Origin of the sequence: Sphaerotilus sp. (genome assembly GCF_034519685.1) — a bacterium.
GTDB lineage: Bacteria > Pseudomonadota > Gammaproteobacteria > Burkholderiales > Burkholderiaceae_C > Sphaerotilus.
Map to the genome: position 1 here is coordinate 57299 of NZ_JAXHOF010000001.1, position 55348 is coordinate 112646.

At 67.5% G+C, this 55348-nt stretch carries 46 protein-coding genes, 3 tRNA genes and 1 pseudogene (1 of these 50 only partly in view); 30 read left to right on the forward strand and 20 right to left on the reverse strand.

Features of this window, described 5'->3' with window-relative positions; genetic code table 11:
- Positions 1-168 carry the final stretch of a DUF4405 domain-containing protein gene (locus U5O44_RS00250; protein ID WP_322586462.1) on the forward strand. It extends 330 nt beyond the left edge of the window, so only the last 168 of its 498 coding nucleotides appear in the window; its start codon lies beyond the left edge, outside the window; it ends in the stop codon at positions 166-168.
- Positions 169-255: 87 nt separating this feature from the next.
- Entirely contained in the window at positions 256-978 is a 723-nt protein-coding gene (serB, locus tag U5O44_RS00255; RefSeq protein WP_322586463.1) for a phosphoserine phosphatase SerB, read from the forward strand.
- Here serB and U5O44_RS00260 read toward each other — a convergent pair.
- From U5O44_RS00260 to dsbD, 3 genes are all read right to left on the reverse strand, one after another.
- Positions 965-1864 carry an HDOD domain-containing protein gene (locus U5O44_RS00260; RefSeq protein WP_322586464.1) on the reverse strand — a complete coding sequence of 300 codons (900 nt, stop codon included), beginning with the start codon at positions 1862-1864 and terminating at the stop codon, positions 965-967. The genes serB and U5O44_RS00260 overlap by 14 nt on opposite strands.
- An 84-nt stretch (positions 1865-1948) precedes the next feature.
- Positions 1949-2461, reverse strand: coding sequence for a ribonuclease E activity regulator RraA (gene rraA, locus U5O44_RS00265; RefSeq protein ID WP_322586465.1), 513 nt, complete (start codon positions 2459-2461; stop codon positions 1949-1951).
- Positions 2462-2472: 11 nt separating this feature from the next.
- Positions 2473-4206, reverse strand: a complete 1734-nt coding sequence (gene dsbD / locus U5O44_RS00270) for a protein-disulfide reductase DsbD (protein WP_322586466.1) — start codon at positions 4204-4206, stop codon at positions 2473-2475.
- Positions 4207-4594: 388 nt separating this feature from the next.
- Between dsbD and U5O44_RS00275 the strand changes: the two genes are divergently transcribed.
- The 4 genes from U5O44_RS00275 to U5O44_RS00290 are packed head-to-tail and all read left to right on the forward strand — an operon-like array spanning position 4595 to position 8738.
- On the forward strand, positions 4595-5980 hold the full coding sequence (locus U5O44_RS00275) for a roadblock/LC7 domain-containing protein (RefSeq protein ID WP_322586467.1): 1386 nt from the start codon (positions 4595-4597) through the stop codon (positions 5978-5980).
- Between the two features lie 22 nt (positions 5981-6002).
- On the forward strand, positions 6003-7235 hold the full coding sequence (locus U5O44_RS00280) for a hypothetical protein (RefSeq protein WP_322586468.1): 1233 nt from the start codon (positions 6003-6005) through the stop codon (positions 7233-7235).
- Positions 7236-7276: 41 nt separating this feature from the next.
- Positions 7277-8398: a quinolinate synthase NadA gene (nadA, locus tag U5O44_RS00285; protein WP_322586469.1), complete on the forward strand. Its 1122-nt coding sequence runs from the start codon at positions 7277-7279 to the stop codon at positions 8396-8398.
- A 55-nt stretch (positions 8399-8453) separates the two neighbouring features.
- Entirely contained in the window at positions 8454-8738 is a 285-nt protein-coding gene (locus U5O44_RS00290; protein ID WP_322586470.1) for a late competence development ComFB family protein, read from the forward strand.
- Between the two features lie 6 nt (positions 8739-8744).
- Here U5O44_RS00290 and nadB read toward each other — a convergent pair whose 3' ends face one another.
- Positions 8745-10502 (reverse strand): L-aspartate oxidase, encoded by a 1758-nt coding sequence (gene nadB / locus U5O44_RS00295; RefSeq protein ID WP_416222101.1) that lies wholly within the window; start codon positions 10500-10502, stop codon positions 8745-8747.
- Between nadB and U5O44_RS00300 the strand changes: the two genes are divergently transcribed.
- Complete coding sequence (locus tag U5O44_RS00300; RefSeq protein ID WP_322586472.1) at positions 10469-11656, forward strand: hypothetical protein; 1188 nt, start codon at positions 10469-10471, stop codon at positions 11654-11656. The two genes, nadB and U5O44_RS00300, sit on opposite strands and share 34 nt — an antisense overlap.
- 12 nt (positions 11657-11668) lie before the next feature.
- Here U5O44_RS00300 and clpB read toward each other — a convergent pair whose 3' ends face one another.
- Entirely contained in the window at positions 11669-14272 is a 2604-nt protein-coding gene (gene clpB / locus U5O44_RS00305) for an ATP-dependent chaperone ClpB (RefSeq protein WP_322586473.1), read from the reverse strand.
- A gap of 230 nt (positions 14273-14502) precedes the next feature.
- Here clpB and U5O44_RS00310 point away from each other — a divergent pair, with 230 nt between their 5' ends.
- The 6 genes from U5O44_RS00310 to U5O44_RS00335 all read left to right on the forward strand — a co-directional run bounded on the left by U5O44_RS00310 (position 14503) and on the right by U5O44_RS00335 (position 22256).
- Complete coding sequence (locus tag U5O44_RS00310) at positions 14503-16821, forward strand: alpha-L-rhamnosidase (RefSeq protein ID WP_322586474.1); 2319 nt, start codon at positions 14503-14505, stop codon at positions 16819-16821.
- 76 nt (positions 16822-16897) lie between these two features.
- Positions 16898-18193, forward strand: a complete 1296-nt coding sequence (locus tag U5O44_RS00315; protein ID WP_322586475.1) for an ABC transporter substrate-binding protein — start codon at positions 16898-16900, stop codon at positions 18191-18193.
- 60 nt (positions 18194-18253) lie between these two features.
- Entirely contained in the window at positions 18254-19150 is an 897-nt protein-coding gene (locus U5O44_RS00320; RefSeq protein ID WP_322586476.1) for a carbohydrate ABC transporter permease, read from the forward strand.
- Entirely contained in the window at positions 19147-20004 is an 858-nt protein-coding gene (locus tag U5O44_RS00325; RefSeq protein WP_322586477.1) for a carbohydrate ABC transporter permease, read from the forward strand. Before U5O44_RS00320 ends, U5O44_RS00325 begins: the two co-directional genes overlap by 4 nt.
- Positions 20005-20017: 13 nt before the next feature.
- The gene (locus U5O44_RS00330; protein WP_322586478.1) at positions 20018-21046 is read left to right on the forward strand and encodes a LacI family DNA-binding transcriptional regulator; all 1029 of its coding nucleotides are present in this window, start codon (positions 20018-20020) and stop codon (positions 21044-21046) included.
- A gap of 61 nt (positions 21047-21107) precedes the next feature.
- Complete coding sequence (locus tag U5O44_RS00335; RefSeq protein WP_322586479.1) at positions 21108-22256, forward strand: ABC transporter ATP-binding protein; 1149 nt, start codon at positions 21108-21110, stop codon at positions 22254-22256.
- Positions 22257-22298: 42 nt separating this feature from the next.
- On the opposite strand, the gene U5O44_RS00340 is transcribed toward U5O44_RS00335, so the two are convergent.
- Complete coding sequence (locus U5O44_RS00340) at positions 22299-23246, reverse strand: LysR family transcriptional regulator (RefSeq protein ID WP_322586480.1); 948 nt, start codon at positions 23244-23246, stop codon at positions 22299-22301.
- Positions 23247-23518: 272 nt separating this feature from the next.
- Here U5O44_RS00340 and U5O44_RS00345 point away from each other — a divergent pair, with 272 nt between their 5' ends.
- From U5O44_RS00345 to U5O44_RS00360, 4 genes are all read left to right on the forward strand, one after another.
- Positions 23519-25624: a bifunctional rhamnulose-1-phosphate aldolase/short-chain dehydrogenase gene (locus U5O44_RS00345; RefSeq protein WP_322586481.1), complete on the forward strand. Its 2106-nt coding sequence runs from the start codon at positions 23519-23521 to the stop codon at positions 25622-25624.
- A gap of 14 nt (positions 25625-25638) precedes the next feature.
- Positions 25639-26925: an L-rhamnose catabolism isomerase gene (gene rhaI, locus U5O44_RS00350; protein ID WP_322586482.1), complete on the forward strand. Its 1287-nt coding sequence runs from the start codon at positions 25639-25641 to the stop codon at positions 26923-26925.
- A 237-nt stretch (positions 26926-27162) separates the two neighbouring features.
- Positions 27163-27489 carry an L-rhamnose mutarotase gene (locus U5O44_RS00355; RefSeq protein ID WP_322586483.1) on the forward strand — a complete coding sequence of 109 codons (327 nt, stop codon included), beginning with the start codon at positions 27163-27165 and terminating at the stop codon, positions 27487-27489.
- Between the two features lie 6 nt (positions 27490-27495).
- The gene (locus U5O44_RS00360; protein WP_322586484.1) at positions 27496-28920 is read left to right on the forward strand and encodes an FGGY-family carbohydrate kinase; all 1425 of its coding nucleotides are present in this window, start codon (positions 27496-27498) and stop codon (positions 28918-28920) included.
- Positions 28921-29014: 94 nt separating this feature from the next.
- On the opposite strand, the gene U5O44_RS00365 is transcribed toward U5O44_RS00360, so the two are convergent.
- From U5O44_RS00365 to U5O44_RS00405, 9 genes are all read right to left on the reverse strand, one after another.
- A tRNA-Lys gene (locus tag U5O44_RS00365) sits at positions 29015-29090 on the reverse strand.
- Positions 29091-29154: 64 nt separating this feature from the next.
- Positions 29155-29230 (reverse strand) — tRNA-Lys (locus tag U5O44_RS00370).
- Between the two features lie 60 nt (positions 29231-29290).
- Positions 29291-29366, reverse strand: a tRNA-Lys gene (locus U5O44_RS00375).
- A gap of 101 nt (positions 29367-29467) precedes the next feature.
- On the reverse strand, positions 29468-30226 hold the full coding sequence (locus U5O44_RS00380) for a tRNA threonylcarbamoyladenosine dehydratase (RefSeq protein WP_322586485.1): 759 nt from the start codon (positions 30224-30226) through the stop codon (positions 29468-29470).
- Positions 30223-31338 (reverse strand): YeeE/YedE family protein, encoded by a 1116-nt coding sequence (locus tag U5O44_RS00385; protein WP_322586486.1) that lies wholly within the window; start codon positions 31336-31338, stop codon positions 30223-30225. Before U5O44_RS00385 ends, U5O44_RS00380 begins: the two co-directional genes overlap by 4 nt.
- Positions 31335-32177, reverse strand: a complete 843-nt coding sequence (ybgF, locus tag U5O44_RS00390) for a tol-pal system protein YbgF (protein WP_322586487.1) — start codon at positions 32175-32177, stop codon at positions 31335-31337. Before ybgF ends, U5O44_RS00385 begins: the two co-directional genes overlap by 4 nt.
- A gap of 1 nt (position 32178) precedes the next feature.
- The gene (pal, locus tag U5O44_RS00395; RefSeq protein ID WP_322586506.1) at positions 32179-32751 is read right to left on the reverse strand and encodes a peptidoglycan-associated lipoprotein Pal; all 573 of its coding nucleotides are present in this window, start codon (positions 32749-32751) and stop codon (positions 32179-32181) included.
- 52 nt (positions 32752-32803) lie between these two features.
- On the reverse strand, positions 32804-34090 hold the full coding sequence (gene tolB / locus U5O44_RS00400) for a Tol-Pal system beta propeller repeat protein TolB (protein WP_416222102.1): 1287 nt from the start codon (positions 34088-34090) through the stop codon (positions 32804-32806).
- A complete protein-coding gene (locus tag U5O44_RS00405) occupies positions 34090-34860 on the reverse strand; it encodes a glycosyltransferase family 2 protein (RefSeq protein WP_322586508.1) in 771 nt (256 codons plus the stop codon). The genes tolB and U5O44_RS00405 overlap by 1 nt, the downstream gene beginning before the upstream one ends.
- Before the next feature lie 172 nt (positions 34861-35032).
- On the opposite strand from U5O44_RS00405, the gene msbA reads away from it, so the two are divergent.
- The 10 genes from msbA to U5O44_RS00455 are packed head-to-tail and all read left to right on the forward strand — an operon-like array spanning position 35033 to position 45355.
- Positions 35033-36763, forward strand: a complete 1731-nt coding sequence (gene msbA / locus U5O44_RS00410) for a lipid A export permease/ATP-binding protein MsbA (protein WP_322586488.1) — start codon at positions 35033-35035, stop codon at positions 36761-36763.
- Between the two features lie 50 nt (positions 36764-36813).
- Positions 36814-37404 (forward strand): peroxidase-related enzyme, encoded by a 591-nt coding sequence (locus tag U5O44_RS00415; RefSeq protein WP_322586489.1) that lies wholly within the window; start codon positions 36814-36816, stop codon positions 37402-37404.
- Entirely contained in the window at positions 37401-38291 is an 891-nt protein-coding gene (locus U5O44_RS00420; protein WP_322586490.1) for a glycosyltransferase family protein, read from the forward strand. Before U5O44_RS00415 ends, U5O44_RS00420 begins: the two co-directional genes overlap by 4 nt.
- A 15-nt stretch (positions 38292-38306) precedes the next feature.
- Positions 38307-39131: a glycosyltransferase family 2 protein gene (locus tag U5O44_RS00425; protein WP_322586491.1), complete on the forward strand. Its 825-nt coding sequence runs from the start codon at positions 38307-38309 to the stop codon at positions 39129-39131.
- Positions 39124-40128: a WxcM-like domain-containing protein gene (locus tag U5O44_RS00430; protein ID WP_322586492.1), complete on the forward strand. Its 1005-nt coding sequence runs from the start codon at positions 39124-39126 to the stop codon at positions 40126-40128. The genes U5O44_RS00425 and U5O44_RS00430 overlap by 8 nt, the downstream gene beginning before the upstream one ends.
- Position 40129: 1 nt before the next feature.
- Positions 40130-41239: a DegT/DnrJ/EryC1/StrS family aminotransferase gene (locus tag U5O44_RS00435; protein WP_322586493.1), complete on the forward strand. Its 1110-nt coding sequence runs from the start codon at positions 40130-40132 to the stop codon at positions 41237-41239.
- A 1-nt stretch (position 41240) separates the two neighbouring features.
- Entirely contained in the window at positions 41241-41825 is a 585-nt protein-coding gene (locus U5O44_RS00440) for an acyltransferase (RefSeq protein WP_322586494.1), read from the forward strand.
- Positions 41822-42805 carry a glycosyltransferase family 2 protein gene (locus U5O44_RS00445; RefSeq protein ID WP_322586495.1) on the forward strand — a complete coding sequence of 328 codons (984 nt, stop codon included), beginning with the start codon at positions 41822-41824 and terminating at the stop codon, positions 42803-42805. The genes U5O44_RS00440 and U5O44_RS00445 overlap by 4 nt, the downstream gene beginning before the upstream one ends.
- 27 nt (positions 42806-42832) lie before the next feature.
- Positions 42833-44287, forward strand: a complete 1455-nt coding sequence (locus U5O44_RS00450; protein ID WP_322586496.1) for an MBOAT family O-acyltransferase — start codon at positions 42833-42835, stop codon at positions 44285-44287.
- A gap of 27 nt (positions 44288-44314) precedes the next feature.
- Complete coding sequence (locus U5O44_RS00455; protein ID WP_322586497.1) at positions 44315-45355, forward strand: hypothetical protein; 1041 nt, start codon at positions 44315-44317, stop codon at positions 45353-45355.
- A gap of 855 nt (positions 45356-46210) precedes the next feature.
- Here the strand turns inward: U5O44_RS00455 and U5O44_RS00460 are convergent.
- The 3 genes from U5O44_RS00460 to U5O44_RS00470 are packed head-to-tail and all read right to left on the reverse strand — an operon-like array spanning position 46211 to position 48027.
- Positions 46211-46672, reverse strand: a complete 462-nt coding sequence (locus U5O44_RS00460; protein ID WP_322586498.1) for a CFI-box-CTERM domain-containing protein — start codon at positions 46670-46672, stop codon at positions 46211-46213.
- Positions 46673-46975, reverse strand: coding sequence for a hypothetical protein (locus tag U5O44_RS00465; RefSeq protein ID WP_322586499.1), 303 nt, complete (start codon positions 46973-46975; stop codon positions 46673-46675).
- Entirely contained in the window at positions 46972-48027 is a 1056-nt protein-coding gene (locus tag U5O44_RS00470; RefSeq protein ID WP_322586500.1) for a PRTRC system protein D, read from the reverse strand. The genes U5O44_RS00465 and U5O44_RS00470 overlap by 4 nt, the downstream gene beginning before the upstream one ends.
- A gap of 1220 nt (positions 48028-49247) precedes the next feature.
- On the opposite strand from U5O44_RS00470, the gene U5O44_RS00475 reads away from it, so the two are divergent.
- A complete protein-coding gene (locus tag U5O44_RS00475; RefSeq protein ID WP_322586501.1) occupies positions 49248-50429 on the forward strand; it encodes an integrase domain-containing protein in 1182 nt (393 codons plus the stop codon).
- A gap of 60 nt (positions 50430-50489) precedes the next feature.
- Here U5O44_RS00475 and U5O44_RS00480 read toward each other — a convergent pair whose 3' ends face one another.
- Entirely contained in the window at positions 50490-52502 is a 2013-nt protein-coding gene (locus U5O44_RS00480; RefSeq protein WP_322586502.1) for a ParB/RepB/Spo0J family partition protein, read from the reverse strand.
- Between the two features lie 169 nt (positions 52503-52671).
- Between U5O44_RS00480 and U5O44_RS00485 the strand changes: the two are divergent.
- Positions 52672-52827 (forward strand): annotated as a pseudogene (locus U5O44_RS00485) (ISAzo13 family transposase); the annotation flags it as partial.
- Positions 52828-52878: 51 nt separating this feature from the next.
- A protein-coding gene (locus tag U5O44_RS00490) for an IS3 family transposase (RefSeq protein WP_322586503.1) occupies positions 52879-54056 on the forward strand; the annotation gives its coding sequence in 2 pieces (ribosomal slippage) (positions 52879-53146 and positions 53146-54056; 1179 coding nt in all).
- Between the two features lie 75 nt (positions 54057-54131).
- Here the strand turns inward: U5O44_RS00490 and U5O44_RS00495 are convergent.
- Positions 54132-55288, reverse strand: a protein-coding gene (locus U5O44_RS00495; protein ID WP_416222103.1) for an IS3 family transposase whose coding sequence is annotated in 2 segments (ribosomal slippage) — positions 54132-55006 and positions 55006-55288 — 1158 coding nt in all. Because the reading frame shifts where the segments join, the coding sequence is not laid out codon by codon here.
- Positions 55289-55348: the final 60 nt, after the last annotated feature.

Genomic DNA, 55348 nt, shown 5'->3' on the forward strand with positions numbered 1-55348 from the left:
ACGCTGGCGCCGGTGCTGAAGTTGACACCGGCCGAGATGCGTGTACGCCTGGGCGCATCCGGGGTGGTCGCCGCCTCGGACGAGCAGACCCTGGCCGAGCTGGTCGGCCCGGACCTGCGTCGCCAGATCGGCACGCTCAACGCACTGCTGGCACCGCCCAAGCCCTGACGCGGATCGCACACCCCGCGCAGGCGGGAGCGAACCCGAGCGGGCACAATCGCGGGCTTTCCCTAGCCGTATGCCGTGCCTGCTGCCATGACTGCTCCCTCCCGTGAATTTGCCCCCGGACTGGTGATCCAGGGTTTCGAGCCGCCGCTGCGGCTGCGCGACTTCAAGCTGATCGCCTTCGACATGGACTCGACGCTGATCAACATCGAGTGCGTCGACGAGATCGCCGACGCAGCCGGACGCAAGGCCGAGGTCGCCGCCATCACCGCCGCCGCCATGCGCGGCGAGATCACGGACTACAAGGACAGCCTGCGCCGCCGTGTGGCGCTGCTCAAGGGCGTGCCGGCCAGCGCGCTGGAAGAGGTCTACACCCAGCGCCTGCAGCTCAACCCGGGCGCCGAGGCGCTGGTGCAGGCCTGCCAGGCGGCCGGCCTGAAGACGCTGCTGGTGTCCGGTGGATTCACCTATTTCACCGACCGCCTGACCGAACGCCTGCAGCTCGACGAGGCCCGCAGCAATCTGCTGGAGATCGTCGACGGCCACCTGACCGGCCGCATGGTCGACCAGCACTGGGGCGACATCTGCGACGGTGAAGAGAAACGCCGGACGCTGCTGGCCACCTGCGAACGTCTGGGCATTGCGCCCTCGCAGGCCATCGCCATGGGCGATGGCGCCAACGACCTGCCGATGATGTCGGTGGCCGGGCTGTCGGTGGCGCACCACGCCAAGCCGGCCGTGCGCGCCCAGGCGATGGTGGCCATCGACGACGGCGGACTCGACCGGCTGCTGGAAGTCCTCACGGACCGCTGAGGACCATCTGGGTGCGGATCTCGTCGCTCCAGTCCTCGAAATCGTCTGCGGTCATGCCCAGCGAGGCCAGCGCCTGGGCACCGCCACGCGCCCACTCGCCGTGGCGGTTGCGGCCGCGGTGCAGCTGGATCATGCGTTCGGCAACTAGCGCCAGCGCGATCAGCCGGCTGGACGGCCGCTGCCGGTAGGACACGCCGAGCACCCGGTAGTCATGGTGGAGGCAGACCGCCTCGACGATGTCTTCGCCGACACCCCAGGTCCTGGCGAGCGCGGCACCGACCACCGCATGGTCGGTGCCATGGCGAGCGCGTTCGACTTCGGTGAAGGGCCGGGCGCCGAGATTGGCCTCCGCCAACGTCACGCGGTAGCTCGGCGCATGGAAGCGCTGCAGCAGCACGGGGATGCCGACATCACAGAACAGCCCGAAGGTCTGTGCCACATCCGGCTCCACCTCGCCGTGGCGGCGCGCCAGCCAGGCCATCGCGACGCTGCGCCGATTCGCGACGTCCCAGAAGCGCTCCAGCGACGGCCCGTGGGCGGGCAGCACTTCGCGCAGCACCAAGGCGCTGAGCAGCGCCGTGCAGCGCGCCGGACCGAGCCGCTCGAACGCCTGCGCCACCGTGCCGCGCCCGCGCCCACGTCCGATCCAGGGAGCGTGGGCCGCCTTCAGCAGCGCAGCCGAAATGGCCACATCGGTCATGGCGATGCGGGCAAGTTCCTCGGTGCGGGGCGGCTTGCGTTCGAGTTCGGCACGCAAGCGCAGCAGCATCTCGGGACAAGGCGGAATGCCGATGTCAGCGACCAGCGCAGACAGCATTCGCGCATCGGGCAGGGCCGAGGCCAGCGAAGGCTCAAGGAGGTCGGACGGGGCGGTTGACACTTGCATAGCCGCTTTTCGGCCTCGCATCCACCGTCCTGTAAACCGTGCCCACCACGACCGTGACGCAGTGCACGGCCTGGATCGGGGATCTCAGCCCGTCGCAGCCATCACGACGATGCCATCGGCGTCCGCCACGAGCCAGTCACCCGGCTGCACCCGCACCCCTTGCACCTGCACCACCACATCGACCAGCCCGGCCTGGCGCCGCTCGGTCGGCAGTGGCATGGGTGCCAGCGCGAACAGCCCCACCTCGGCAGCCGCCAGTTCCGCCAGATCGCGCACACAGCCATCGACCACGACCCCGGCCCAGCCGTTGCGGGCCGCGGCCGCAGCGATGTTGCCGCCGATGAGGGCGCGCCGCAGCGAGCCAGCCCCGTCGACCACCAGCACACGGCCGTGGCCCGGACTTTCCAGTGCCGCCTTGACGGACGTGTTGTCCTCGAAGCACTTCACGGTGACCACGAAGCCGGCAAATGCCGCCCGACCGCCAAAGGAGCGGAACACGGGCGGCAGGACACGGAACGCGCCGCTGGTGTCGCCCTTGTGGAGATCACAGAGGTCGCAGGTCGACACGAGGGAGGTGGGAGGAAGGACAGCCGTCATGGTTCGTCAAGTCAGGGAGTGGAGAGTTTGGGAATCTTGGCCGGACCCGCATCCGGGAATGTGGCGGCAGGTGTGGAACGCAGCGGCGCCGCGTCCAGGCGGGAGACAAAGGCCTCCGCACGCAGGAATCCGATGACACGGTGCGCCGGCAGCTCGCGCCCTGCCGCGTCGAAGAGCAGGATGGCCGGCGGCCCGAACAGCCCGTAGCGGCGCATCAAGGTCTTGTCGTCGGCATTGTTGGCGGTCACATCGACCTGCAGCAGCAGCATCTCGTTCATGCGCGACTTGACCGCCGGGTCGGTGAAGGTGAAGCGCTCCATTTCCTTGCACGACACGCACCAGTCGGCATAGAAGTCGAAGAGCACAGGGCGCCCGGCTGTCCGCACCGCTTCGTCGAGTTCCGCCACGGTCTTGATGCGGCGAAACACCACGCCATCGCCGGGCGTCGCATGCAAGGTCGACCCCGCAGCCTCGCCTGTCCGGCCGAATGGCAGCACTGGCCAGACCATCCACGCCGCCACCGCCAGCAGCATCACGCCGAAGCCGCGCTTGACCCAAACCATCCACGCACCGGTGCGTGGCAGCAGCGACCCCGCCGACAGCCCCACCAGCAGCAGCGGCACGCTCATGCCGCAGGCCATGGCAAACAGTGCCACGCCGCCCAGCACCACATCGCGTGTCTGGCTGATGTAGACCAGCGCTCCGGCCAGCGGCGCCGCCACGCAAGGTCCGACGATCAGCGCCGACACCCCGCCCATCACGAACACCCCACCATAGCGTCCGCCCTCGAAGCGGCTGCTCGCCGCGTGGAGGCGGGTCTGCCATGTGGCCGGAATCTGCAGCTCGTAGACGCCGAACATCGACAGCGACAGCAGCACCAGCACAGCGGCGAAGGTGCCGAGCACCCAGGGGGTCTGCAGCGCCGCGGCCAACCCTTCCCCCGCCAGACCGGCGGCCACCCCCATCGCGGTGTACACCATGGCCATGCCAAGCGAGTAGGCCGCAGACAGCGCCAGGCCCCGCCGACGCGAGCCAGCGCCCCCTTGCCCCAGGACGATCGACGACAGGATCGGCACCATCGGCAGCACGCAGGGCGTGAACGACAGCAGCACCCCTGCCAGCGCGAACACCCCCGCCACCGCCCACAGATTGCCGGATCGCAGCACTTGCCCGAAGCGGTCAAAGACACTGCCTTCCGGTTCGGTGTCGACCGCGGACGGTGCCGAGACCTCCCCGGAGAACGCATCCACCGCCAGCACCTGCACCGTGCGCAGGGCCCCGGCTTCGCCACCGACGCGCAACTGGTGCGTTTGCGGGGGGTAGCACAGCCCCTTGTCGGCGCAGCCCTGGTGCGTCACGGTCAGCGTGAACTGTGCCGGCGCCGACTGGACGACCAGCGGCAACTCCAGACCGTCGTAGTAGACCTCCACATTCTTCTGGAAGGTCTCGTCGTACTTGACCACCCCGGCCGGATAGACCGGCGGTGCCAGCACGACATCCGGCGCGGAAGACTTGACCTCGAAGCGCTCGCGGTAGAGGTAATAGCCGGGCGCGACCTCGAAACGCACGGCCACGGTCCGGTCGTCAGCGACCCGGGCCGAGAGACGGAAGGCCTGGTCGGGTTCGAGGAAATCCTCGGCAGCGTGGACGGGCGGAGCACCTGCCAGGCCCGCCAGACCGATCAAGGCCAGCACCAGCATCCCACAACACCGCAACACCCACCGTGCGGGCCAGCGCACGGACATGGGTACAGACCATCCAGCAACAGAAATCAGCATCATCCGATCAGCCTAACCGACACGCGGGGTGTCCTGCAAAAACCTGGATTACTGCGCATGGCCCGATACATGGCCCGATGCATGACCCGATTCAAGGGCTGCCCCTCCCCGGAGCGCGCGCGTCCATACCGTGTCGATTCACATGCCTTCACACTGTGGCAAGGCAACTGCGTGCATTTTCGCTGGAAAGATCACAGAATCTCGCATTCTAGGATTTCAGATTCGTCAACCTCCCTGTCGAAGGAATGCAGGGATTTCATGCAGTTTCACGCAAACTCAGGCCATCCCCCATTTCAGCGACTACAGTAGCGATGCACATTCCCACCCTTCTGGCCTGCCCTGTCACGCGATGAACATGCTCAAGAGCCTCTTCGGCGATCTGACCCCACCACGTGACCGGGACGACACCAGCCGCTCGAACGGCCATGGCGCCCCCCGCGGCCAACAGGAGCCGGACTTCGCCTCCACCGCCATCATGGGCCACGAGGAAGATGCGGCCGAGACCGCCGAAGACGCGGACAGGCGCCACCACGATGACCTGCTGGTCAGCGGCTCGCCCGCCCAGGCCATGCGCGCCCATTTCGCCAGCAGCCGCAAGGACACCTTCCTGCGCCAGAAGCTCATCACGATGTGCGACCCCTCGCACATGTGGGCGGCGTCCGTGATCCGGGCACTGGCCGATGCGAGCGGCCAGCCCATCGAGCGCCTCAGTCTGCGCGACCAGGCCAGCCTGAACCTGATGGCGACCATCGAGCGCACCACCCTGCCCCGGCGCACGGACGACACGCTGAAGATCTACCACGCCGACATCCAGGCGGAAGGCGATGACGCGGCGGAGGTGCAGATGGCGCTGATGGAGCGTTCGGACCTGTCGGTGGTCATCATCGGGCCGATGGCGCCCTCGGCCATCGACGACATGCTGGCCGATCTGCACAGCGCGACGCTGAGCCTGCACTGGCAATGCCGCAATCTGCTGTTCATGCTGCCCGTGGGTGCTGGCTGGATGGTGCAGAAGATCGAGCGCATGGAGTGGCCGGCGCAGGTGCGCACCGAGTCGATGTGCGAGCCGCTGACCAGCGCCAGCGCCGTCTGGAACCGGATGCTGGCCCACTGGCAGCGCCTGCGTTCCGAACAGGCCTTGGCCGCCTCCGGCGCCCAGGCGTCCACCCCCCATGCACTGCCCCCCCAGGTGCACACGCCCCCCAGCGCACACCCTGGCAGCGCCCCGATGCCGCTCGCCGACACGGGCCACCAGACACTGTCGTCGGCCGCCCAGGCGCGGCAATCGACCGTGTTCGTCGCGCCACCGGAGGTCAGCCCCACCGGGAAGGACAGCGAACACGCGCCGGCGCAAGCCGGCCGGCAGGGTATCCAGCCCCGGCGGGCACTGGCCGTGCTGGACGAACTGACGGTGCTGGATGGCCTGATCTTCGTGGCGCTGGTCGACGGCAACACCGGGCTCGTGAAGGCCAGCCCGGCCCGCGGGCCGGACATCGACCGCGCAGCGCTGGCGGCCTCGGAAATCTGGAAAACCCACCGCCGCACCCTGCGGCAACTGGGACATTCCCGCCCGGGCGAACCGCTGGAAGAGATTCTGGTGACCGCGGGAAGCCGGTACCATATTCTCAGGACGCTGCGCGCGCACCCGGATCTCTTCATTCTGGCCGTGCTCGACAAGCTGCGCAGCAATCTGGCAATGACGCGCTACCGCATCATGGAGGCACAGCAGGTGCTGACGTGACACGGGCTCAACCTTCGACACCATGCTCAGTCTGAAATTCAAGCGCACCCTCACGCCATCCAGCCCCACCCCACCTGCGGATGACCCGCGCAGTGCGGCCTGGGCTGGCCCGAGCAGCCTCCCGGCGGACCTGGCCACCACCGTTCCCGTCAGCACCCGGGAACTGCGCACACGGGCCGAGACGCCCAGCGCACCGCCGGTGCAGACCCTCTTCTCGCGCGACTCCGTGCAGCCCCAGCAGACCGTGGCGGTGTGGGATCCCGCAGGCAGCTGGCCCGGCTTCTCGATCGCGCAGCTGGCCCTGGCCGCGCACGGGCGCATCAGCGAGATCTCGCTGATGCAGGAACAGGGCACCGAACCCGTGGCCATGCTGCGCAGCACGGTGCTGCCGACACCCTCGGGCCAGTCGCTGGGCGTGATCGAGGTGGAGGCGTCCTTTGCGGACAACCGCAGTCTGAGCGTCGCGCTGACCTTGCTGGAGCAGGTCGACCGGGCGGTCATCCTCGCCGGGGCCAATGCCGACAAGGACCTGATCCGCCGCATCAACGACTTCGTGCGCGCGGACGCCTGGCGCGGCCCCTCGCTGCTGCTGGTCTCGCCGGCGGACAAGCCCAGCCGCGCCGATCGCCTGCGCCGCGCCACCTGGCCGCGGGGCATGAAGATGCACGTGCTGGAGCTGTTCTCGGTGAACGATCCGGGCTGGTCGCAGCAGCTGATCTCGCTGGTGACCGGATTCGCCAGCGGCGAGCCGACCGTGCCGGGTCCGGGGCCCGGACCCGTGGACGAGCCGGAAGCCGCGGATCTGCCCGTTCCTGTGCCCGTCAAGGCCGTACCGCCACCCGCCTCGCCGCCACCCGCCCCCGTGGCGGCCGTGGCACCTGCGCCGGCCGAAGTGCCACCCGCGGTGATGGAGCGGGTGCTGGGCGTGCTGTCGATGGGCGTGGGCGTGACCGCCTGTGCGGTCGTGTCCGTCGAGAATGCCCGCCTGCTGGGCATGAAGTCATGGAGCCACGATCCCCTGGCGCTGCTCGAAGCCGCCGCCCGGACCGGCTCCGCCCTGTGGCGCGCGCACCGCGCGCTGGGCGCGGGACAGCCGCTGCTGGAGCTGAGCTGGAGCGGGCCGCTCCACCACCATCTGGTGATGCCCCTGCCGCGCCAGCCGGGCCTGCTGCTGCTCGCCTGCGTCGAGCGCGAACACGGCGACCTGAGCGCGGCACGCTGGCAGCTGGCGGTCGCCCGCAAACAGTGGACCTGAGCCAGCCCGACAGACCAGATCGCCTGCAGTACGATTTCGCCATGACCAACGTTCAATTCGACTACACGCAGCAGGACGCCTCCGGCCAGAGCTGCACCGCGCACGCCTGGGCCAAGGTGCCCGCGCCCCTCACGACCAGCCAGCGCACGGCCCTGAAGGAGCGTGCCCGCGACCTGCTGAAGCAGCACGACGCTGTGCTCGTCGCCCACTACTACGTCGACGGCGACCTGCAGGATCTGGCCCTGGAGACCGGCGGCTGCGTCAGCGACTCGCTGGAGATGGCACGCTTCGGCCGCGACCATGCCGCGCAGACACTGATCGTCGCCGGCGTGCGCTTCATGGGCGAAAGCGCCAAGATCCTGTCGCCGGACAAGCGCGTGCTGATGCCGGATCTGGACGCGACCTGCTCGCTCGACCTGGGCTGCCCGCCGGACCAGTTCGCCGCCTTCTGCGATGCCCATCCCGACCGCACCGTCGTCGTCTACGCCAACACCAGCGCCGCCGTGAAGGCCCGCGCCGACTGGATGGTGACGAGTTCATGCGCCGAGGCCATCGTGCGCCACCTGCATGCGCAGGGAAAGAAGATCCTCTGGGCCCCGGACCGCCACCTGGGCAGCTACGTGCAGCGCCAGACCGGTGCCGACATGCTGATGTGGCAGGGCGACTGCATCGTGCACAACGAGTTCAAGGGGGTCGAGCTGGAGCTGCTGCGCCAGGTGCATCCGCTGGCCAAGGTGCTGGTGCACCCTGAATCGCCGAAGCACGTCGTCGACCAGGCCGACGTGGTCGGCTCGACGGCGCAGTTGCTCAAGGCGGTGATGGCCATGGACGCCCCCGAGTTCATCGTCGCCACCGACAACGGCATGTTCCACCGCATGCGCCAGTCCGCGCCGACCAAGGTGCTGATCGAGGCCCCGACCGCCGGCAACAGCGCCACCTGCAAGAGCTGCGCACACTGCCCCTGGATGGCGATGAATGCGCTGCAAGGCGTCATCGACTGCCTGGAGCGACTGGGCAGCGGCCACGGCGAGATCCATGTCGACGAGCCAATCCGCAGCCAGGCGCTCGGCTGCATCGACCGCATGCTCGACTTCGTGAAGGCCAACCCGTCCGCGATCACCCAGCCCTCGAAGGGCTTCGTGCCGAACATCGGCGCCGCCTGAGCCAGGGCCTGCGCCGCGGCTTCAAGTTCATGGCGGGGACGCCGACATCCCGGCCATGAGCATCGATTTCACTTCCGTCCACAACCACTACGAACGGCCGGTGTTCGACACGGTGGTTCGTCTGGCCCCCGGCTATCCCTATCTGGATGCGGAAGCGCTGCCCGATGTGGCCTGCGTCGCGCTGAACCGGCTGGGCGCGCGCTACATCCGCCATTCGGTCGACCTGACCTTCTACCTCACCGAGAAGGAGCGGCTGGCGATGGACGAGACCATCACCGACGCCGTCACCTTCGCGTTCGAGTTCGTGCAGGCGCGCATGGCCATGCGCGCCCGCCGCTGACCCGCTTCAGCCGCACAGGCCGGTCGGCACCGGCCCGCCCGCCAGCCGACGGCCGGACTTCGCCACACCGCGCTGGCTGCGCGCCGGCCGCACCAGCACCGTCGGGAAGCTCACCGGCAGCGTGGTCGGGAAATCGCGGCTGTAGTGCAGCCCGCGGCTCTCATGGCGCATCAGCGCCGAGCGCACGATCAGGTCCGCACACTCCACCAGGTTGCGCAGCTCCAGCAGATCCCGGTTGACGCGGAAGTTGGCGTAGTAGTCGTCGATCTCGTCGCGCAGCATCTGGATGCGGTGCAGCGCCCGCTCCAGGCGCTTGGTGGTGCGCACGATGCCGACGTAGTTCCACATCAGCAGGCGCAGCTCGTCCCAGTTGTGCGAGATCACGACCTGCTCGTCGGCGTTCTCGACCTGGCTCTCGTCCCACTGCGGCAGCACCGGATGTGCCGTCGGCGCCACCGCCATGATGGCCTCGGCGCAGCTGCAGCCCAGCACCACACATTCCAGCAGCGAATTGCTGGCCAGCCGGTTGGCGCCGTGCAGGCCGGTGTAGGTCGTCTCGCCCACGGCGAACAGGCCGGGCAGATCGGTCTGTCCCTGCAGGTCGGTGACCACACCGCCGCAGGTGTAATGCGCGGCAGGCACGACCGGGATCGGCTGCTGCGCGATGTCGATGCCCAGCTTCAGGCAGCGGGCGTGGATGGTCGGGAAATGCTCTTTCAGGAAGTCCTCGCCCAGGTGGGTCGCATCCAGCCAGACATGGTCGACGCCGAGGCGCTTCATCTCGAAGTCGATGGCGCGGGCCACCACATCGCGCGGTGCGAGTTCGGCCCGCTCGTCGTGCGCCAGCATGAAGCGCGTGCCGTCCGGCAAGCGCAGGAAAGCCCCCTCGCCACGCAGCGCCTCGGTGATGAGGAAGCTGCGGTCCTGCGGGTGGTAGAGGCAGGTCGGGTGAAACTGGATGAACTCCATGTTGCCGACCCGGCAGCCGGCGCGCCAGGCCATCGCGATGCCGTCGCCGGTGGCGGTGTCGGGGTTGCTGGTGTAGCGGTAGACCTTGCCGACACCGCCGCTGGCCAGCACGACCGCGCTGGTGGCGATGGTCTCGATGCGCTGGCTCTCGATGTCGAGCACATAGACGCCGTAGCAACACGGCGCCGCGTCCTGGCGCAGGTGCCGCGGGGTGATCACGTCGACCGCCATCGCCTGTTCGCGCAGCTCGATGTTCGGGTGGCGCCGCACCTCGGCCAGCAGTGCCTGGTGGATGGCGTAGCCGGTCGCGTCGGCGGCGTGGGCGATGCGGCGCACGGCGTGCCCCCCCTCGCGGGTCAGGTGCAGGCCGAGCGGTCCGTCCGGGTCGGGCGAAAACGCCACCCCCTGGTCGACCAGCCAGCCGACCGCGTCGGCGCTGCGCTCGGCGATGAAGCGGGCGGTGTGTTCGTCGACCAGGCCGGCACCGGCCTCCTGGGTGTCGCGCACATGGCTGTCGATGCTGTCGTCGCGGCCGAGCACGCCGACGATGCCGCCTTGGGCCCAGGCGGTGGCCGCTTCGCCGAGCTGCCGCTTGGCCAGCACGATGACGCGCCGCTCGGCGGCCAGGTGCAGGGCCACCGTCAGTCCGGCCAGTCCGGCCCCCACGATCACGACAGGCAAGGTATCCATTTCAGGTTCCATTGAATCCAAGGGGCGGATGATAGGATGCCGGCGCCTTTTTGTTCCCTGGAGACCACGGCATGACCCTGCCCGCCGACGGATCCGATGACGCATCCGACGCATCGCCCACCCGGATCCAGCGCAGCGCCGATGACCGGCTGGACAACGCGGTCGACATCGGCCGCCCGGTCGGCAACCACACCCGCGAGCTGTTCGTGTCCTGCGAGACCGGCGACGCGCTGCAGCAGCAACTCGACTACCTGCGCCCGAGCTACATCGCCCTGCACGACATCGCCTGCCGCAGCGCACGCCGCCTGCTGCACGCCATCGCCTCGGCGTCCGGCCGGCCCGTCGAGCGTCTGGTCATCCGCCGGCAAAGCTACGGCACGGTGCTCGCCAGCATCGACTACGTCGACTGCCCTGCCAGCCGAGGCCAGCGCGTGCGCCTCTACAGCACCGACAGCGAGTCCGACACGGCCACCCGCGTCTCGCTGGCCCGTGTCCTCGGCGCCCACGCGACGCTGGCGATCATCCTGGTCGGGGACGTGCCGGCCCATGCCCTGAGCGACGCCCTGCAGCCGCTGCGCGAGGCCATGTTCCGCACGGACTGGCGGTGCACGCATCTGCAGTTCATGCCATTGGCCTCCAGCAACCATGCGGCGCTGGCCGGGCTGGTCGCGGCACTCGGTCCGGGCAGCGGCGTGGTCAGCCAGATCGCCCCGCGGGTCAGCCGTCCGGCGGAGGCCTGGACCTTCCTGAGCGAGTCCTGGAACCGGCTGCAGGCCACGCTCCACCCGAACGGCACGGGCGCCCTGCTCGGCACCGTCAGCCTCGGGCGTGACACGCTGCTGGCCATGCCGGAGCTGGACACCGTGCCAGCCGCGCTGGCCGCGCGGGCCCATCCAATCGAGCGCTTCGCGCTGGAGGCCCACGCGCTGCCGGGCGTGCAGAGCGCGTGTGTCTTCGATGTCGCCACGAGCCGGGTGGTCGCCCACGCCGGCGCGGCGTTCCAGGCCAGCGACCTGGCGCGGCGCGGCTCGCTGCTGCTGGCCGCCGGCAGCAGCAGCCGCCGCCAGCTGCACCTGACCGGCCAGGCCGACGAAGTGCTGGTGGGCGGCGGCAGCGAGGCGCTGGGCGTGCGGGCGCTGCATTCGCAGCCCGGTCTGGCGCTGCACCTGGTCTACGACCCCGGGCAGACCAGCTGGACCCAGCTGCGTCCGCGCCTCATGGCCATGGACGCAGCACTGCCGAGGGCACCTGTGCTCTGAAACGCGGAAAGCTCAGTGCACCGTGCGGCCGAAGGTGAAATTCCCTTCGGCGTCCAGCCCGACGGGCACCACGTCACGCGGCGCAAACCGCCCTTCCAGGATCAGCCGCGCCACCGGGTTCTCGATGCGCTGCTGGATCGCCCGCTTCAGCGGCCGTGCCCCGAACACCGGGTCGAAGCCGACCTTGGCGATTTCCTTCAGCGCCTCGGGCGTGACCTCCAGCGCCATCTCCATCTTGGCCAGCCGCCCCTCCAGCCCCTTGAGCTGGATCGCGGCGATCGACTCGATGTGGCGCTGGTCGAGCGCGTGGAACACCACCGTCTCGTCGATCCGGTTGAGGAACTCGGGCCGGAAATGGGCCTTCACCTCGCCCCAGACCGCGTCGCGGATGTCTTCGGTCGGCTGCCCGGCCATCGCCATGATCAGGTGCGAGCCGAGGTTGCTGGTCATCACGACGACCGTGTTCTTGAAGTCGATCGTGCGGCCCTGCCCGTCCGTGAGCCGACCATCGTCGAGCACCTGCAGCAGCACGTTGAACACGTCCGGGTGCGCCTTCTCCACCTCGTCGAGCAGCACGACGCTGTAGGGCTTGCGCCGCACGGCCTCGGTCAGCGTGCCACCCTCGTCATAGCCGACATAGCCCGGCGGCGCGCCGATCAGCCGGCTCACCGAGTGCTTCTCCATGAACTCGCTCATGTCGATGCGGATCATGTGCTCCTCGCTGTCGAACAGGAAGCCGGCCAATGCCTTGCACAGCTCGGTCTTGCCCACACCGGTCGGGCCGAGGAAGAGGAAGGAGCCCAGCGGCCGGTTCGGATCGGACAGTCCGGCGCGCGAGCGGCGGATCGCGTTCGACACGGCCACGATCGCTTCTTCCTGGCCAACCACGCGCTGGTGCAGCTTGTTTTCCATCTGCAGCAGCTTGTCGCGCTCGCCCTGCATCAGCTTGGACACCGGGATGCCGGTGGCGCGGCTGACCACCTCGGCGATCTCCTCCGCACCGACCATGGTACGCAGCAGCTGCGGGCCGCCCTTGCCGTCCTTGCCGGCGCGGGTCTTGGATTCTTCCTTGGCCTGCGCTTCACTCAGGCGCTTCTCCAGCTCGGGCAGCTTGCCGTACTGCAGCTCGGCCACGCGGTTGAAGTCGCCCTTGCGCTTCCATTCCTCGATCTGGAACTTGATGCGGTCGATCTCTTCCTTGACGTGGGCCGAGCCCTGCGCCGTGGCCTTCTCGGCCTTCCAGATCTCTTCCAGGTCCGCGTACTCGCGCTCCAGCTTGACGATCTCTTCCTCGATCAGGCCCATGCGCTTGATCGACGCCTCGTCCTTTTCCTTGCGCACCGCCTCGCGCTCGATCTTGAGCTGGATCATGCGGCGGTCGAGCTTGTCCATCACCTCCGGCTTGGAGTCGATCTCGATCTTGATCTTGGCCGCCGCCTCGTCGATCAGGTCGATGGCCTTGTCGGGCAGGAAGCGGTCGGTGATGTAGCGGTGCGAGAGTTCCGCCGCGGCGACGATGGCCGGGTCGGTGATCTCGACGCCGTGGTGGACCTCGTATTTCTCCTGCAGCCCGCGCAGGATGGCGATCGTCGCCTCCACGGTCGGCTCGGCCACCAGCACCTTCTGGAAACGCCGCTCCAGCGCGGCGTCCTTCTCGACGTATTTGCGGTACTCGTCCAGCGTGGTCGCGCCGATGCAGTGCAGCTCGCCGCGGGCCAGTGCCGGCTTGAGCATGTTGCCCGCGTCCATCGCGCCCTCGGCCTTGCCGGCGCCCACCATGGTGTGCAGCTCGTCGATGAACAGGATGATGCGGCCCTCGTCCTGCGCCACTTCCTTGAGCACCGACTTCAGGCGCTCCTCGAACTCGCCACGGTACTTGGCTCCGGCCAGCAGACCGGCCATGTCGAGCACCAGCACCCGCTTGTTCTTCAGCGACTCCGGCACCTCGCCGTTGACGATGCGCTGCGCCAGCCCTTCGACGATGGCCGTCTTGCCCACGCCCGGCTCGCCGATGAGCACGGGGTTGTTCTTGGTGCGCCGCTGCAGCACCTGGATGGCGCGGCGGATCTCGTCGTCACGGCCGATGACCGGGTCGAGCTTGCCGGCGCGGGCGCGCTCGGTCAGGTCCAGCGTGTATTTCTTCAGGGCCTCGCGCTGGCCCTCGGCATCGGCCGAGTCAACCGGCTGGCCACCGCGCACGGCGTCCACAGCGGTTTCCAGGGCCTTGCGGGTCAGGCCGCAGGTGCGCACCGCCTGCGCAAAATCGGTCTTCGATTCGGCCAGCGCCAGCAACACCATTTCGGTGGCGATGTACTGGTCGCCGCGCCTGGTCGACTCCTTCTCGGCCGCCTGCAACAGGGCCATCAGGTCACGGCCCGGCTGCACCTGGGCACCCGTCACCGACGCGATGCGGGCCAGGGCGGCGTCGATCGCCTCGTCGAGCGCCCGCAGGCTGACGCCGGCACGCTGCAGCAGCGAGCGCGGGCCGTCTTCCTGCTGCAGCAGCGCCTTGAGCAAGTGAACGGGTTCGATATAGGGATGGTCGGCCGCCAGGGCCAGGCTCTGGGCGTCGCCGAGCGCCTGTTGCAGCAGGGTGGTGAGTTTGTCGAGTCGCATGGGGTTCCTCCGGTTGAGAAGGATCTGAGGCGATCTCGGCCCGATTTCAAGGGCTATGCCTTGGCATCGGCTTGACAGAGATCACCCGGGAAAGCACCAATGCCCGATGAGAGGCTGCGCACTTGTCGACAAGGTGTGTACCGATCTACACTTTCTCTCAAGCCATCCACACTCTGATCAATAGTCGATTGGCTTGAGATCCTCTCTCTCGTCGCACAGGAACCGCTGATATGAGCGCTCAAGATCTCGCTGCAGCACCGCTGAACCTGCCCTGGGTCGCCCGCATGGTCCGACCACAAACGGACTGCGGCGTCGGCGAGCGCGCACCGTTCGTGCGCCAGACATTCACGCTGGATGTGGTGCCGGCGGACGCCGAACTGCGCATCAGTGCCCAGGGCCTCTACCGCTGCTTCATCAACGGCCAGCGGGTCGGCCAAGACCTCTTGACGCCTGGCTGGACCAGCTACCAGGACCGTCTCTCCTTCCAGACCTATCCGGTCGGATCCCTGCTGAAATCGGGTGAAAACACGATCGACATCTGGCTGGGCGATGGCTGGCACCGCTCGCAGATGCTGTGGAAGAAGATCGCACTGACCAACACCTGGGGTGACCGTCTCGGCGCCATCGCCGAAATCCGCAGCGGCCAATCGCTGCTGCTCGCGACCGATGCCACATGGCTCAGCGGCCTGCTGCCGATCACGAAGAACGGCATCTACCTGGGAGAGGAATACGACGCCCGCGAAGAGGTTCTGTCGATCACGGGCGCGTGCACGGTCGACGAGACCTTCCCGCTCGCCACCTTGATACCGCACGAAACCAGCGCGGTCCAGGAACTGGCGCCGCTATCACCCACACGGCATTTTTTTGACGCCGAAAGTAGATCGGTCTACGATTTTGGTCAGAACATCGGTGGCTATGTCGCCTTCACCGTCGAAGGTCCGCGGGGCGCCACGGTGGTGGTGCAGCACGCCGAAATCCTTGACGCCAATGGCGTGTTCGACAACACCAATTACCGCACCGCCCGGGCCGAGCTGCACTACACGCTGCAGGGCGGTGGCCAGGAGAGGTATCGCCCTCACTTCACCTTCCAGGGCTTCCGCTATGCGCGCGTGACGCTGCCAGCCGGGGTGCGTCTCCTGACCATCGAGGCGGTGCCGATTTCCTCAGCAACCCGGCGCACCGGCTGGCTCCACACTGGTCACACACTGGTCAACCGCCTCGTCGAAAACACCGCGTGGTCGCAGCGCGGCAACTTCATCGAAGTGCCGACCGACTGCCCGCAACGCGACGAGCGCCTGGGCTGGACCGGCGACGCCCAGGTCTTTGCGCCGACCGCGTGCTTCCTGTTTGAGAGCCACAGCTTCTGGGTCAAGTGGCTGCGTGACGTGATGGCCGACCAGCGTGCAGACGGGGCCATCGCCCACTTCTCGCCCGACCCGACGCGCGGCCACGAGGACGTGGCCAAGGGTTTTTTCGGCAGCACCGGCTGGGGCGACGCGATCTGCCTGGTGCCGTGGACGCTCTGGACCCACTACGGCGACCGGGCCATCCTGCAGGAGACCTATCCCGCCATGCGCCGCTGGATCGACTTTGTCTGGTCCATCAGCGATGGGCCGATCGTGCAGCCACCGCGCCAATGGGGCGAGCGTGGCTTCACCTTCGGGGACTGGCTGCAGCCAGGTGGCCCGACCGAGAAGCCAGTGCCCACCCTCGGCGACGACGCGGCCGCCACGGTCTACCTCTACCTCTCGACCGCCCTGACCGCCCGCATCGCCGGCCTGCTGGGCCACGAGGCAGACGCCGCGTTGCTGGCCGAGCGCGCCGCGCAGATCAAAACCGCCTTTCAGCACGAGTTCATCGCACCCAGCGGACGCCTGGTCTACGACGACCAGAGCAGCTACGCGCTGGCCATCGTGCACGACCTCATTCCACCGGCGCTGCTGCCCGCGGCGCGGCGCCACTTCAAGGCGACGATCGCCCGCGCCGAAGGCCGCATCGGCACCGGCTTTATCGGCACCCCGGCCTTGCTGCCGGCACTGGTCAAGCTCGGCGAGCCAGAACTGGCAGCGGCCGTCTTCCTGCAAGAAGAGGTACCGGGCTGGCTCTACCAGGTCAAGCGCGGCGCAACGACGATCTGGGAGCGCTGGGACGCGATCCGCGCCGACGGCTCAGTGTTCGATCCCGCCATGAACTCCTACAACCACTATGCCTATGGCGCCGTCTGCCAGTGGCTGTTCGAGGGCGTCGCCGGGCTGAAGCCCGACCCTGAACAGCCAGCCTTCCGCCACGTCTTGCTGTCGCCTGTGATCATTCCGGCGCTGTCGCCGGTGCAGGCCGCACACGACAGCCTGAACGGCCGGATCGAGGTGGGTTGGTCGGTCGATGGCGACGCCGTCCGTTACGAGGCCACCCTGCCCCCGGGCTGCACCGGCACGCTGCAGTTGGGCGCCGACCACGCCGACCTCATGGTGGACGGCCAAGCCGTCGCGACCGGGCGCGCAGATCTGGCCCCCGGCCCTCACCAAATTACCTTCCGACTGGTCCGCTGACAGCATTCCAGCCCCTTCAAGCCCGCTCGTTTCCCCACCGCGCCCAGACGCACTTCACCCCAACCGGAGACTGACCATGTCAACCCCCACCACGCGCCGCCACCTGCTCGCCTGCGCTGCCAGCCTGGCACTCGGACTGGGCGCAGCCACCGCACATGCCGCTACCACGCTGACCGTGCTGATCGACGGTGGCCCGCAAACCGTTGGCGCGATGAAAGCGCTGGCCGCCGACTTCAGTGCCAAGAACCCCGACATCAAGATCGAGCTAGAGACCCGTCCCGGCGGCGCCGAAGGCGACAACCTGGTCAAGACCCGCCTGGCCACCGGCGAGATGGCAGACGTCTTCCTCTACAACGCCGGTTCGCTGTTCCAAGCATTGAACCCGAAGAAGACCCTGGTCGACCTGACCGGCGAATCTTCTCAGGCCAATGTGCTGGACGTGTTCAAGCGCGTCGTCACCGTCGAAGGCCGCCAGTACGGTGTGCCGGTGCAGACCGCAATGGGTGGCGGCGTGCTGTACAACCGCAAGGTCTACGCGAAGCTGAAGCTGCAGGTGCCGAAAACCTGGGCCGAGTTCCAGAAGAACAACGCCGCGATCAAGGCTGCCGGCGGCGTTGCTCCAGTGATCCAGACCTTCAAGGACACCTGGTCGTCACAGCTGTTCGTGCTGGGCGACTTCCACAACGTCGCGACCGTGGTCCCGACCTTTGCCGACAACTACACCGCCAACAAGGCCAAGTACGCCAGCACGCCCGCTGCGCTCAAGAGCTTCCAGCGCCAGGAAGAGGTCTTCAAGGCCGGCTACCTCAACAAGGACTATGCCAGCGCCAAGTTCGAGGACGGCCTGCGCATGGTTGCCAAAGGCGAGGGCGCGCATTACCCGATGCTGACCTTCGCGATCGGTGGCATCTCGGTCAGCCACAAGGAGAACATCGACGACGTCGGCTTCTTCGCACTGCCTGGCGACAACGCCGCCCAGAACGGCGTGACGGTCTGGATGCCGCCTGGCCTCTACATCCCGAAGTCGAGCGAGAAGATAGCCGAGGCGAAGAAGTTCGTCGCCTTCGTGGCCAGTGTCGAGGGCTGCAACGCCCAGACGCGTGGCGCCGGCCCGCAAGGCCCCTACATGGTCAAGGGCTGCGAACTGCCCGCCAGCGTCCCGCCGGCGGTCGCCGACCTCGTCGCCTACTTCAAGCCCGGCGCCAAGAGCACGCCGGCGCTAGAGTACCTGTCGCCGGTGAAAGGCCCGTCGCTGGAGCAGATCACCGTCGAGGTGGGCTCGGGCATCCGCAAGCCTGCCGATGCAGCAGCACTCTACGATGGCGATGTGCGCAAGCAGGCTCTCCAGCTCGGGCTGCCTGGCTGGAAGTGAGCCGCAGCAACAGCGAACCGTAACGCACGCGACGACAACCAGAGCCTTCGGCACACGGACATGACCTCTCCTCCTTCTGCCCACAAGGCACGTCGGTCCAGCGCGGCGCAGGCCTACCCGGCCTGGTTCTTCATCCCGGCGGCTGTGGTGTTTGGCGTGCTGTTCCTGGTGCCGATGCTGTCGTCGTTTTATTTCGCGCTCACCCGTTGGACACTGTTCGAGTCGACCTTCATCGGCCTGGAGAACTTCGAGCAGTTTTTCCTCGAGCCCTTCCTGATCAAGGGCCTGGTCAACACGCTGATCTATGCGGTCGTGACCTCCGGCCTGAAGGTGGTCTTCGGCATGGCACTGGCCGTGGTGCTGACCTCGCCGATCGCCTTTCGAGACCTGCTCCGCTCGATCATCTTCTTCCCGGTGCTGGTCAGCACCGTCGGCGTGGGACTGACCTTCACGGTGTTGATGCACCCGGACCACGGCCTGATCAACCAGGTGCTCGCCAGCGTTGGGATCGAGGGGCCGTCCTGGCTCACCGACCCGCGCTACGCGCTGCTGTCGGTCGCGCTGGTCGACGTGTGGAAGGGCGTCGGCCTGGCCACGCTGATTTACATCGCTGGCATCGTGGCGATCCCGACCGAATACTTCGAGGCCGCGAGCATCGAGGGTGCCAACTGGCGCCAGCAATTCACCCGCGTGACGCTGCCATTGGCGCGGCCGGCGACCGTGACGGTGGTCATCCTGAGCTTCATCAGCGGCCTGCGTTCCTTTGACCTGATCTGGGCGATGACACGCGGCGGCCCGGGCTTCACGACCGACGTCATCGCCTCGGTCATCTACAAGCAGTACCAGGCCGGTTTCTACGGCTTGTCCACCGCAGGCAACGTCGTGCTGTTCGTGCTGATCTCCGCCCTGGTCGTGCCGCTGTACCTGAGGCTCAACCGAAAGGAGTCCCAATCATGAGCCGCTGGTCCCGCTTGCGCCACACCTGGCGCCGCCACGCACCACTGCTGTCAGGCCTGCTGGGCTTGCTGGTGGTCAGCACCGTATTCCTGGTGCCCTTCGCCTTCATCCTGGCGATGTCGGTCAAGGACGTCGAGGAAGCCGCGCTGCTGCGGTTCACCTGGCCGGCCGTCACCCACGCCTGGGACAACTTCCGCCAGGTCATCGAAGCCCGCGACCACATGCTGCTGCTGGCCTTCTTCAACAGCGTCGTGATCACGGTGGCCAGCGTCGCACTGATGGTGGTGTTCGGCGCGATGGTGGGCTTCGTGCTGCAACGCCACCAAAGCGCGTGGAGTCGCGTGGCCGATGCCTGTATCCTCGCCGGACTGATCATGCCGCCTGCGGTCGTGCCGACGATCTGGGTGATGCAGAGCCTGTTCCTGTTCAAGACGAAGACGGGGCTCGTGCTGATCGAAGTCGCCTATGGGCTGGCTTTCAGCATCATGCTGTTCCGCGCCTTCATCGCAACCGTGCCGAAGGAGCTGGATGAAGCTGCGATCATCGAGGGTGCCGGTCCCGTCGCGCTGTTCTTCAAGGTCATCCTGCCGCTGCTCAAGCCGGTGGTGGTGACGGTGATCGTGGTGCAGTCGGTGGCCGTCTTCAACGACTTCACCAACCCGCTGTATTACCTGCCTGGCAGCAAGAACGTGACCGTGCAGCTCACGCTCTACAACTTCCAGAGCATGTTCAACACCTCGTACAACCTGCTGTTCATGAACATCCTGCTGATCACCGTGCCACCGCTGTTGATGTTCCTGTTTTTCAACCGACAGATCGTGCAGGGCATGACCGCCGGTGCGGTCAAGGGCTGATGGACCTGTGGGCATGAACAAGCGCGCCACCATCGCCGACGTGGCCAGCCGGGCCGGCGTGTCGCGCTCGGCTGTCTCCAAGGTCTTGCGCAACGCCTACGGCATCAGCGAGCAGATGCGCGCCGGGGTCGAGCTGGCCATGGCCGAGCTGAACTACCGTCCGCAGATCGCCGCGCGCGGCCTGCGCGGGCGCACCTACACGCTGGGCGTGGTGATGCCCGACCTGCGCAACCCCTTCTTCCCTGACATCCTCGACGGCGTCTGGAGTGCGCTCGGCGGCACCCAGTACCAGCCGCTGATGGCCGTGCGCCATGCGGCCGACGAGACCGAGCAGGCGCTGATGGAGATGATGCTGGACCGCAAGCTCGACGGCTTCGTGCTGATCGCACCCATGGTCAGCCGCGACTACCTGTGGCGCCTCGCGACCACTGTTCCCGTCGTGATGCTGGGACGGCACGAGACCGGTGGCGACTTCGACACCGTCAACAACGACGACGAGCAAGGCGCCTTTCTGGCCGTGTGCCACCTGATCGAGCAGGGCCACCGCCGCATCGCTTTCTTCAGCTTCGAGCCGCCCGAGGACGGTGCGGTCAACCCGGTCGTCTACCGCCAGCGCGGCTATATCCGCGCGATGCAGGCGCATGGGCTCGACAACTTCCTGCAGATCTGCAAGACCCGCAGCGGTGGCTCTGACGACGAGGACCGCCAGCTGGCCCACAGCGTGCTGACCGCACCATCACGGCCGACAGCCATCTTCGCCTGGCACGACACGGTTGCGATCAACGTACTGGCCGAGGCGCAGGAGCTGAGTCTGCGCGTCCCCCGGGATTTGGCCGTGGTCGGCTACGACAACTTTCATATCAGCGCCCTGCCACAGCTGCAATTGACCTCGGTGGACCAGGATGCCCACACGCTGGGCGCGATGGCAGCAGAGTTGCTGATCGAGCGCATCGAGGGTCGCACCGAGCCGGTCCACCACACCACCCAGCCGACCTTGGTGGTGCGGGGTTCATCGTTGACCAGCGCCGCAGCATCCCCCTAGCGCCATGACCGCCCGCTGAGTCGGGCGACCCCGTTCACACCCCCCACTCGGAGCCTCTCCAATGGCCAGCGTCGAACTCCAGAACCTGCGCAAGTCCTTCGGTGCGCACGACATCATCAAGGACGTGAATTTGCGCATCGAGCACGGCGAGTTCGTGGTGTTCGTCGGTCCCTCTGGCTGTGGCAAGTCCACCTTGCTGCGGCTGATCGCAGGCCTGGAGATGGCCACGTCCGGCACTCTGGCCATCGGCGAGCGTATCGTCAACGACGTGTCACCCAAGGACCGTGGCATCGCGATGGTCTTTCAGTCCTACGCACTGTTTCCGCACCTGACGGTCTATGAAAACGTCGCCTTCGGCCTGAACCTGGCCGGTGCGCCCAAGGACGAGGTCGAGCGCAAGGTCCGACAGGCCGCCCAGATCCTGAAGATGGAGCACCTGCTCGGGCGCAAGCCCAAGGAGCTGTCCGGTGGCCAGCGCCAGCGCGTGGCGATCGGCCGGGCGATCGTGCGCGAGCCGGAGGTCTTCCTGTTCGACGAGCCCCTGAGCAATCTCGATGCGGCGCTGCGGGTCAACACCCGCGCCGAGATCGCCAAGCTGCACCGCGACCTCGGCGCCACCATGGTCTATGTGACGCATGACCAGGTCGAGGCCATGACGCTGGCCGACAAGATCGTCGTGCTTGAGGCCGGCGAAGTCCGCCAGGTTGGCCGCCCGCTGGAGCTTTACCACATGCCGCGCAACCAGTTTGTCGCGGGCTTCATCGGCTCGCCAAAGATGAACTTCCTGTCGGTCACGGTGACCGCAGTCGATGCCCAGGGCGTGGGCGTGTCCTCGCCCGACCTGGGGGGACCGCACCCGATCCCCGTGGCATCGGGGACACTGCGGGTGGGCGACACGGTGACACTCGGCATCCGGCCCGAGCACATCGCGGCCGGTGCGCCGGGACCGACAGTACACGGCGGCATCGGCGTTCAGGGTACCGTCGGCCTGGTCGAACGCCTGGGCCACGAGACCTTCGTCGAAATCACGACTGCATCCGGCGTGGCGGTCACGGCCCTGGTCGGAGGCACCACACGCGTCTGCGTCACTGCACGGCTGCCGCTGTGCTTCCACGGCGACGATTGCCACCTGTTCGCTGCGGATGGCATGGCCTGCGAGCGTTTGCGCGTGCCGGAGATCGCGCGCGAGGCGCCGCGCCTGGCGGCCTGAATCGCGCCAGGCGGCGCCTCAAGCGCAGCGGGGCGGGGCGAATCAGGACGCCGGCGGCGCGACCTGGCAGGCTGCGTGCTGGGCGCCCTCGTCGATCACGAACTGCCGGAAGGCCGCGTTCACGCCTGTCAGTTGGGTGTCGCGGCGCTGCACGAAGCACCAGTCGATGTGTTTAGGCAGCCCGACCACGTCCAGTACGGCCATGCGGCCGACCTCTAACTCGACCTGGAAGGTATGTGCCGACAGGAAGCTGATGCCCATGCCGCACATCACCGCCTGTTTGATGGTCTCGTTGCCGGCCAGCTCCAGCCCGGCACGCACCTGGATCGACTGCTGCTGCAGCAGGTGCTCCAGGAACTGCCGTGTTGCTGAGCCTGGCTCGCGAAAGATGAAATGCTCGTCGCGCAGGTCGGCCCATTGCAGCCGGCGCCGCCCCACCAGCGGGTGCGCGGGGTGGACGACGATGCAGTGCGGATGTCGGGCGAAGCTGGTGGCCTCCAGATCGGCCTCGGACGGCGGGTAGCCCGAGATTGCCAGGTCCAGCCGGTGCTCCTGCAGCATCGCCAGCACCTCGGAGCGGCGCGCCACGGTCAACTTGAGCCGCACGTCCGGGTGCTGCAGGTTGAAGGCCTGCAGCAGGCGCGGGGCGAAGTAGTGTGCAGTCGACACCACGCCCAGGTGCAGCAGGCCGCGATGGCCGCGCCGGCCGCTGGCGTCGGGCTCGCTGCGCAACTGGTCCAGCGCCTCTTCAGCTGCGCGCGCCTGCGCGAGCAGCAGGCGGGCGTGCTGCAGCAGCTCATGGCCGGCGTCGCTCAGGCGCTGGCGCTGAGGGCGATCGAACAGGGTCATGCTCAGGTCGGTCTCCAGCTGGCGAATCTGCATCGATACCGCTGGCTGCGTCATGCCCAGCACCTCGGCCGCACGCGAGAAGCTGCCCGCGCTGGCCACGGCCTCGAAGATGCGCAGGTGGCGCAGGTTGAAGTTCTTCATCGCACTGGCACCGCACGACTCGGCACGGTGTTCACCTCAAAAAAGATCGCTCAGGACTTACCCCAGCCCAGACCCCAGCCCACGTCGCCGAATGCACGCGTGACCTGGGAACAACCTGCAGGGGTGACCACCTTCCGGAGGGCTGCACGGCGATTGTGCATCGCGCCATCAGTAGATCCTTATGAATACTATCAGACTGCATCAGTTGTCACTCAAGGTCGGACTGCCTACGCTTCAACCCCAATCCTGACCACTGCCGCCACGAATCCCCCATGACCGCCTCCTCCACCGCCCCCTTCCCGCGCTGGGACGACTCCCGCGCCGCATCACTTGACGAGCCCGGGCTCCTGCTCTACCGCAGCAACCTGCTGGGCTCGGACCTGCGCATCACCAACTACGGCGGCGGCAACACCTCGGCCAAGGTCTGGCAGCGCGACCCGCTGACCGGTGAGCAAGTCGAGGTGCTGTGGGTCAAGGGCTCGGGCGGCGACGTCGGCTCGATGAAGCTCGACGGCTTCTCCACTCTCTACATGGACAAGCTGCGCGCCCTCAAGGGTCTGTACCGCGGACTGGCCCATGAGGACGAGATGGTCAGCTACCTGCCGCACTGCACATTCAACCTCAACACCCGCGCCGCCAGCATCGACACGCCGCTGCATTCGTCGCTGCCTTACGTGCACGTCGACCACATGCACCCGGACGCGGTGATCGCCATCGCCGCCATGGCCAACGGTCCGGCTGTCACTCAGCAGGTGTTCGAGGGCACGGTCGGCTGGATGCCCTGGCTGCGCCCCGGTTACGAGCTCGGCCAGCAGCTCGCCGCCTACAACGCCGCCCACCCCGGCCTGCGCGGCATCGTGCTGGGCGGCCACGGCCTGTTCAGCTGGGGCGACACCGCCAAAAGCTGCTACGAAAACACCGTCGACCTGATTGAGCGTGCCCAGACCTGGCTGGCCACCGAACGCCAGCGCCGCGGTGTGACGGTTTTCGGCGGCGCAGCGGTCACCGCGCTGGACGAGGCCACACGCGACACCACGCTGGCCCGCCTGCTGCCGGTGCTGCGCGGCCTGTCGGCTGAGGGGGGCTCGAAATTGCTGCACCTCAACACCTCGGCCGAGGTGATGGCCTTCGTCAACTCCGCCGACCTCGCGCCGCTGGCCGCGCTGGGCACCAGTTGTCCGGACCACTTCCTGCGCACCAAGATCCGCCCGCTGGTCGTGCCCGAGTCGGTCTACACGCTGACCGGCGTTGACCTCAAGGCCACCCTATCGGACCTGCTGACCGCCTACCGCGCCGACTACGCCGCCTACTACGCGCGCTGCCAGCGCGCCAACAGCCCGGCGCTGCGCGACCCCAACCCGGTGGTGATCCTGCTGCCGCGCATCGGCATGGTCACCATCGCCAAGGACAAGGCCACCGCACGCATCGCGGGCGAGTTCTACGTCAACGCGATCAACGTGATGCGCGAGGCCAATGCGGTCGACCGCTACGTCGGGCTGCCAGAACAAGAGGCCTTCGATATCGAGTACTGGCTGCTCGAAGAGGCCAAGCTGCAGCGCATGCCCCGCCCGAAGCCGCTGGTCGGCAAGGTTGCGCTGGTCACCGGTGGCGCCGGCGGCATCGGCCAGGCCATCGCCCGGCGCATGCTGGCCGAAGGCGCCTGTGTGGTGCTCGCCGACATCGATCAGGCGGCACTCGACAGCGTCGGCGCCGACCTGACCAAGGCGCATGGCCGGGACCACGTGCGTAGCGTGCGCTGCGACGTGACCAGCGAAGCCAGCGTGATCGCCGCCTTCGACCGCGCCGCGCTCGAGTTCGGCGGCGTCGACATCCTGATCAGTAACGCCGGCATCGCCTCGGCCGCGCCGATCGACGAGACCACGCTCGACCTCTGGAACCGAAACCAGAGCATCCTGGCCACCGGCTACTTCCTGGTCGCCCGCGAGGCTTTCAAGCAGATGAAGGCCCAAGGCACCGGTGGCTCGATGGTGATGATCGCCAGCAAGAACGGCATGGTCGCCAGCAACCAGGCCAGCGCCTACTGCGCGGCCAAGGCGGCCGAGATCCAGCTGAGCCGCAGCTTCGCGCTCGAAGGCGCACCGCTGGGCATCCGCAGCAATGTGGTCAACCCCGACGCGGTGATCCGCGGCTCCAAGATCTGGACCGGCCAGTGGAGCGCCGAACGCGCCGCCGCCAACAAGATCGACGAGGGCGACCTCGAGGCCTTTTACCGCGACCGCAGCATGCTCAAGCGCAGCGTCTTCCCCGAGGACATCGCCGAGGCCACCTACTTCTTCGCCGCCGAGCACCTCAGCGCGAAGTCCACCGGCAACATCCTCAACGTCGACGCCGGCAACCTCGCCGCCTTCACCCGTTGAGGCAGGAGAACCCCATGTCATCCATCGACACCGGCGTGATCGACGCCCACAACGACACGCTGCGGCGCCACGTCCACCACGACTACGAGCACCTGGGCGAGCAACTGGCCCGCCGCGGCATCGACATCGAGACAGTCCGCAGCCAAGTGGCGGCCTTCGGCGTGGCCATCCCGAGCTGGGGCGTGGGCACCGGCGGCACGCGCTTCGCACGCTTCCCAGGCCGCGGCGAGCCCCGTCACGTCTTCGACAAGCTGCAGGACTGCGGCGTGATACAGCAGCTGGCCCGCGCCACGCCCACGGTGTCATTGCACATCCCCTGGGACAAGTGCAGCGACTGGAGCGAACTGCGCCAGGCGGCCGCAGCGGCCGGTCTGGGTTTCGATGCGATGAACTCGAACACTTTCTCTGACCAGAAGGGCCAGACGCACAGCTACAAATACGGCAGCCTGAGCCATACCGACGCGGCCACCCGTGCCCAGGCGGTCGCGCACAACCTCGACTGCATCGAGATCGGCCGGCAGCTCGGCTCCAAGGCCCTGACCGTGTGGGTCGGCGACGGCAGCAACTTCCCCGGCCAGCAGCACTTCCGCCGCGCCTTCGACCGCTACCTCGACAGCGCGCGCCAGATTTACGCCGCACTGCCGGGCGACTGGCGCATGTTCCTGGAGCACAAGATCGCCGAGCCGGCCTTCTACAGCACCGTGATCCAGGACTGGGGCAGCAGCTTCCTGGCCGCCCAGGCCCTGGGCCCGCAGGCACAGTGCCTGGTCGACCTCGGCCACCACGCGCCCAACGTCAACATCGAACTGATCGTGGCGCGCCTGATCGCCGCGGGCAAGCTGGCAGGCTTTCACTTCAACGACAGCAAGTACGGCGACGACGACCTCGACGCCGGCAGCGTCTCGCCCTACCGCCTGTTCCTGGTGTTCAACGAGCTGGTGTCGGCCGCACACGAGGGCGTGTCCTACGACCCGACCTACATGCTCGACCAGAGTCACAACGTCACCGACCCGATCGAGAGCCTGATGACCAGCGCGGTGCAGGTGCAGCGCAGCCTGGCGCAGGCGCTGATCGTCGACCGCACCGCACTTGACGCCGCGCAGGACACCAACGACGCCATGACCGCCACCCACCTGCTCAAGCAGGGCTTCCAGACCGATGTGACGCCCATCCTGCAGCGCGTGCGCCTGGACGCAGGCGGCGCCATCGATCCGGTCGGCGCCTACCGCACCAGCGGCTACCGCCAGCGCATGGCCGAGCAGCGCCCGGCCGTCGTCGGCGGCAGCGGCGGCATCGTCTGACGACGGCCGCCGCCGCGATTCGTTGGCCCTGAACGGCTTGCCTGAACCGATTTCCCCCTTTTTGTCGCGCTAGGCATGCTCAACGTGGCGTGCATCGTGATGTCGATGATCGTCGGTGCGCTGCTGATCGTCACGATGGTGCTGCCGCGCTGGCTGCGGCGCGGCGCAGCCAGTGCGCGACCGCGCACGGCCTGACGCCCCTCCATGACGTCCACCGGCTCACCTGCTGATTCCGCCATGAACGCACCCACCGAAAAGATCGCCTTCCGCATGTTCCTGAACCCCGGCCAGGTCGACGAGTACCGCCGCCGGCACGACGAGATTTGGCCCGAGCTGGTGACGTTGCTGAAGGACAGCGGCATCGCTGACTACGGCATCTACCTCGATGCCGAACACCACGTGCTGTTCGCCGTGCTGCGCCGCGGCCCCGGGCACACGGCGGCCGATCTTCCGGCGCGCCCGATCATGCGGCGCTGGTGGGCCCACATGGCCGACATCATGCGCCGCCAGCCCGACGGCGCACCGGTGGTCGAGCCCCAGCCCTGCCTCTTTCACCTCGACTGAGTGGAGATGGTCTTGCGAGAAACGCTCACGCTGGTGCTGGACATAGGCAAAAGCAATGCCAAGCTGGTGCTCATCGACGCCGACGGTGAGGTGCTGGTACGTACGGTGCAAGCCAACACCAGCGTCGACGGACCCGGTTACATCGCGCTGGGCGTGGCGGCCTTGGAGGACTGGTTGCTGCGGACCATCCCGCAGCTGCCGCGGCGTGACGAGATCGGGGTGATCTCGATCACCACGCACGGCGCGGCCTTCTGCGGTCTCGACGGTGATGGCCTAGCCCTGCCCCCGATCGACTACGAGTGGGACGGCTACGGCGAGACCCGCGCGCACTACGCCGCCGCCGTCGACCCCTTCGTACACAACGGCACGCCGCTGCTGCCATCGGGCTTGAATGCAGGGCTGTCGCTGTATTGGCTGCAACAGGCGCGACCTGCGCTGTGGGCGCGCGCGCAGCAATGGCTGCCGTACCCGCAATACTGGGCCTGGTGGTTCAGCGGCGTGGCCTGCAGCGAGGTGTCGTCGCTGGGTTGCCACACAGCACTGTGGGCGCCGGCCGAAGGCCGTTACAGCGACTGGGCACAACGCAGTGGCATCGCGGAACGTTTCGCACCGCTGCGGCAGGCCGACGAGCGCATCGGACGGCTGCGGTCGGACCTGGCTCATCGGCTGCGCCTGCCGAGCACGGTGCAGGTCTGCGCCGGCTCGCACGACAGCAATGCCTGCCTAGCCCGTTACTTGGGCTCAGAGCCCGACGCCACGGTGGTCTCCACCGGCACCTGGTGCGTGCTGATGGCGCCGGGGGCACCGACCGCCGGTCTGGACGCGACGCGCGATCAGCTGGTCAACGTGGCGGTCGACGGCCGCGCGGTGCCGACCGCGCGCTTCATGGGAGGACGCGAGTTCGCTGCGCTGTGCGAGCGGGCCGACCCGGCCTGGGCAGACGAGGCCGCGCTGACCGAGGTGCTGCACCAGGGCTGGCTAGCGCTGCCAGGCTTTGCGGCCGCGGGTGGGCCGTATGCACCGCGCACCGGCTCGATCTGGCGGGGTGAGACGAAAGTGATGGAAGGTCTGGGCGCGGTACCCGAGCGCCTGCGCCCTGCGCTAGCAGCGCTCTACTGTGCCGAGGTCACGTTGCAGCTGGCCACCGAGCTGGAGGCCGGCAGCGCGCCACGCACGCTGGTCCTTGAAGGCCCGCTGGCACACAACGCAGCCTACCTGTGCGCAGTGCAGGCACTGGCGGGACCGAGGGCGGTGTTGCTGTCGAATGACCCGCTGGAAGGTACAGCGCGTGGCGCCTGGTTGCTGGCGCACACTGCACCGACACAACTGACTGCGGCGAAATACACAGTCAAGCAGGTCGACTCAACCCTGGCCCGTGCCATTTGCGCGCACAGTGCGACGTGGTCGCGACTTGCGCTGGGTCTCTCGTGAAACACCCGAACTTGAACTGATCCCTGCCCCAGACATGCACAGCACAAGAAAAAAGAGTTTGGCAAAAGCCAAACCCTTTTTTATTCGAGAATTTTGGTGGGCCCTGAGTGACTCGAACACTCGACCTACGGATTAAGAGTCCGCTGCTCTACCAACTGAGCTAAGAGCCCGCAATTCCCAGTGCACACCGGAAGTATTGTTTTCCGGCCTGCACTGCCAATTGACAGTTTTGTGTGGTGGGTCCTGAGTGACTCGAACACTCGACCTACGGATTAAGAGTCCGCTGCTCTACCAACTGAGCTAAGAACCCCACTTCCTCAACGCAGTCTGAATTGCGTCAAGACCGATACTATAACACAGTTTTTACGTCTGGTGGGTCGTGCGGGACTCGAACCTGCGACCTACGGATTAAAAGTCCGCTGCTCTACCAACTGAGCTAACGACCCGACGTTGTCTGTGCCCGTTCTCTTGGCATCGGCCCCATCTGTCGAAATGGCCTTTGCTTGGAGTCGAGCCCGTGATTCTAAACCAGGTACCCGTTACCGCGTCAAGCCTCTCGCACGCATTCCAGCGCCTGGGCCGCGGCCGCCATGCCGAAACTGGCGGTCACCATGACACTGGAACCGTAGCCGTGGCAGTTCAGGCTGCCATCGACCGTGCAGGCATCCTGCGGGGGCTGGCGCACTTCTTCGCGGGAAAATACGCAGCGGACCCCCATGCGGCCCGTCCGCGGTGCACCGTCCTTGCGCAGTTGCTGCCGCAACCGGGCCAGCAGAGGATCGTGTGTCACCTCCGCCAGATCGGCGACCTCGATGCGTTCCGGCCGAGACTTGCCCCCAGCCGCACCGACCATGACCAGCGCCTTGCCGGTGGAGATCGACCACCGCGCCATCGCCAGCTTCGCGGCATTCTGGTCACAGGCGTCCACGACCACGTCCACATCGATCGGCAACAGCGCCGGCCAGTTGGCCGGCTCGACAAACTCCTCCACCGCGTGCACCTGGCACCCGGGATGGATGTCAGCCACCCGCTCGCGCAGTGCCTGCACCTTGGCGGCCCCCACCGTGGCACCCAGCGCCTGGATCTGTCGGTTGATGTTGGACTCCGCGATCTGGTCCAGGTCGATCAGGACCAGTTCGGCCACACCGCAGCGTGCGAGCGCCTCGGCCGCCCAGGAGCCGACCCCGCCGACCCCGACCACGGCCACCTTCGCCGCGCGGATCCGCCGGTACGCCAAGTCGCCCCAGAGACGGCGCAGGCCACCGAAGCGTCGCTCCAGATCCGCCTCCATCAGGATATCGCTCATCCCTGGCGCTCCAGCTGCCACGTCAGAAACCGCAGGCCGAGCACTGCCCCGCCCAGAATCGCCGGCACCGCCACCAGGCTCGTCAGCCCCAGCGTGGACAGCCCGGACAGCCCTTGACCAAACGTGCACCCCATGGCCGTCACGCCCCCCACTCCCATCAGGGCCGCCCCCACCAGATGTCTACCCATGTCCGTCACGTCCTGAAAGCCTTCCCAGCGAAATGTGCGGGTCATCAGGGCTGACGCAGTCGCGCCAGCCAGAACTCCGGCAACGCTCACCACCCCCACACCCAGCGTGCGGCTGCTGTCGCTGAAGAACACCAGCCATTCCATGGCCTGGGCCACGGGCGCCACGAAGGTGAAGGCCTCCATGCGCCGCGATGCCGTGGCCAGGAACGTCGGCTCCAGGGTCTCCGGGTGCTCCAGCACGAAGCCGAAACGGCCGGTCGTCCACCACAGCGCCTGCACCAGCAGACCCGTGCCAACCCCCCCCGCCAGCACATGCGGATGACGCCCCTCGGGTCGCGCCAGTGCCCACGCCACCGCGCCGCCACCCAGCACCACGGCGCACAGCGCAGCCAGTGTCTGCACCGACCCACCCGTCGCATGTGCCAGCAAGCTGGGCAGATCCTGCGATGCCGGCAGTTCCACCGCCAGCCGATCGACGCTGTGCACCCGCAGCACCGCCGTGAGTCCGCGCAATGTGGCCCAGGCGGCCAGCCCCATCACCAGCAGCACGACCAGCGACTTCAGGTTGCCCCCACCGACACGCACCAGCGTCTTGCTGCCGCAGCCCGACGCCAGCACCATCCCGAATCCGAACAGCAGACCACCGGTCAGCGCAGACCCGATCAGCCAGCGCGGTCCGCCATACACCGTGTCCGACGCCTGCACCAGCCCAAGCGCCACCAGGGCATTGAAGCCGGCAATCGCCACCCCGGCCGCCAAGGCCCACATGCGCATGCGGCTCCAGTCGCCCAGGTTGACGATGTCGGCCACCGCCCCCATCGTGCAGAAATGGCTCTGGCGCACCAGCACACCCAGCGCGAACGCCAATGCAAAAACGGCCCAGAGGACCTGGGCCGTCAACCATGCGACGTCGGCTGTGCTCACTTGATCTGCTTGATGCGTTCACGCCCGGCCTGTGCGGCCTCGGACTGCGGGTAATTCGCGATCAGCTCCTCCAGGGTCTTGCGGGCACCCTTGGGATCCTTCAGCTCGATCTGGCAGTTCGCCAGCGCCAGCAGCGCCTCGGACGCCCGCGGGTGGTCCGGGGTGGACGAGACCAGCGAGCGGAAGATGGCCATCGCCTCCTTCACCTCGCCCTTGCCGTACAGCGCATTGCCCAACCAATACTGCACATGTCCGTTGTAGGCACTGGACGGGAAACGCTTCTGGAAGGCCGCCAGGGCCGTGGCAGCGTGGGCAAACTCGCCCTTGCGCAGGATGCCGATGGCCTCGTCGTAGGCCTTCTTCTCCGGCGCGTCGACCACGGCATCCTTGCCATCCAGCGAGACGCGCTGCGGCTCCAGACGTCGGATGCGGTCGTCGATCGCAGCCATGGCGTCCTTGTGCCTGCGCTGCAGGTCGGCCAGCTCCCGCGCCAGATCCTTGTTGGCCTGGGCGAGCTGCTCATCGGTTCCACGCAGCTTGGCAACCTCGGCGCGCAGTGTCTCCATCTGCGCATTCAGGTCGAGCAGGCTGCGCCGCAGCACGCTGACCTGCTCGGTCAGTTCGGCCAGCTGCGCGACCTGTGCCTTGCGCTCGGTTTCCTCGTACTGCGCCTGCCGCTGCTGTGACTGCTCGAACCGGTTGCGCAGCTCGACGATGGCCTTGCGGGCCTCTTCGTCGTCGAACAGTCCCGCGCTGGCCGTGACCGGCCAGAGTGCGCACAGGGCCAGCGCGACGGAAGCCGCCAGCGCGGACAGTTTCAGGGGCTGGACGCGGCGCATGTCAACGGTCCTTCAGTTCGGCACGGCGGTTCTTGGCCCAGGCGGCCTCGTTGCTGCCCGCGGCAGCCGGCTTTTCCTTGCCGAAGCTCACGGCTTCGACCTGCCCGTCCTGCACACCCAGCAGCGTCAGCGACTTGAGCACCGCTTCCGCGCGGCGCTGGCCGAGCGCCAGGTTGTACTCACGGCCACCACGCTCGTCGGTGTGGCCCTCGATCAGCACGCGGCGCTTGCGGTCCGCGCTCAGGCGACGTGCATGGGACTCCACCACGCCACGGAACTCGTCCTTGACGACGAAACTGTCGAAATCGAAGTAGACCACTCGGCCGCCGCCATTGGCCATCGCGTCATTGCCAGTGACATCCACCGGGGTGACAGTGGACTGCGGGGCCTGCGCGGTGGCGGCATCTGCGTTGGCATTCGGGGCCACGGTGGCGGGCGTACCAGCGCCGGCAAGGCGGTTTTCCACCGGTGCGGGCGGCTCGACACGGGTGTTCGAAGCGCAACCGGTGAGGATCAACAAGGCGGCACTGAACGCACCGAGCCAAGCCGTACGGCTGTTGAGATGGGTAGACATCATGTTGTTGCTCCTGAAAAAAAGAAATCGATGATCAACATCGATGATCGGATCAGCGGCCGAACGGCCCCCAGACTGGCTCTCTCACGTCCGCCTGCGGCGGACTGAGACGGGCCTTGATGCTGCCGTCCAGCGTCGTGGTCATCAGCAGATCACGACCGCCTGCGCGGCTGGCGTAAATGATCAATCGGCTGTTCGGGGCGAAGCTCGGGCTCTCGTCGTCATTGGTGTCCGTGAGTGCCGTGACAGTTCCCGACGACAGGTCCATCAGCTGCAGGCGGAACTGGTTGCCGCCGTTGCGGTTGATGTAGGCCATGTAGCGGCCATCCGGGCTGAGTGCGGGACTGATGTTGTAGCTGCCGCTGAAGGTGACACGCTCGGCGTTGCCGCCAGAGGCCCCCATGCGGTAGATCTGCGGACCACCGCCACGGTCGCTGACAAAGTAGATCGACTTGCCATCCGGCGACCACGCGGCCTCGGTGTCGATGCCGGACGCCGTGGTGAGCCGGCGCAGGTTGTCACCCTGCCGCCCGATGGCGTACAGCTCGGAGTTGCCGTCCTTGGTCAAGGTGACGACCAGCTGGGTGCCATCCGGCGAGAAGGCGGGCGCGCTGTTGGAGCCGCGGAACTCGGCGACGGTGCGACGGCGGCCGTTCAGGACATCCTGGACGTAGACCACCGGCTTGCCGGTCTCGAACGACACGTAGGCCAGCTCGTTGCCCTGCATCGACCAGGTCGGGGAGATGATCGGCTGCGCGCTGCTCAGCGCCGAACGGGAGCCCTCCCCGTCGGCGTCCGCCACGAACAGCGTGTAGCGCCCGGCGCCCTTGGAGACATAGGCGATGCGGGTCGAGAACACGCCCCGCTCGCCGGTGAGCTTCTGGTAGATGTCGTCGGCGATGCGGTGCGCGGCCAGACGCAGGTCTTCCTTCGGCACGGCCAGCGACTGCGCGATCAGCTCCGTGCCCTTGACCACGTCCCACAGCCGGTAGCGCAGGTCGAAGCGGCCGTCCGCCAGCCGGGTCACGGTGCCAGCGGCCAGCGCGTCGGCATTGCGGCTGCGCCACTCGGTGAACACGGGGCGCGAGGTTTCGTCGAGGTTGTCCGGTGCGGTGGGCACCAGCTTGAACAGCCCGCTGCGCTCCAGATCGGCGCGCACGATCTGCGAGACCGCAAAGCCAGCCTTGTCCTCATCCCGGAAACGGGCGATGGCCACCGGCAGCTGCGCCGTGCCGATGCCCGAAATCTCGACCCGGAACTGGGCTGCAGCCGGCCACACGCCAGCCATGGCGCCACCGGCCGCCACACCGCGGTACAGGAACAGGCGTCGCTCGATCATCACGTCTGTGTTCGTTCGTCGCATTCAAGCCACATTTTCAGGTAACGGTAATAGGAAGTCTCGGCATTGTGGACCGCGAGTATGAACCCCATGCGTCCGTCAAGAAAACCACGTTTCAGCACGTAGGTCCGCACGAAGGCCCAGAAGCCGTGTCCGACCGCCTTGCCCAGCCCCCCACGGCGTCCACGCGCGTGGAGGTCGGCGGCGCGGCCACTGGAGTAGCGGTTCATCTTGTCGTTGGCCACCGTGAGCGTTGACATGCTCTCGTGCAGCAGGTGTCCGGGCAGCGGCCGGGTGGGCAGCGTGCACAGCAGTCGCTCATGCACCAGGTCGTCGCTGAAGCGCGCGGACCCGCGGGGAAACAGGCGCAGCACCGGATCCGGGTACCAGCCGCTGTGGCGCATCCACTGTCCGCAGAACGAGGACAGCCGCGACAGCGTGTGGCTGCAGGCGGGCACGCCGGGTGCCTCGACCACGGCACGCACCTGCGCCGCCAGCGCATCGTCCAGCCACTCGTCGGCGTCCAGACTGAGCACCCAGTCACCGCGGGCCAGCGCCAGCGCACGGTTCTTCTGCGCGCCGAAGCCGGGCCAGTCGGTGGTGGTGGTCACCTGCGCGCCCAGGGCACGGGCCAGTTCGACGGTGCCGTCGGTGCTGCCGCTGTCCACGACGATGCACTCCTGTGCAAAGGACACCGACGCCAGACAGCGCCGCAGGCGCAGCACTTCGTTGCGGGTGATGACGATCACGGACAAGCGCGGCGGGGGCATCAGGGGCATGTCGGCGAGTCGAGTCGAGGAGGAAGCGTGGTGACGCCAATGGCGTGTGCGTGTGTTCAGGCGTGCAGCCTGGGCGGGCCGCGATTGTAGGCAACAAGCCGCCAGCGCTGATAATCGCGCCTCCGCGGCGCCCCGCTCTTCAGAATTGCTTTCGCCCGCTCCGATGACCTCCTTTTTCCAGCGCCTGCGCCGCATCTGGCCTTATTTTTCACCGAGCCGGGCGGGCTTTGTCGTCTCCGCCCTGTGCACCATGGTCGTGGCCGCCACCGAACCCCTGGTGCCCAGCCTGATGCAGCGGCTGCTGGATTCCGGCTTCAAGCAGGGCGCGGCCGGCATCCCGCTGTGGCAGGTGCCGGTGGCGATCATCGGCCTGTTCGCCATCCGCGGCATTGCCGGCTACCTCGGCCAATACGCACTGGCCTGGGTGGCCTACCGCGGCACGCAGGGCATGCGCGAGGCGCTGTTCCGCCGCCTGATGGACGCGCACCCGCAGCTCTACGCCACCCACTCCGCCAGCACCCTGACCAACATGGTCGCCCACGAAGTGCAGACCGGCGCGCTGCAGCTGTCCACCTCGGGCCTGACGCTGCTGCGCGACCTGCTGACGCTGGTGGCCCTGCTCGGCTACCTGCTCTGGATCAACTGGCAGCTCACGCTGTTCGTGTCGGTGCTGTTTCCGGCGGTGGCCTTCGTGATGCGCACCGTCAGCCGCCGGCTGCACCGCCTGACCCTGCTCGGCCAGCAGGCCACGGACGACCTGGCCTACGCCGTCGAGGAAAACGTCCAGGCCTGGCGCGTGGTCCGGATGCACGGAGCGCAGCAGCACCAGACCGCCCGCTTCCAAGCCAAGAGCGAGGACATGCGGCGCATCGCGATGAAGTCGGTCGCTGCCGCGGCCACGATGACGCCGCTGACGCAGGTGATCGCCTCGATCGCGCTGTCCGCCGTCATCGTCACGGCGCTCTGGCAGAGCGGGCACGACAACCAGACCGTCGGCGGCTTCGTCGGCTTCGTGATGGCGATGCTGATGCTGGTGGCACCGATCAAGCGGCTGTCGGAAGTGGCCGTGCCGATCACGCGGGGCCTGGCCTCGCTGGAGCGGGGCATGGCGATGATCGACGGCGCCCCTGTCGAGCGCGGTGGCAATTTCGATCCGGGGCGTGCACGGGGCAACATCCACTTCCAGCAGGTGAGCGTCACCTACGGCGAACAGAACACCCCGGCGCTGCAGGGCGTGGACCTGCAGATCCCGGCCGGACAGGTGGTGGCGCTGGTCGGCCCGTCGGGGGCTGGCAAGACCACGCTGATCAACCTGCTAGCCCGCTTCGTCGAACCCACGGCGGGGGCTGTCCTGATCGACGACACCCCGCTGGCCGACTGGCGTGTCACCGCACTGCGCCAGCAGTTCGCGCTGGTGAGCCAGGACGTCGTGCTGTTCAACGACAGCGTGGCCGCCAATGTGGCGCTCGGCCAGACGGTGGACCGGGCGCGGGTCGATGCCGCACTGCAGGCGGCCAACCTGCAGGATTTTGCGGCGGCCCTGCCCGAAGGCATCGACACCCCGATCGGCCACAACGGCCAGCGCCTGTCCGGCGGCCAGCGCCAGCGGCTGGCGATCGCGCGGGCGATCTACAAGGACGCGCCGATCCTGATCCTCGACGAGGCCACCTCGGCGCTCGACTCGGAGTCCGAGCGGCTGGTGCAGTCGGCGCTGGAGCGGCTGATGGTCGGGCGCACCGCGATCGTCATCGCGCACCGGCTGTCCACCATCGAGCGCGCCGACCGCGTCGTCGTGCTGGAAGGCGGGCGCATCGCCGAGCAAGGCACCCAGGCGGAACTGCTGGCTCGTGGCGGCCTGTTCGCCCGGCTGCATGCCCTTCAGTTCCAGACCTGATTCAGCCCCGACAATCCACCACACCACGGAACACCCCGGAGACCCTGCCCATGACGACCCCGCCGATCAGCCGCTACCCCGTGCCCGACCTCGCCACGCTGCCCGAAGACCTGCGCACCCGCATCCTCGGCGTGCAGGAGAAGGCCGGCTTCGTGCCGAACGTGTTCCTGGCGCTCGCCCACCGCCCGGACGAATGCCGCGCCTTCTTCGACTACCACGACGCGCTGATGCTGCGCCCGTCCGGGCTGACCAAGGGCGAGAAGGAGATGATCGTCGTGGCCACCTCGGGCGCGAACGGCTGCCTCTACTGCGTGGTCGCACACGGCGCCATCCTGCGCATCTACGAGAAGAACCCGCTGATCGCCGACCAGGTCGCCGTCAACCACCGCAAGGCCGACCTGAGCCCGCGCCAGAAAGCCATGCTCGACTTCGCGCTCAAGGTCTGCCTGAACTCGGCCGCCCTCTGCGAGGAAGACAGCGCCGCCCTGCACGCCCACGGCTTCAGCGACGAGGACATCTGGGACATCGGCGGCATCACGGCCTTCTTCGGCCTGTCCAACCGCATGGCCAACCTGATCGGCATGCGGCCCAACGACGAGTTCTTCCTGATGGGCCGCCAGCCCCGCCCGCCCCGCGCATGACCCCCACGCCCGCCGCCAGCGCTGTCATCAGCGGCTTCACCTTCCTGCGCAACGGCGTGAAGCTGGGCTTCCCGTTCGAGGCGTCGATCCGCTCGATCCTGCCGCTGGTGGACGAGTTCGTCATCGCGCTCGGCGCGGGCGAGGACGACACCGTCGCCCGCGTCCACGCGCTGGCCGCCACCGAGCCGAAGCTGCGCATCCTCGACACGCAGTGGAACGAGCGCATGGCCGAGCGCGGCTTCGTCTACGCGCAGCAGAAGATGATCGCGCAGTACGCCTGCACCGGCGACTGGGCCTTCTACCTCGAAGGCGACGAGGTGCTGCACGAGGGCGAGCTGGCGGCGATCCGCGCCTCGGTCGACCGGCACCACGGCAACCCGGCGGTCGAGGCGCTGGTGTTCGACTACCTGCATTTCTACGGCTCGCCGCAGTGGCTGGCGGTGAGCCCGGCGTGGTACCGGCGCGAATGCCGGCTGATCCGCAACACGATCCGCTCCTACGCGCCGGACGGCCAGTTCTGGGTCGTGATGGACAAGCACCGGCGCGGCCGCCACCCGAAAGCCGCGCTCGCCAACGCGCACATCTACCACTACGGCCACGTCCGCCGGCTCGACTACATGCAGGCCAAGATGGACCAGGTGAGCAAATACTGGTCGCACCAGCCGCCGAAGATGCGCTACACGATCGACCCGCAGGCGCTGCGCCCGTTCACCGGCACGCACCCGCTGTGCATGGCCGACTGGCTGGCACATGACGCCGAGACGGCCTTCACGCCCGACCCGCAGCACATGCTGACCTCGCGCGAGCGCAAGCACCGCCACGCGATGCGGCTGGAGCGCTGGTTCGGGCTCGACCTGAGCCACAAGCACTACAAGCTGGTCGCGTGACGTGACAATGTCGGCATGAGTTCACGCTACACCATCGTCATCCCCGTCCTGAACCAGTGGCGCTACACGGCCTTGTGCCTCGACAGCCTGCAGGCGCAGGGTGTGCGACCCACCGACGTGCTGGTCATCGACAACGCCAGCACCGACGAGACGCCGCAGCGGCTGGCCGAGCGGGCGGGCGCCGGCCTCGGCCACCTGCGCAACCGCGTCAACCTCGGCTGCGGCGGCGCGTGGACGCAGGGCGCGCTGCTGGCGGGCGAGGCAGAGTGGGTCGTGCTGCTGAACAACGACGTGCTGGCCGGGCCGCGCGCGATCGACGCGATGCTCGATGCCGCCGAACGCCAGGGACTGAAGGTCGTCAGTCCCGCGCTGCTGGAAGGCGCCGAGGACTACGGCTTCGCGCAGTTCGCCCCCGAGTACCTCGTGAAGATGGCCGGCACGGTGCGCCGGGACTGGTTCCACGGCGTGTGCTTCGCGGTCCACCGCAGCGTGTTCGAGGCCATCGGCTTCCCCGACACCGACCGCCGGCTCGGCGGCCACGAGGACATGGAATACCTCGTGCGCTGCCAGCGGGCCGGCATCCCGGTCGGCACGGTCGGCGACGCGGTGTTCCACCACTTCGGCTCGATCACGCAGAAGGCCATGAAAAAGGAAACCGGCGCCAAGGCGCTCGGCGACCGGCATTATTTCTACAGCCGCCTCGGCATGGGCTGGCTGGCGCGCAAGCGCTTCAAGCTGCAGCGCGAGCGCCAGCGCGACCAGTGGTCGGCCGAAGAGACCCGACGCACCGGCCACAGCCTGCACATGCTGCGCGAGAACGGAGCCTGGAAGCATGTCTGAACAATCTGAACAGCCTGAACGGCCTGCATCGCTGGACACCCCCTTCCTCCACCCGCTGGCCGACGTGCAGAGCCCGCACATCGGCACCGGCACACGGGTCTGGCAGTTCGTCGTCGTGCTGGCCGGCGCGCGCATCGGCCGCGACTGCAACCTGTGTGCGCAGACCCTCGTCGAAGGCGATGTGGTCATCGGCGACCGGGTCACGGTCAAGAGCGGCGTGCAGATCTGGGACGGGCTGCGTGTGGCCGACGATGTCTTCATCGGCCCGAACGTCACCTTCGCCAACGACCGCTTTCCCCGCAGCCGCCAGCGCCCGCAGGCCTTCCTGCAGACCGTCATCGACGCGGGCGCCTCGATCGGCGCCAACGCCACCATCCTGCCGGGGCTGACCATCGGCCGCAACGTGATGGTCGGCGCGGGATCGGTCGTCACCCGCTCGGTGCCGCCGAACGCGATCGTCGTGGGCAATCCGGCGCGCATCATCGGCTACGTCGACGCGGCGGCCGCCAGTGCGCAGGCCGAGGCCCCCGCCCTGCCCGACAAGCCCGGTTTCATCCAGTCCCGCGTGCGCGGCGTGACGCTGCACCGCCTGCCCCGGGTCACCGACATCCGCGGCAGCCTGAGCGTCGGCGAGTTCGAGCGCTCGATTCCCTTCCCGGTGCGGCGCTATTTCATGGTGTTCGATGTGCCCAGCGTCGAGACCCGCGGCGAACACGCGCACCGCCTGTGCCACCAGTTCCTGATCTGCGTGCGCGGCCAGTGCAGCGCGGTGGCGGACGACGGGGTGCAGCGCCAGGAGTTCCTGCTCGACCGGCCCGATGTCGGCCTGCACCTGCCGCCGATGGTGTGGGGCATCCAGTACAAGTATTCGCCGGACGCCCTGCTGCTGGTGTTCGCTTCGCATTACTACGACGCCGCCGACTACGTGCGCGACTACAACGCCTTCCTCGGGCTGTGCGCAGCCGCCACACCCGAGGCACCCAGCGAAAACGCCTGACATGGTTCCCTTCCTCGACCTGAAATCCCCGTACACCGAACTGAAGCCGGAGATCGACGCCGCCATCCAGCGCGTGCTGGACGCCGGCTGGTTCATCCTCGGCCCGGAGGTGGAAACCTTCGAGCGGGCCTTCGCCACCTTCTGCCAGGCCCGGGAGGCGGTCAGCGTCGCCAACGGACTGGACGCGCTGCACCTGGCCTTGCTCGCAATGGATGTCGGGCCGGGTGACGAGGTGATCGTGCCGTCGAACACCTACATCGCGACCTGGCTGGCGGTGAGCCAGTGCGGCGCGACGCCGGTGCCGGTGGAGCCGCGGGCCGACACCCACACGCTGGACCCGGAGCGTGTCGAAGCGGCCATCACGCCACGCACCCGCGTGATCCTGCCGGTCCACCTCTACGGCCTGCCCGCCGACATGGACCCGCTGTGCGCCATCGCCCGCCGGCACGGCCTGCGCATCCTCGAAGACGGCGCACAGTCGCACGGAGCGCGCTACAAGGGCCGCCCGCTCGGCGCGCATGGCGACGCGGTCGCATGGAGCTTCTATCCCGGCAAGAACCTGGGCGCGCTCGGCGATGGCGGCGCAGTGACGACCAACGATCCGGCGCTGGCGGACCGCCTGCGCGTGCTGCGCAACTACGGCTCGCGGGTCAAGTACGTCAACGAGGTCAAGGGCTGGAACAGCCGGCTGGACCCGATGCAGGCCGCCGTGCTGGGGGTCAAGCTGGCGCGCCTGGACGCCTGGAACGACCGCCGCCGTGCCCTCGCCACCCGCTACACCCAAGGCCTGGCCGCCGTGGCGGGGCCGGATCTGACCCTGCCAGTCGCCCCGGAATGGGCAGACTCGGCCTGGCACCTCTACGTGGTCACCACACCGCGCCGCGCCGCGCTGCAGGCTGCGCTGACCGAGGCCGGCATCGGCACGCTGATCCACTACCCGATCGCCCCGCACCGCCAGCAGGCCTACGCCGACCTCGGCCTCGGCCCAGGCAGCCAGCCGATCGCCGAGCGCCTGGCCGACCAGGTGCTCAGCCTGCCGATGGGACCGCATCTGCAAGCCGAGCAGGTCGACGAGGTCGTCGGGGTCATCGCACGCTTTTTCCGGGCCTGACGTGGGCACACCGTTCGCGACGCGCCTCAACCACTGGATGCAGCGCCCGCGCATCCTGCTGCACCGGCTGCTGTCGTCGGCGCAGTGCGTCGGCCGGCCGCGCCTGCGCCAGCCACTGCACGCCACCGGCCGGGGCGAGATCCACTTCGAGGGCCGGGTCACCATCGGCGTCTACCCCTCGCCGCATTTCCACACCACGCTGGCCTACCTCGAAGCCCGCAACCCCGGTGCCGCCATCCACATCGGCGACGGCACCGTGCTGAACAACAACTTCTGCGCCATCGCCGAACACACCCGCATCACGCTGGGCCGGCGCGTGCTGGTCGGCACCGGGGTGGAGATCTTCGACAGCGATTTCCACGGTCTTCGGCTGGCGGACCGGGCGCGCTCCGACCCGGCCTGGGCACGCCCTGTGGTGATCGAGGACGACGTCTTCCTCGGCTCCAACGTGCGCGTGCTCAAGGGCGTGACGGTCGGGCGCGGCTCGGTGATCGCCAACGGGGCAGTGGTGCTGTCGGACATTCCGCCCGGGGTGGTCGCAGGCGGCATTCCGGCCCGTGTCCTCAAGAGGCTCGACACCCCATGACCACGGCACCCGCCCCGCTGCTGACGCTGGTCGTGCTGGCCTATCGGCAAGCCCCGCTGATCGACGCCGCCATCGCCAGCGCACTGGCCCAGACCGGCGAGCCGATCGAGATCCTGCTCTCCGACGACGCCTCGCCCGATGACACCTTCGCCCGCATGCAGGCCCACGCCGCCGCCTACCGCGGCCCGCACCAGGTCATCGCGCGGCGCAACCCGGTCAACCTCGGCCTCGGCGAGCATGTCAACACCGTGATGCGGGAAGCGCGTGGCGCGCTGATTCTGCTGATGGCCGGAGACGACCTGTGCCTGCCGGAGCGTGCCCAGCGGGTGCGCGCGGCCTGGGAGTCCACGGGGCGCCAGGCCGACCTGGTCGCCTCCCACGTCATCGACATGGCCCTCGACGGCACGGACCTCGGCGTGCTGCGCGTCGACGATCTGGCGCAGTGGCGCGGCGTCGAGGACTGGGCGCGCCGCCGTCCGCATGTCATCGGCGCGGCCCATGCCGTGACCCGTCGGCTGTTCGAGCGCTTTGGTCCGATGGCCGCCGACTGCCAGCTCGAAGATCAGGTGAACACGCTGCGGGCGCTGTGCGCGGGCGGGGCCTGCACAGTCGATGCCCCGCTGCTGCGCTACCGGCGCGGCGGGGTGTCCGGACGGCATGTCGATGCCGACGGCGCTGCGCTGCGCAGCCGCCTCCAGCGGGTCGCACAGCGGCATCTGGCGCTGCACCGCCAGTGGCGGCGTGACGCCGCACTGGCCGGCTGCCTGGACACGGTGCAGGCCGCCACCGACCGGGAAGAGCAGCGCGAGCAGTTCGTCGCCGCGCTGCTGGCCGATCCGGGCCAGCGACCGCCGCTGTCGCTGCTGTGGGACAGCGGCTTTCGTGTGCGCACCGGCTGGCGCCTGGGCAAGTGGCTGCGCGTGGCCTTCGCCGGGCTGACCGTGCGCGTGGACGCCTGGAAGGCGCAGCGACGCCGCTGACACGGCCACGGCCACAGATCTCCCGACATGCTCTTCAACTCCTACGAGTTCCTGTTCCTGTTCTTCCCGCTGGTGCTGGCCGGGCATTACCTGCTCGGGCCGCAGCGGGCACTGGCGGCGGCGCGTTTCCTGGGAGCAGCGTCGCTGTTCTTCTACGGCTGGTGGAGCCTGTCGGCGCTGCCGTTGCTGCTGGCCTCGATCGGCTTCAACTACCTCGCCGGCCTGTGGGTCACGCCGCAGGCCGGGCGCAGCGAGCGGGTGCGCCTGTGGCGGCTGCGCGGCGCGCTGGCAGCGAATCTGGGGCTGCTCGGCGTGTTCAAGTACGCCGACTTCTTCCTCGGCAACATCAACGCCGTGGCCGGCACCCACTGGCCGCTGCCCCACCTCCTGCTGCCGATCGGCATCTCGTTCTACACCTTCACGCAGATCGCCTTCCTGGTGGACGCCTGGGCGGGCAAGGTGCGCGAGCGCTCGTTCTCGCATTACCTGCTCTTCGTCACCTATTTTCCGCACCTCATCGCCGGCCCGGTGCTGCACCACGCGCAGATGATGCCGCAGTTCGCCAACCCGGCCAGCTACCGGCTCGACCACGCCAAGCTGGTGCTCGGGCTGGCCACGTTCACGGTCGGGCTGGGCAAGAAGCTGCTGCTCGCCGACCCGATGGGACAGTACGCCGACCTGGTGTTCTCGGCGGCGGGCAAGGGCATGGACCTCTCCACGCTGACCGCCTGGCTGGGCGCCCTCGCCTACGCCTTCCAGATCTACTTCGATTTCTCCGGCTACTCGGACATGGCGATCGGGCTGTCGCTGTGTCTGGGCATCCAGCTGCCGATCAACTTCGACTCGCCCTACCGGGCCACCAGCATCATCGCGTTCTGGCGCCGCTGGCACATCTCGCTGTCCACCTTCCTGCGCGACTACCTCTATGTGCCGCTCGGTGGCAGCCGATGCGGCCGTGCCCGCCGCTACCTGAACCTGCTGCTGACCATGCTGCTGGGCGGGCTCTGGCACGGCGCGGCCTGGACCTTCGTCGTCTGGGGCGCGCTGCACGGGCTGTTCCTGGTGGTCAACCACCTCTGGCGCCGCGACATGGGCCCCTCGCCGTCCGGACGGCTGCAGCGGCTGGCCGGCGGGGTGCTGACCTTTGCCGCCGTGACGGTGGCCTGGGTCGTGTTCCGGGCAGAGTCGCTGGAGGTGGCGGGCGCCATGTACCGCGGCATGGCGGGCCTGAACGGCTGGGCCAGCAGCCCGTTCCAAGGGTTCGAGCTGCCCTACAAGGTGTCGGAGTTCTACCGGACCTTCCTGCTGTGCAGCGTGGTCGCGTTCTGTCTGCCGAATTCGGGCCAGCTCGGGCGCTGGCTGCCGCCGCAGCGCAGCGGACGGGCCTGGGCCGTGGCCAGCGCACTGGTGATCGGGCTGCTGTTCGGTGCCGGGGTGTCGCGACTCGGCTCGCACAGCGCGTTCCTGTACTTCCAGTTCTGATGCGATGTGATGTGACCTGATCCGACCATGTCGACCTACGATGCCCACCCCCCCGACAACGGCCTGCGCCTCTGGCTGCGTGTCTTCGGTGCCATGCTGGCCGCGGTCGTCGGGCTGCTGCTGTGGACCCTGCTGACGCCCCCCTTCCAGGGCGACCTCACCCGGCTCGGGCGCCTGTCGGAAACCGCCTTCGGCCCGACACAGGCCACACGCGCCATCGACCCCGCCTTGCGCGTGTCGAGCACGCTGCAGGCAGCCGATGTGCTGGTGATCGGGGACAGCTTTTCCGTGCCGCTGCTGTGGCAGTCGGTGCTGGTCGAGCGCGGCCTGCGCGTGGCCACCATCGGCTGGCAGGCGATCGGCCCGCTGTGCGCCGATCTGGGCGAAGTGCTGCGGGCCCAGGGCTTCCGCGGATCGGCGGTGGTGGTCGAATCGGTGGAGCGCGGGCTGGCGGCGCACCTGGACGCCGCGCTCGCCTGCACACACACACGGCCGGGCCGCCTGTCGGCACAGCAGGCCCCGCGCGACTGGGCCACGGCGGGCCCTTTCGGCCTGAACACGCGCGAGACGCTGTTCACCGGGCTGCTGACCAGCTGGCACACGCACCGCGCCCGCACCACCCAGGCCGAAGAGCTGCTCCACCACACGGGCGGTGCGGACCGGGTGCGCATCCAGCGGGTGCCGGATGGCTGCCTGCGCTTCAGCCACCCGCTGTGCGAACGCGGACTGTTCTTCGCGGACGACCGGACCTCGCCACCGCTGACGGCGTCGTCGGTCGGACAGATGCAGCAGATCTCGCGTCGGCATGCCGATCTCGCCATCACATGGGTGGTGATGCCGAACAAGAGCACGGTCTACCTGCCCGCCGCATCGACGGCCGCCACCCGGACGGCCGGTGCCGCCCTGGAAGCGGCTGGACTGGGGCCGGACCTGTTCGCCGAGTTTGCGCAGCGGATTCACCAGACCCGGGATCTCTACAGCCCGAACGACACCCACACCTCACCGGACGGCTACCGGGTGACAGGGGCGCGGGTGCATGCGTGGCTGGTGGCCAGGACGCGCTCGTGATCCACCCTACAGCAGCACGATGTCGTACCGTTCTGACCCAGGAATTTTCTGCTTATGCATCAGTAGCTTAGCTGCGTTTCTCGCGTTGTGGATCGCCCTACCCACCCAGCCGGTCACCCATCGTCCGTGCGACGCTATGGAACTCATAGATCCAAGCTGAAGACCGGCTGCAGGCTTGATTCTCATCGAAGTCATTCCGATGTCCAGAGCGCGCCCAGGGTCACGGTGTCCCTCCTTGGACCAACGATGCGATCAGCCGAGGGCAGGCCTTCAACTTCGTTGGCTTCCGGTCCATGACCGCAGTCGTCCGACGAAGGTGAGCAACGTCGGCTCAGTGTTCAACGTTTGCAAGGCTGCAGAAACGCGCAGCTTCTGCACAGACCAGGCCTGCAGGTTTGCAGCGGCTTGACCGTTCCCTGCAAAAGGGCCTTTCTCCGAGCGACCAAAGCTTGGACTTCGTCGGCAGCCAACAGGTCTACTTGATGGACATAGCTGGCACGGAGACTTGCGATTCGGACGACCACGTACCCCGTCGCGTCGACAACCTCGCCCGTCTGACTACTGAGTGCGAATCGTTGTGCCGACAGCTCGATGACGTCCGACAAATAGACCTCGTCGGCTTTCCTCGTCTTCAGCTCCACCAACGTCACGACACCCGCGTGGTCTCGGTACGCCCGATCTACCCTGGCGGACACCGACACTGGCCCAGCCGACCTGAAATGCTGCTCGGCGTAGGCCAGCCGCGAGGCTCCGAGTGCGTGGGGCAACCAATCGCTCGTCCTGATCTTTCGGCGCCGTAGGGCACGCCACACCAGCCAGGCGACGAAGAGCCCGCAAAGGATGGTGCACAGCAGTTCAAGGTGCACGACGAGCCTCCGTCGCGCTCAGCCACCGGAGCGCCAGCCAGATCACCGGCTGCAACGCGATCCGAAGCACCGAATGGGTCCACGGCTGCCGCACCAGCATCCGGCAGACGCACGGCGCAATCCGGTAGTAGGTTGCAATCAGCCGCCGGCCCGTCGGCCCGCGCCGCAAAACCTGGTCTCTGAACGCCCTGAGAGTCCGCGTCTCCGGCCCTTCGCCGAACACGATGGTTGCGATGAAGCAGCGCCCAGGCGGTGCGGACGCGATCCGCCCTTCACGATAGAACCGTTGATGTTCGCGCCGGCCGCGCTCGATCGCGGCCCGCTGCTCGGGCAAGCGTCGTTTGCCGTACCGGTGTTCGAACACGACCAGGCGCTCGCAAACGCCCATCTGCGCCAACTCCGATGCGCTGACCCAGGCCGACGGTCGGCAACGTTTTCCCGCTGCCTTCATTCAAGCCTCCTCGCCAACAGGTGGAGCGTCAAAGGCGTGGTTTGTATGGCGAGCAGCCATCGGGTTCACGCCGGGCGGCGCTGGCAGGGCGGCGCTTGCCATGACGGGCGTGCCATTCCCGACCGGCGTCACCATCCAGAGCTGCGCCAGCAGCCCCTCGTGGGCGAGGAAGCGAAGCCGGTTGACCCGCTTCGTCCCCTTGTTGAACCGGATCAAATCGTCGTACAGGCGCGGGTTGTCGTCGCGCGTCATTTCGAACAGCAGGCGCACCGGCTCGTCGTTCGGGCGGGTCTTTGGCGTCATGCGACCTCTCCTTCGCCCGAAACAGCGCGAGCTGGTCGCCCGGCAGTTGCCAACACCGTGTGAGCGTAGTTCGTGCCGCCGATCTGGTAGCCCCGGACGTTCGCAAACATCGGCTCCTTCACGGCGAGCACCTGATGTGTCGCAAACGCTTCCTTCACTGCCCTCTTGAACAGGAAGGCGCCGCCCCCGACGAGGATGACGTGCTGGACGTTGTACGACTCACCGATACGCTGCATCATGGCCGCCACCGCCTCCTTCGCGATGATCTCGACCATCGGCTTCATGCGGGCCAGCTTGTAAGTCCGCTGGTAGATGGTCAGGTCTTTGCCAGTGCGCAGCGCGAGGTCGATGTTGTCCAGGTTGGTGTACGGCCGGCCGATCTCGTGGCTGATGTCGTCGGCGATCAGCTGCAGGATGTTCGAGACGCCGCGATCGACCGAGTAGCTCTGCTTGTGCGAGAGCTTCATGCCGCGCGCTACCAGCCAGTCGAATGTTCGCGAGCCCGGGTCGATGACCAGACTGTGCTCGTGCTCCATGGCTTCGACCTTGTTGTGCTGCGTCGCGTAGTCGATCAGCGCGCCGTTCGGCTGGGCCATCGCCAGTGCCTTGCGTACCAACACGGCCTTGCCACCGCCCACGTCGTGGCGACCCGTCATCAACTTCTCCAGTGCGGCCTTCTTCGCGGCGAACACCGCCACAGGCAGACCGACCACCAGCAGGTCGATGACATCGAGCTTCATCATGCGCAGTGCACCCCGTGCCAAGGCCAGGTACTGGGGCGTGTCGATGTAGTCGCCGTGGATTTGCGTCGCGCGGAAGGCGTCCGCAGCCAGCATCACGTCCGGGCCGACTTCGTAGAACAGTCCGTCGATGGGAATAGCGAAGGTCTTGCGCCCTTCCCCGCCCAGCGTCTTCGATGGGTCGCGCGCACTGGGATAGGCACGGGACGGGAAGCTGGCGCAGCGGATATCGCCGGGTTTGCTGCTCATCGCGTCGGTAACGAATTTGGTGTTGCCGAATCCGACATCCACCGCTCGAACGATGATTTCCATAGGAAGTCTCCAAGACTGGGTTGCAAGGTGATCAGCATCGGCAAGCCGGTGCCTTCAATCCACGCAGAACGCCCCCTCCAAACGGCCGGTTTCGGGATCAGCTCTGAACCGAGTCCGAGCACAACGCTTTCGGTTCACAGCCGAGAACGAGCCCGTCGCCGAAGCCCAGCGGGAAGGCCTGCGTGTCGAACCACGGTCTCACCTGAAGGCGGCCTGTCAAGGGCACACCAGGCCAGACATGGCGCGCTCTGCTGCTCTCGCTCATCCCTCTCCCAGAATCCCGGTAGGAACCTGAGGCCGCAGTTTTCCGTGTCAACCCCGCGCGCAGCCTCGTTGTTGGTCACTGTCGGGAAATTGAAGGCCATCAGCAGCGCATCCCGCCGCATTGCTTGCCATCCGCAATCGGCGCCGATTTCCGGCGCTTTGCACGCCAGCGCATTGACGCCGTGTCGGGTCGGTTGTCTACTGGCGGCTCCCGTGGCACTCCTTGGCCAGCTCCCTCGCGGAGCAAAAGGCGTCGCAGTCGTTACCTGCCCTCCAAGCGCCGGTCTTTGAACCAGCCCAGCCGCCGCCCTCCGAGGCGATGGCCCCGAGGTCTTCTCGTGGACCCTTTCGTAGAGCATTGCCTGTGGCCCCGCCAGCGTTCATACGCTGGGCGTTCCTGAAACGCGCCGCAGCTTTCGACCACCTGGTCGGCACCCGATGCCGCACCGCTGTTCCCGCCATTCCTTCGAGCAAGCGTCTCACGCAGCGCGCGGTTGTGTTTGCCCTTCATGGGCTCCCCGCGCGTCACCGCTCGTCAGCTCGACACCGCCCTGGACTCATCGGTCAGGGGTGGACCCATGCGAGCGAATGGCGCTACGACACAGAACTGATCCACCACAAGGCGTCGAGGCTCGACCTCGCCGCTGATGCTCGCCGCCCTTGAGGCGCGCGACATCCACAACCCCACGGTCGCAGAAATGCGCGAACGGGACGGATCACATGTTCATTTTTAAGGTTGACCGAGCTGGTTGATGCCGCTGCCCGTGGGTGGTGATGTCGGCTGGCGAACTGCTGGGTAGGCACAACGACGTTCGCGGTCGCGCGTTGCGCCTCACATCGACCGCTGACCGGCGTGATGACGGAATCCGTCTGCCGGTGACTTCTGGAATTCCAGGCTTCTTCGTCAATCTCTGCGCGCTGCTCGGGACAGCGTGCGGCCATCACGGAACACTGCCATGTCAAACCTTCACTTTCATCGCCCTCACAGCCGCCGCGCCCAAGGCTCCACCGGAGCCGGCCGCGCGACACCTCTTCAACCGATCCGCCGCCAGGACTGGGCGGGCCTGAGCCCGCAGGACATCCTGGCGCGCTACCGCATCGGCCATACGCCGCCAGCACAGGTGCTGGAGGTTTTGCTTGAACTCTTCAACACCCTGCACACGTCGCTCGAAAAGACCGTCTCCCACAAGACCCGCCTGGAGCGCGCGCAGTTTCTGCGTCGCTTTTTCCACGACCTGAAGCAGAAGGCCGGCTTCAAGACCCTGCCCGACCCGCGCAACCTCGGACAGAAGCATGTCCGGGCGATGGTCGAGGTGTGGCAGCGCGAGCGCTTGGCGCCCGGCACGATCCAGACTTACCTGAGCTTCCTGCGCGGGTTGGCGATGTGGATGGGCAAGCACGGGTTCGTGCGGCAGCCGCAGCACTACGGCCTGGAACTGACGGAATACCAGCGAACCGGCCTGGCCGAACGGGACAAGAGCTGGTCGGCCCAGGGCATCGACGTGGCCGCGCTGATCGAGCAGGTAGGCGCCTATGACCGCTACGTCGGGGCATCGCTTCGGCTCAGCCTGGCGCTGGGCCTGCGGCGCAAGGAGTCGGTGATGTTCCGGCCGCACCGCAACCTGGTCCCGTTCGAGGCGACGGGTCTGCCGCCCGAGGAACGGGAAGCGGATCGGTACGCGCGCATCAAGGAAGGCAGCAAGGGCGGGCGGCTGCGCTTCGTGGCGCTGGATTCACCGGCGCGGCTGGCCGCAGTGAAGCACGCGCAGGACGTGGCGGTCGGCCTGGACGCGCATATGGGCGATCCGGACCGGGATCTGAAGCGCAACCTGCGCCGCTTCGACTACGTGCTCGAAAAGTTCGGCGTCACGATGCGGCAGTTGGGTGCGACCAGCCATGGCCTGCGACACGAAATGCTGAACAACCTGTACCAGGACGAGACCGGTCAAGCGTCGCCGGTTCGCGGCGGCGGGCCGGTGCCGCCGGAGATCGACAAGGCGGCGCGCCTGACGGTTGCCAAGGCAGCAGGCCATTCGCGCACGCGCGCGGCGGGGGCTTATTTAGGTGCCGTCTTGGGCAAACGAGCCCTGCCGCGCGACCGCCCCGGCCAGGACGACGCCGATCCGGTCCCGGCTTGACATGTCCTCGGAGAGGGTGCGGCGCAGGCATTCGCTGCGCCGCACCCGATGCCTCTTCCCCTATGCTGCCTGGGCTTCTTCTTCCGTAGACTCGGCTTCCTGCTGCGCCACCGTCGGAGTCAGCGTGCGCAGACACGCGGGCAACCATCCGGTGCCGGCGATGGTCTGCTCGGCACCCGTCACCGCGTCATCCTTCTTCAATGCGGCCAGCGGGCTGGCAGCGTTGGCACCTGCCGCTTCGGTCACCACGTCCAGGATGCGGGACTTGGAAACGTGGCTGAGGTAGGACGTGCTGGTCGCGGTCCACCATTTGGTCATGTCCAGGTTCAGCGCGGTGGCGAGTGCATCGGTGCTCTGCTTTTCGCGTTCGACACCCGACACACCGGTCACGCTGGAGGCGACCAGCAAGGTCAGCAACTGCATCACGGTCGTCTGCTCCTGCTGCAGCAGCCAGGGCAGCATTGCCTCAGAGGTTCGTGGCAGGCGCTGGACCCAGGCCTGCCGCTCGGTGTCGAATTGCTTCCACGCGGGACTCTCCGTCATGTCCTCGGCTTCGCCACGCAAGCCATCGTGCGTGTCGGTGGCACTGACGTTCAAGGCGTCGTCGCTGCCCCGGAAGCAGCGGAAGCCGTCCCTGATGAGCTTGATCGCCAACTGCGCCGTGATGGCTGCGAGCGCCACGTCGGGCCGAAACATGAGTTCGGCCTGGATGGCCGCCACCCGATGCGCGGTGAGGCGCCGCATCAGCTTCTCCGAATGCACCGGGCGGGTGTTCGCCGCGGGCAGCGAGACCAGGGCACTGTGGGTGCCATGGTGCGGGCTGCCCTTCACGGCCTCCCGAGCCGCATCGACGACGCCGTTGCGATCCTCGGGTCGGATCAGACCGCGCTTGATTTCAGCGGTACCGGCGTTGCCCACGAACACGACACATCCGGCCTGAGCCACCAACTCGGTGGGCCACACGCTCAGAGCGTCTTCAAGCGCGGTGACCTGCGCCTGCAGGGCTTCCGCCTCGGCTTCGAGCTTGAGGAACTCCGCGTCTTCGCCGGCATCATCGTTCTCTTGGTCCGCCAACGTTTCCAACCGCTCGTGCCGCGTAGCGATCTGCGCTTCGAGTTCGGCGATGGCGGCGGCTTCCCGCGCGTCTGGTGTGCGGCGTGCCTTGCGCACCTCGCCGTGCTTCGAGAATTCCTCGAAGTTGTACCGGGCACGCACTTCGATCCACTTCCAGCCTTCCACGGCGCTCTGCCTCGCGGTCTTCTGGAGCTTGTCGAGGGCCAGCCGATCCAGCAGCGGTGCGTCGAGCAGGTAGGCGGTTTTGTCGTTGTCGCTGAACAGGTCGCGCCGCAGCGAGCCGCCGGCCTTCTCGTAGGCCTTGAGTGTGACGAAGCGGGCGACGCTGTCCTTGCCGGAGTCAATCTCGCCTTGTGTGAGCATCTGGCGCAGATGGTCCGGGCTGCGGTTCCACGAAGGCAGGTTGGCCCAGGTCTGTTCCTGCCGCTCGTGGTCGTCGATCGAGGCCAGCACCATCAGGCAATCCAGGCTGATCTTCTCGTCGCGGAACAGCGCCATCAACTTCGGCGACACGGTCGACAGCTTCATGCGGCGTTTGACCACCAGCGGCGTCACGCCGAATGCCGCCGCCACGTCCTCGACCGACTTGCCCTCGGCGATCAGCTTGGCGAAGACGCTGAATTCGTCGGCGGGTTGCATCGGGACATGGAAACAGTTCTCGGCGAGGCTCGCGATCAAGGCCTTGTCGGCGGGCACCACGAGCACGGGCACGGGGTAGTTGTCCGGAATGTCGCCGCCCGTCACCAGCACGGTCAGTGCCTCCAGGCGACGGCCTCCAGCGCAGACCTCGAACTGGCTGCGCGGGCCTTTGATGACGATCAGGTTTTGCAGCACACCGCTGGCCCTGATCGAGGCTGCGAGTTCGGCGATGCTCATCTTCGATGTGCTGCCGCTCGGGCGGACCTGGTAGTCAGGCGACAGCGCCAGCTTGTTGAACGGCACGGTGATGCGGGGCGAGGCCGCGATCACGGCTTCGATTTCGGCTTTGGAGAATTTCATCAGCGACTCCTGAGTTGGGTGAACGGGACACGCATCGCGTATCCATGCGTTCAGCATCTCATCGGACTTCGCACGTGCAAGTGCTGCGCGGCAAGTGCATCGAAAGTCAGCTTAGGCGCCGTCAGCAAATTACTTTTACAAGTTGCATCGAACGCTTTAGCATCGCTGGATGGACGCTGACGAATCCAGGATCGCCGAGAAGTACGAGGCGCTTCGTGACGTCATGGACGAGCAGATGCGTCGGTTGTGGGCGGCGACCGAGGCGCGCGCGTTGGGTTACGGCGGGGTCAGCACGGTTGCGCGTGCGGTCGGCCTGACTGAGGTAGCCTGACTTCCGTGGACACCCACTTGACCCGGTGACACGACGAGAAAGACGATGAAGAAGAACCAAAGCTACACAGCAGAGTTCAAGGCGGAAGCGGTAAAGCTGGTGCTGGAACAGAAGCTGTCACACCAGGAAGCAGCCCAGAGAGTGGGCATTCCGAAGGGCTCGCTGAGCAACTGGGTGGCGAGCAGCCAGCGCCGGGGAGCGCAGGCGCTGAAGGCGGCCGAGCCTTCGGTGGCGGAACTGAAGGCCGAGGTCAGCCGGCTGCGCCGGGAACTGGCGCGGGTGGAGATGGAGCGCGAAATCGTAAAAAAAGCGGCCGCGTACTTTGCGAGGGAGTCGCTGCAAGGTACGCGGTCATGAAGGAGCTGCAGGCTCGACACGACTATCCGGTGGCGGTGCTGTGCTCGGCGCTGGGGGTCTCGCGCAGCGGGTACTACGCCTGGTGCGAGAGGCCAGCCTCGGCCCGTCAGCGCGACGACGAGCGGCTGAAGGTGGCCATCCGAGGGGTGCATGCGGCCAGCCGCCAGACCTACGGCACGCGCCGGGTGCTGGCGGAGTTGCGGGCGCAGGGCTTCGAGGCCGGGCGGGACCGTGTGGACCGACTGCGCCGCACGATGGCGCTGCGTTGCCGGCAGAAGCGCTGCTTTCGCGTCACCACGGACTCCGAGCACCTGCTGCCCGTGGCCGACAACCTGCTGCTGCAGGACTTCACCGCCAGCGCCCCTGATCGGATCTGGCTCACCGACATCACCTACATCCGCACCGACGAGGGCTGGCTCTACCTGGCCGGACTCAAGGACATGTGTACCCGAGAGATCGTCGGCTATGCGATGGACGAGCGCATGACCCAGCAGCTCTGCCTGCGCGCGCTGGGCCACGCCCATGCCCGGCGCCGACCCCCGCCCGGGCTGATCCACCACTCCGACCGGGGCAGCCAGTATTGCGCCCGCGACTACCGCCATGCGCTCGATGCACTGGGCATGCGGGCGTCGATGTCACGTCGCGGCAACTGCTACGACAACGCCCCGATGGAGAGCTTCTGGGGGAGCCTGAAGAACGAACTCGTCCACCACCGGCGCTTTGCCACCCGCGCTCAGGCCATTGCCGAAATCACCGAGTGGATCGAGGTCTTCTACAACCGCCAGCGTCGCCACAGCGCCATCGGCAACCTCCCGCCTGCCGTCTTTGCTCGGCAGTTCTATCAACAACTGCGCTCTGCGCATTAACTTCGACTGTCCACGGTTGACAGGACACTGTCGTGGTCAAGTTTTTTCGGACAGTCCGATAGGTAAAAAGCGGGTTCAGGCGGACTGGCGCTCGAAGTCAGCCGGGGAGAGATAGCCCAGGGTGGAGTGCAGGCGCACAGGGTTGTAGAAGCGCACGATGTAGTCGGCGATGTCGGAGGCCGCCTCGGCGTGGTTGGCATAGTCACGCTGCCAGACACGTTCGGTCTTGAGGCTGAGGAAGAAGCGCTCCATGACGGCGTTGTCCCAGCAGTTTGCCCGGCGACTCATGCTGCAAACGATGCCGTGTTGCTGGAGCATGGCCCGGTGGACGAGGCTGGCGTACTGGCTGCCGCGGTCAGAGTGGACGATGAGCCCGGGCGCAGGCCGGCGCACGCTCAGGGCCATGTGCAGCGCCGAGCAGACCAACTCGGCAGGCATGCTCGGCGCGCAGGCCCAGCCGACGATCTTGCGCGAGTACAGGTCGAGCACGGCGGCCAGGTAAAGCCAGCCGCTGCGGGTGCGGATGTAGGTGATGTCGCACACCCAGGCCCGGTCGGGGGCGGTGGGCTGGAACTGCCGGTCGAGCACGTTGTCGGCCACGGCCAGATCGTGCCGACTGTCAGTGGTGTGGACGAACTTGCGCCGCCAGCGGGCCTGCAGGGCGTGGCGCCTCATGAGCGTGCGCACCCGGTGGCGGCCGACCTCGACACCCTGCGAACGCAGCGCGGCCGTGAGCCGGCGGCTGCCATAGCAGCGCCCGCTGGCCTCGAACGCCGCCTTCAGCCGGACACCGGTGGCGCACACGGCCTCGGGTCGACCGGTACGCACCCGCCAGGCGTAGAACCCCGAGCGGCTGACCTCCAGCAGTGCGCACAGCCTGCTCACCTCGGCCTTCTTCGCCGCCTGCTTGATCACCTCGTAGGTCACCGCAGTTCCCGGGCAAAGAAGGCAGACGCTTTTTTTAACAGCGTGACGTCCTCCTTGAGGCGACGGTTCTCGGCCTCCAACTCGCGTATGCGCTGCTGGTCGCCCGTCAACGGCTTGCCCTGCCCGGGCCCACCCGCCTGCTCCGCATCGTACTGTTCCACCCAGCGTCGCACCGCGCTGTCCACCAGGTCCATGTCCCGGCACACCTGGCTCAGGCTCACGTTCTGTTCTCGAATCATCCGCACCACCTGCAGCTTGAAGGCCGGGTCGAACTTTCTTCGCGGTTGTTTGCTCATGTCTGTCATGTTTTCCTCTTCGGGTCAAAAATCCCCTATCGAGGTGTCCGTTTAAATTGGACCACGACA

Bases quoted from the DNA above. Each gene is read 5' to 3' on its own strand.
- serB (WP_322586463.1), top strand. From the start codon at position 256: ATGACTGCTCCCTCCCGTGAATTTGCCCCCGGACTGGTGATCCAGGGT.
- U5O44_RS00260 (WP_322586464.1), bottom strand. From the start codon at position 1,864: ATGCAAGTGTCAACCGCCCCGTCCGACCTCCTTGAGCCTTCGCTGGCC.
- rraA (WP_322586465.1), bottom strand. From the start codon at position 2,461: ATGACGGCTGTCCTTCCTCCCACCTCCCTCGTGTCGACCTGCGACCTC.
- dsbD (WP_322586466.1), bottom strand. From the start codon at position 4,206: ATGTCCGTGCGCTGGCCCGCACGGTGGGTGTTGCGGTGTTGTGGGATG.
- U5O44_RS00275 (WP_322586467.1), top strand. From the start codon at position 4,595: ATGCTCAAGAGCCTCTTCGGCGATCTGACCCCACCACGTGACCGGGAC.
- U5O44_RS00280 (WP_322586468.1), top strand. From the start codon at position 6,003: ATGCTCAGTCTGAAATTCAAGCGCACCCTCACGCCATCCAGCCCCACC.
- nadA (WP_322586469.1), top strand. From the start codon at position 7,277: ATGACCAACGTTCAATTCGACTACACGCAGCAGGACGCCTCCGGCCAG.
- U5O44_RS00290 (WP_322586470.1), top strand. From the start codon at position 8,454: ATGAGCATCGATTTCACTTCCGTCCACAACCACTACGAACGGCCGGTG.
- U5O44_RS00300 (WP_322586472.1), top strand. From the start codon at position 10,469: ATGACCCTGCCCGCCGACGGATCCGATGACGCATCCGACGCATCGCCC.
- nadB (WP_416222101.1), bottom strand. From the start codon at position 10,502: ATGCGTCATCGGATCCGTCGGCGGGCAGGGTCATGCCGTGGTCTCCAG.
- clpB (WP_322586473.1), bottom strand. From the start codon at position 14,272: ATGCGACTCGACAAACTCACCACCCTGCTGCAACAGGCGCTCGGCGAC.
- U5O44_RS00310 (WP_322586474.1), top strand. From the start codon at position 14,503: ATGAGCGCTCAAGATCTCGCTGCAGCACCGCTGAACCTGCCCTGGGTC.
- U5O44_RS00315 (WP_322586475.1), top strand. From the start codon at position 16,898: ATGTCAACCCCCACCACGCGCCGCCACCTGCTCGCCTGCGCTGCCAGC.
- U5O44_RS00320 (WP_322586476.1), top strand. From the start codon at position 18,254: ATGACCTCTCCTCCTTCTGCCCACAAGGCACGTCGGTCCAGCGCGGCG.
- U5O44_RS00325 (WP_322586477.1), top strand. From the start codon at position 19,147: ATGAGCCGCTGGTCCCGCTTGCGCCACACCTGGCGCCGCCACGCACCA.
- U5O44_RS00330 (WP_322586478.1), top strand. From the start codon at position 20,018: ATGAACAAGCGCGCCACCATCGCCGACGTGGCCAGCCGGGCCGGCGTG.
- U5O44_RS00335 (WP_322586479.1), top strand. From the start codon at position 21,108: ATGGCCAGCGTCGAACTCCAGAACCTGCGCAAGTCCTTCGGTGCGCAC.
- U5O44_RS00340 (WP_322586480.1), bottom strand. From the start codon at position 23,246: ATGAAGAACTTCAACCTGCGCCACCTGCGCATCTTCGAGGCCGTGGCC.
- U5O44_RS00345 (WP_322586481.1), top strand. From the start codon at position 23,519: ATGACCGCCTCCTCCACCGCCCCCTTCCCGCGCTGGGACGACTCCCGC.
- rhaI (WP_322586482.1), top strand. From the start codon at position 25,639: ATGTCATCCATCGACACCGGCGTGATCGACGCCCACAACGACACGCTG.
- U5O44_RS00355 (WP_322586483.1), top strand. From the start codon at position 27,163: ATGAACGCACCCACCGAAAAGATCGCCTTCCGCATGTTCCTGAACCCC.
- U5O44_RS00360 (WP_322586484.1), top strand. From the start codon at position 27,496: ATGGTCTTGCGAGAAACGCTCACGCTGGTGCTGGACATAGGCAAAAGC.
- U5O44_RS00380 (WP_322586485.1), bottom strand. From the start codon at position 30,226: ATGAGCGATATCCTGATGGAGGCGGATCTGGAGCGACGCTTCGGTGGC.
- ybgF (WP_322586487.1), bottom strand. From the start codon at position 32,177: ATGCGCCGCGTCCAGCCCCTGAAACTGTCCGCGCTGGCGGCTTCCGTC.
- pal (WP_322586506.1), bottom strand. From the start codon at position 32,751: ATGTCTACCCATCTCAACAGCCGTACGGCTTGGCTCGGTGCGTTCAGT.
- tolB (WP_416222102.1), bottom strand. From the start codon at position 34,090: ATGATCGAGCGACGCCTGTTCCTGTACCGCGGTGTGGCGGCCGGTGGC.
- U5O44_RS00405 (WP_322586508.1), bottom strand. From the start codon at position 34,860: ATGCCCCCGCCGCGCTTGTCCGTGATCGTCATCACCCGCAACGAAGTG.
- msbA (WP_322586488.1), top strand. From the start codon at position 35,033: ATGACCTCCTTTTTCCAGCGCCTGCGCCGCATCTGGCCTTATTTTTCA.
- U5O44_RS00415 (WP_322586489.1), top strand. From the start codon at position 36,814: ATGACGACCCCGCCGATCAGCCGCTACCCCGTGCCCGACCTCGCCACG.
- U5O44_RS00420 (WP_322586490.1), top strand. From the start codon at position 37,401: ATGACCCCCACGCCCGCCGCCAGCGCTGTCATCAGCGGCTTCACCTTC.
- U5O44_RS00425 (WP_322586491.1), top strand. From the start codon at position 38,307: ATGAGTTCACGCTACACCATCGTCATCCCCGTCCTGAACCAGTGGCGC.
- U5O44_RS00430 (WP_322586492.1), top strand. From the start codon at position 39,124: ATGTCTGAACAATCTGAACAGCCTGAACGGCCTGCATCGCTGGACACC.
- U5O44_RS00435 (WP_322586493.1), top strand. From the start codon at position 40,130: ATGGTTCCCTTCCTCGACCTGAAATCCCCGTACACCGAACTGAAGCCG.
- U5O44_RS00445 (WP_322586495.1), top strand. From the start codon at position 41,822: ATGACCACGGCACCCGCCCCGCTGCTGACGCTGGTCGTGCTGGCCTAT.
- U5O44_RS00450 (WP_322586496.1), top strand. From the start codon at position 42,833: ATGCTCTTCAACTCCTACGAGTTCCTGTTCCTGTTCTTCCCGCTGGTG.
- U5O44_RS00455 (WP_322586497.1), top strand. From the start codon at position 44,315: ATGTCGACCTACGATGCCCACCCCCCCGACAACGGCCTGCGCCTCTGG.
- U5O44_RS00460 (WP_322586498.1), bottom strand. From the start codon at position 46,672: ATGAAGGCAGCGGGAAAACGTTGCCGACCGTCGGCCTGGGTCAGCGCA.
- U5O44_RS00465 (WP_322586499.1), bottom strand. From the start codon at position 46,975: ATGACGCCAAAGACCCGCCCGAACGACGAGCCGGTGCGCCTGCTGTTC.
- U5O44_RS00470 (WP_322586500.1), bottom strand. From the start codon at position 48,027: ATGGAAATCATCGTTCGAGCGGTGGATGTCGGATTCGGCAACACCAAA.
- U5O44_RS00475 (WP_322586501.1), top strand. From the start codon at position 49,248: ATGTCAAACCTTCACTTTCATCGCCCTCACAGCCGCCGCGCCCAAGGC.
- U5O44_RS00480 (WP_322586502.1), bottom strand. From the start codon at position 52,502: ATGAAATTCTCCAAAGCCGAAATCGAAGCCGTGATCGCGGCCTCGCCC.